This window comes from Brachybacterium sp. AOP43-C2-M15, assembly GCF_052446295.1.
In the GTDB taxonomy this organism is placed as follows: Bacteria; Actinomycetota; Actinomycetes; order Actinomycetales; family Dermabacteraceae; genus Brachybacterium.
In genome coordinates, this window is record NZ_JBQSWB010000002.1 from 1 (window position 1) to 57671 (window position 57671).

Annotated in this window: 48 protein-coding genes and 1 pseudogene (1 of these 49 running past the window's edge); 31 read left to right on the forward strand and 18 right to left on the reverse strand. The window is 72.3% G+C overall.

What is annotated here, in order from left to right:
- Together ACT3SP_RS02005 and recQ are read right to left on the reverse strand one after the other, a co-directional pair.
- Positions 1-294 (reverse strand): annotated as a pseudogene (locus ACT3SP_RS02005) (hypothetical protein); the annotation flags it as partial.
- Positions 295-351: 57 nt separating this feature from the next.
- Positions 352-2247, reverse strand: coding sequence for a DNA helicase RecQ (recQ, locus tag ACT3SP_RS02010; RefSeq protein ID WP_444585564.1), 1896 nt, complete (start codon positions 2245-2247; stop codon positions 352-354).
- A gap of 174 nt (positions 2248-2421) precedes the next feature.
- Here recQ and ACT3SP_RS02015 point away from each other — a divergent pair, with 174 nt between their 5' ends.
- The gene (locus ACT3SP_RS02015; protein WP_444585565.1) at positions 2422-3972 is read left to right on the forward strand and encodes a polysaccharide pyruvyl transferase family protein; all 1551 of its coding nucleotides are present in this window, start codon (positions 2422-2424) and stop codon (positions 3970-3972) included.
- Between the two features lie 69 nt (positions 3973-4041).
- Here the strand turns inward: ACT3SP_RS02015 and ACT3SP_RS02020 are convergent, their stop codons facing one another.
- Positions 4042-5040, reverse strand: coding sequence for an alpha/beta fold hydrolase (locus ACT3SP_RS02020; protein WP_444585566.1), 999 nt, complete (start codon positions 5038-5040; stop codon positions 4042-4044).
- 76 nt (positions 5041-5116) lie between these two features.
- On the opposite strand from ACT3SP_RS02020, the gene ACT3SP_RS02025 reads away from it, so the two are divergent.
- From ACT3SP_RS02025 to ACT3SP_RS02060, 8 genes are all read left to right on the forward strand, one after another.
- Positions 5117-5716, forward strand: a complete 600-nt coding sequence (locus ACT3SP_RS02025) for a TetR/AcrR family transcriptional regulator (protein ID WP_444585567.1) — start codon at positions 5117-5119, stop codon at positions 5714-5716.
- 168 nt (positions 5717-5884) lie between these two features.
- Entirely contained in the window at positions 5885-7141 is a 1257-nt protein-coding gene (locus tag ACT3SP_RS02030) for an NINE protein (RefSeq protein ID WP_444585568.1), read from the forward strand.
- Positions 7142-7156: 15 nt separating this feature from the next.
- The gene (locus ACT3SP_RS02035) at positions 7157-7627 is read left to right on the forward strand and encodes a TIGR00366 family protein (RefSeq protein WP_444585569.1); all 471 of its coding nucleotides are present in this window, start codon (positions 7157-7159) and stop codon (positions 7625-7627) included.
- A 240-nt stretch (positions 7628-7867) separates the two neighbouring features.
- Positions 7868-8578, forward strand: a complete 711-nt coding sequence (locus ACT3SP_RS02040) for an NUDIX hydrolase (RefSeq protein WP_444585570.1) — start codon at positions 7868-7870, stop codon at positions 8576-8578.
- Between the two features lie 24 nt (positions 8579-8602).
- Positions 8603-9934, forward strand: coding sequence for a quinolinate synthase NadA (gene nadA, locus ACT3SP_RS02045; protein ID WP_444585571.1), 1332 nt, complete (start codon positions 8603-8605; stop codon positions 9932-9934).
- Between the two features lie 2 nt (positions 9935-9936).
- Positions 9937-11508 carry an L-aspartate oxidase gene (gene nadB, locus ACT3SP_RS02050; protein ID WP_444585572.1) on the forward strand — a complete coding sequence of 524 codons (1572 nt, stop codon included), beginning with the start codon at positions 9937-9939 and terminating at the stop codon, positions 11506-11508.
- Entirely contained in the window at positions 11502-12374 is an 873-nt protein-coding gene (nadC, locus tag ACT3SP_RS02055; RefSeq protein WP_444585573.1) for a carboxylating nicotinate-nucleotide diphosphorylase, read from the forward strand. Before nadB ends, nadC begins: the two co-directional genes overlap by 7 nt.
- 9 nt (positions 12375-12383) lie before the next feature.
- Complete coding sequence (locus ACT3SP_RS02060) at positions 12384-13520, forward strand: cysteine desulfurase family protein (protein ID WP_444585574.1); 1137 nt, start codon at positions 12384-12386, stop codon at positions 13518-13520.
- On the opposite strand, the gene ACT3SP_RS02065 is transcribed toward ACT3SP_RS02060, so the two are convergent.
- Positions 13521-14255: a lysostaphin resistance A-like protein gene (locus ACT3SP_RS02065; RefSeq protein ID WP_444585575.1), complete on the reverse strand. Its 735-nt coding sequence runs from the start codon at positions 14253-14255 to the stop codon at positions 13521-13523.
- Positions 14256-14377: 122 nt separating this feature from the next.
- On the opposite strand from ACT3SP_RS02065, the gene ACT3SP_RS02070 reads away from it, so the two are divergent.
- The 5 genes from ACT3SP_RS02070 (at position 14378) to ACT3SP_RS02090 (ending at position 17913) form a co-directional block, all read left to right on the forward strand.
- Positions 14378-15622, forward strand: coding sequence for a TRAFAC clade GTPase domain-containing protein (locus tag ACT3SP_RS02070; protein WP_444585576.1), 1245 nt, complete (start codon positions 14378-14380; stop codon positions 15620-15622).
- Complete coding sequence (locus ACT3SP_RS02075) at positions 15619-15954, forward strand: hypothetical protein (protein WP_444585577.1); 336 nt, start codon at positions 15619-15621, stop codon at positions 15952-15954. The genes ACT3SP_RS02070 and ACT3SP_RS02075 overlap by 4 nt, the downstream gene beginning before the upstream one ends.
- A 263-nt stretch (positions 15955-16217) precedes the next feature.
- Entirely contained in the window at positions 16218-17045 is an 828-nt protein-coding gene (locus ACT3SP_RS02080; RefSeq protein ID WP_444585578.1) for an Ltp family lipoprotein, read from the forward strand.
- Positions 17046-17122: 77 nt separating this feature from the next.
- On the forward strand, positions 17123-17521 hold the full coding sequence (locus tag ACT3SP_RS02085) for a hypothetical protein (RefSeq protein WP_444585579.1): 399 nt from the start codon (positions 17123-17125) through the stop codon (positions 17519-17521).
- A complete protein-coding gene (locus ACT3SP_RS02090) occupies positions 17473-17913 on the forward strand; it encodes a hypothetical protein (protein WP_444585580.1) in 441 nt (146 codons plus the stop codon). The genes ACT3SP_RS02085 and ACT3SP_RS02090 overlap by 49 nt, the downstream gene beginning before the upstream one ends.
- Positions 17914-17934: 21 nt before the next feature.
- Here the strand turns inward: ACT3SP_RS02090 and ACT3SP_RS02095 are convergent, their stop codons facing one another.
- Together ACT3SP_RS02095 and ACT3SP_RS02100 are read right to left on the reverse strand one after the other, a co-directional pair.
- Entirely contained in the window at positions 17935-18687 is a 753-nt protein-coding gene (locus ACT3SP_RS02095) for an alpha/beta hydrolase (protein WP_444585581.1), read from the reverse strand.
- Positions 18688-18825: 138 nt separating this feature from the next.
- Positions 18826-20355 (reverse strand): DUF1846 domain-containing protein, encoded by a 1530-nt coding sequence (locus ACT3SP_RS02100; RefSeq protein ID WP_444585582.1) that lies wholly within the window; start codon positions 20353-20355, stop codon positions 18826-18828.
- Between the two features lie 170 nt (positions 20356-20525).
- Between ACT3SP_RS02100 and ACT3SP_RS02105 the strand changes: the two genes are divergently transcribed.
- The 6 genes from ACT3SP_RS02105 (at position 20526) to ACT3SP_RS02130 (ending at position 28161) form a co-directional block, all read left to right on the forward strand.
- Positions 20526-22430 carry an FAD/NAD(P)-binding protein gene (locus ACT3SP_RS02105; protein ID WP_444585583.1) on the forward strand — a complete coding sequence of 635 codons (1905 nt, stop codon included), beginning with the start codon at positions 20526-20528 and terminating at the stop codon, positions 22428-22430.
- Between the two features lie 158 nt (positions 22431-22588).
- Positions 22589-24415: an ABC transporter substrate-binding protein gene (locus ACT3SP_RS02110; protein WP_444585584.1), complete on the forward strand. Its 1827-nt coding sequence runs from the start codon at positions 22589-22591 to the stop codon at positions 24413-24415.
- 9 nt (positions 24416-24424) lie between these two features.
- Positions 24425-25435: an ABC transporter permease gene (locus ACT3SP_RS02115; protein WP_444585585.1), complete on the forward strand. Its 1011-nt coding sequence runs from the start codon at positions 24425-24427 to the stop codon at positions 25433-25435.
- 1 nt (position 25436) lies between these two features.
- Positions 25437-26429 carry an ABC transporter permease gene (locus ACT3SP_RS02120; protein ID WP_444585586.1) on the forward strand — a complete coding sequence of 331 codons (993 nt, stop codon included), beginning with the start codon at positions 25437-25439 and terminating at the stop codon, positions 26427-26429.
- A complete protein-coding gene (locus ACT3SP_RS02125) occupies positions 26426-27340 on the forward strand; it encodes an ATP-binding cassette domain-containing protein (protein WP_444585587.1) in 915 nt (304 codons plus the stop codon). Before ACT3SP_RS02120 ends, ACT3SP_RS02125 begins: the two co-directional genes overlap by 4 nt.
- Positions 27337-28161 (forward strand): ABC transporter ATP-binding protein, encoded by an 825-nt coding sequence (locus tag ACT3SP_RS02130; RefSeq protein WP_444585588.1) that lies wholly within the window; start codon positions 27337-27339, stop codon positions 28159-28161. Before ACT3SP_RS02125 ends, ACT3SP_RS02130 begins: the two co-directional genes overlap by 4 nt.
- A gap of 21 nt (positions 28162-28182) precedes the next feature.
- On the opposite strand, the gene ACT3SP_RS02135 is transcribed toward ACT3SP_RS02130, so the two are convergent.
- The 4 genes from ACT3SP_RS02135 to ACT3SP_RS02150 form a co-directional block, all read right to left on the reverse strand.
- The gene (locus ACT3SP_RS02135) at positions 28183-28806 is read right to left on the reverse strand and encodes a TetR/AcrR family transcriptional regulator (RefSeq protein ID WP_444585589.1); all 624 of its coding nucleotides are present in this window, start codon (positions 28804-28806) and stop codon (positions 28183-28185) included.
- A gap of 126 nt (positions 28807-28932) precedes the next feature.
- Positions 28933-29673, reverse strand: coding sequence for a sulfite exporter TauE/SafE family protein (locus ACT3SP_RS02140; protein WP_444585590.1), 741 nt, complete (start codon positions 29671-29673; stop codon positions 28933-28935).
- Between the two features lie 124 nt (positions 29674-29797).
- Positions 29798-31333 (reverse strand): UDP-N-acetylglucosamine 1-carboxyvinyltransferase, encoded by a 1536-nt coding sequence (locus ACT3SP_RS02145; protein WP_444585591.1) that lies wholly within the window; start codon positions 31331-31333, stop codon positions 29798-29800.
- Between the two features lie 86 nt (positions 31334-31419).
- The gene (locus ACT3SP_RS02150) at positions 31420-31947 is read right to left on the reverse strand and encodes an HNH endonuclease (RefSeq protein ID WP_444585592.1); all 528 of its coding nucleotides are present in this window, start codon (positions 31945-31947) and stop codon (positions 31420-31422) included.
- Between the two features lie 150 nt (positions 31948-32097).
- Here ACT3SP_RS02150 and ACT3SP_RS02155 point away from each other — a divergent pair, with 150 nt between their 5' ends.
- The 3 genes from ACT3SP_RS02155 to helR all read left to right on the forward strand — a co-directional run bounded on the left by ACT3SP_RS02155 (position 32098) and on the right by helR (position 37541).
- On the forward strand, positions 32098-33798 hold the full coding sequence (locus tag ACT3SP_RS02155) for a cation:proton antiporter (RefSeq protein WP_444585593.1): 1701 nt from the start codon (positions 32098-32100) through the stop codon (positions 33796-33798).
- Between the two features lie 44 nt (positions 33799-33842).
- Positions 33843-35222 carry a hypothetical protein gene (locus tag ACT3SP_RS02160; protein WP_444585594.1) on the forward strand — a complete coding sequence of 460 codons (1380 nt, stop codon included), beginning with the start codon at positions 33843-33845 and terminating at the stop codon, positions 35220-35222.
- A gap of 180 nt (positions 35223-35402) precedes the next feature.
- Positions 35403-37541, forward strand: a complete 2139-nt coding sequence (gene helR, locus ACT3SP_RS02165) for an RNA polymerase recycling motor ATPase HelR (RefSeq protein ID WP_444585595.1) — start codon at positions 35403-35405, stop codon at positions 37539-37541.
- A 16-nt stretch (positions 37542-37557) separates the two neighbouring features.
- Here helR and ACT3SP_RS02170 read toward each other — a convergent pair whose 3' ends face one another.
- Together ACT3SP_RS02170 and ACT3SP_RS02175 are read right to left on the reverse strand one after the other, a co-directional pair.
- Entirely contained in the window at positions 37558-39039 is a 1482-nt protein-coding gene (locus ACT3SP_RS02170; RefSeq protein ID WP_444585914.1) for a peptide MFS transporter, read from the reverse strand.
- A gap of 131 nt (positions 39040-39170) precedes the next feature.
- The gene (locus ACT3SP_RS02175) at positions 39171-40679 is read right to left on the reverse strand and encodes a phytoene desaturase family protein (RefSeq protein ID WP_444585596.1); all 1509 of its coding nucleotides are present in this window, start codon (positions 40677-40679) and stop codon (positions 39171-39173) included.
- 85 nt (positions 40680-40764) lie between these two features.
- On the opposite strand from ACT3SP_RS02175, the gene ACT3SP_RS02180 reads away from it, so the two are divergent.
- The 6 genes from ACT3SP_RS02180 to ACT3SP_RS02205 all read left to right on the forward strand — a co-directional run bounded on the left by ACT3SP_RS02180 (position 40765) and on the right by ACT3SP_RS02205 (position 47546).
- Positions 40765-41601, forward strand: a complete 837-nt coding sequence (locus tag ACT3SP_RS02180; protein WP_444585915.1) for a siderophore-interacting protein — start codon at positions 40765-40767, stop codon at positions 41599-41601.
- On the forward strand, positions 41598-42242 hold the full coding sequence (locus ACT3SP_RS02185; RefSeq protein WP_444585597.1) for a DNA-3-methyladenine glycosylase I: 645 nt from the start codon (positions 41598-41600) through the stop codon (positions 42240-42242). The genes ACT3SP_RS02180 and ACT3SP_RS02185 overlap by 4 nt, the downstream gene beginning before the upstream one ends.
- 69 nt (positions 42243-42311) lie before the next feature.
- Positions 42312-43613, forward strand: coding sequence for an O-acetylhomoserine aminocarboxypropyltransferase/cysteine synthase family protein (locus ACT3SP_RS02190; RefSeq protein ID WP_444585598.1), 1302 nt, complete (start codon positions 42312-42314; stop codon positions 43611-43613).
- Between the two features lie 49 nt (positions 43614-43662).
- The gene (locus ACT3SP_RS02195) at positions 43663-44766 is read left to right on the forward strand and encodes an FAD-dependent oxidoreductase (protein ID WP_444585599.1); all 1104 of its coding nucleotides are present in this window, start codon (positions 43663-43665) and stop codon (positions 44764-44766) included.
- Positions 44767-44776: 10 nt separating this feature from the next.
- Positions 44777-45526, forward strand: coding sequence for a PIG-L deacetylase family protein (locus ACT3SP_RS02200; RefSeq protein ID WP_444585600.1), 750 nt, complete (start codon positions 44777-44779; stop codon positions 45524-45526).
- A 145-nt stretch (positions 45527-45671) separates the two neighbouring features.
- Positions 45672-47546 (forward strand): transketolase, encoded by a 1875-nt coding sequence (locus ACT3SP_RS02205; protein ID WP_444585601.1) that lies wholly within the window; start codon positions 45672-45674, stop codon positions 47544-47546.
- Between the two features lie 49 nt (positions 47547-47595).
- On the opposite strand, the gene ACT3SP_RS02210 is transcribed toward ACT3SP_RS02205, so the two are convergent.
- From ACT3SP_RS02210 to ACT3SP_RS02220, 3 genes are all read right to left on the reverse strand, one after another.
- Positions 47596-49080 carry a sugar porter family MFS transporter gene (locus ACT3SP_RS02210; protein WP_444585602.1) on the reverse strand — a complete coding sequence of 495 codons (1485 nt, stop codon included), beginning with the start codon at positions 49078-49080 and terminating at the stop codon, positions 47596-47598.
- A gap of 141 nt (positions 49081-49221) precedes the next feature.
- Positions 49222-51024: a methionine--tRNA ligase gene (gene metG, locus ACT3SP_RS02215; RefSeq protein WP_444585603.1), complete on the reverse strand. Its 1803-nt coding sequence runs from the start codon at positions 51022-51024 to the stop codon at positions 49222-49224.
- 11 nt (positions 51025-51035) lie between these two features.
- Positions 51036-51704, reverse strand: coding sequence for an HAD family hydrolase (locus tag ACT3SP_RS02220; protein ID WP_444585604.1), 669 nt, complete (start codon positions 51702-51704; stop codon positions 51036-51038).
- A 223-nt stretch (positions 51705-51927) separates the two neighbouring features.
- Between ACT3SP_RS02220 and ACT3SP_RS02225 the strand changes: the two genes are divergently transcribed.
- Together ACT3SP_RS02225 and ACT3SP_RS02230 are read left to right on the forward strand one after the other, a co-directional pair.
- Positions 51928-53454, forward strand: coding sequence for an ATP-binding cassette domain-containing protein (locus ACT3SP_RS02225; protein ID WP_444585605.1), 1527 nt, complete (start codon positions 51928-51930; stop codon positions 53452-53454).
- Positions 53455-53504: 50 nt separating this feature from the next.
- Positions 53505-54893: a UTP--glucose-1-phosphate uridylyltransferase gene (locus ACT3SP_RS02230; protein ID WP_444585606.1), complete on the forward strand. Its 1389-nt coding sequence runs from the start codon at positions 53505-53507 to the stop codon at positions 54891-54893.
- Positions 54894-54930: 37 nt separating this feature from the next.
- Here the strand turns inward: ACT3SP_RS02230 and ACT3SP_RS02235 are convergent, their stop codons facing one another.
- The 3 genes from ACT3SP_RS02235 to ACT3SP_RS02245 form a co-directional block, all read right to left on the reverse strand.
- The gene (locus ACT3SP_RS02235; protein ID WP_444585607.1) at positions 54931-56235 is read right to left on the reverse strand and encodes a glycoside hydrolase family 76 protein; all 1305 of its coding nucleotides are present in this window, start codon (positions 56233-56235) and stop codon (positions 54931-54933) included.
- A gap of 84 nt (positions 56236-56319) precedes the next feature.
- Complete coding sequence (locus ACT3SP_RS02240; protein WP_444585608.1) at positions 56320-57393, reverse strand: acyltransferase family protein; 1074 nt, start codon at positions 57391-57393, stop codon at positions 56320-56322.
- Between the two features lie 115 nt (positions 57394-57508).
- Positions 57509-57671, reverse strand: partial view of a bifunctional proline dehydrogenase/L-glutamate gamma-semialdehyde dehydrogenase gene (locus ACT3SP_RS02245; protein WP_444585609.1) — the final stretch only. 3314 nt of this gene lie beyond the right edge of the window; the window shows 163 of its 3477 coding nt (coding positions 3315-3477); the start codon falls outside the window, past its right edge; it ends in the stop codon at positions 57509-57511.

A 57671-nucleotide genomic window follows, 5' to 3' on the forward strand; every position in this document is an offset into this window, starting at 1 on the left:
CTCGAGCGCGGTGGCGGCGTCTCCCGCCGCCAGCGCCTCCATGTAGTCCGTGACCAGGGCCGTCGCCTGCTCCTCGGGGGTGGCGGTCGGCGTCGTCCCCTCGCCACCGCCACCGCTGCCGGCCCCACCGCCGCGCACGGCGAGCACGACGATCAGCACGACCGCGATCAGGAGGACGAACAGGCAGCCGAGACCCCCGGCCACGGCGGCGATGATCATGCCGGTGCGCTTCCGCGGCGGCGGCTGGTGGTCCTGCGGTGCGAACGGCGAGGACGCCGGTGATGGCGCGGTCATGGTGAGTCCCCCGAGATCCCTGCTGGTCAGATGACCGAAGACTACCCGGGTCGGAGGTCAGGAGGAGGGAGAATCCGGCAGCGCGTCGAGCACGGCCTCGCCGTACTCGGCGAGCTTCTTCGCGCCGACCCCGCTGACCGCGCCGAGCTGGCTGACGCTGCGGGGCCCGGCCTCGACGATCCCCACCAGCGTCGCATCGGAGAAGACCATGTAGGGCGGGATCTGCTTCTCCTTCGCGACCGCGGTGCGCCAGGCGCGCAGGGCCTCGAAGCGCTCGCGCTGGGCGGGCTCGAGGTCGTCGGCCGCGCGGGAGGACCCGCCCGCCCTCCGGCCGCCGGAGCGGGCGGCGCGCTGCGGACTGCGGTCCACCGCGAGCTCGATGGACTCCTCCCCGCGCAGGATCGGTCCCGCCTGAGGGCCGGGGACGAGCACGCCGTAGTCGCCCTCGGCCTCGATGACGTCGCGCGCCAGCAGCTGACGGATCGCGGTGCGCCATTCCTTCTCCCCGAGCTCCTCGCCGATGCCCCAGACGCTGAGCTCGTGATGACGGGACTGGGAGGAGCGCTCGTTCTCCCGACCCCGCAGCACCTCGATCACCTGGCCGGAGCCGAACTTCTGGCCGCGCTCGCGCTCCAGGCGGATCAGCGCCGAGAGCAGCTTCTGGGCGGCGACGGTCGCGTCCCAGGTCTGCGGCGGGGACAGGCAGGTGTCACAGTTGCCGCAGGACGCGGAGGGGGAGTCCTGGCCGAAGTAGCGCAGCAGCTGCGCACGGCGGCAGGAGACCGTCTCGCACAGCGCGAGCATCGCGTCGAGGTGGGAGCGGGCGTTGCGCTTGAACTGCTCGCCGCCGTCGCCGGCGTCGATGAACCGGCGCTGGTTGACGACGTCGCCGAGCCCGTAGGCCATCCAGGCGGTCGAGGGCTGCCCGTCGCGGCCCGCGCGGCCCGTCTCCTGGTAGTAGCCCTCGATGGACTTGGGGAGGTCGAGGTGGGCGACGAAGCGGACGTCGGGCTTGTCGATGCCCATCCCGAAGGCGATGGTCGCGACGATGATCAGACCCTCGGCGCGCAGGAACCGCTCCTGGTGGTCCTGGCGCACGGCGGCGTCGAGGCCGGCGTGATAGGGCAGGGCCGGGATCCCGCGGTCGCTCAGCCAGGCGGCGGTGGTCTCCACGCTCTTGCGCGAGAGGCAGTAGACGATCCCGGACTCGCCCTCGTGCTCGGCGGTGATCAGCCGCAGCAGCTGCTCACGCGGGGAGGCCTTGGGCTCGATGCGGTACTGGATGTTCGGTCGGTCGAAGCTGGAGACGAAGTGCTCCGCATCCTGCATCCGCAGTCGCTCGGTGAGCTCGCGGCGGGTGGCCGCGGTCGCGGTCGCGGTCAGCGCGATCCGCGGCACCTGCGGGAACGCCTCGGCGAGGACGGACAGCCCGAGGTAGTCGGGACGGAAGTCGTGGCCCCACTGGGAGACGCAGTGCGCCTCGTCGATCGCGAACAGCGCGATCCGGGCCCGTCGCAGCAGGTCCTGGGTGCGGGGGAGGACCAGCCGCTCGGGCGCCATGTACAGCAGGTCCAGCTCTCCGGCCAGCAGCTGCTGCTCGACGGCGCGCGCCTCGTCGAGGTCCAGGGTCGAGTTCAGGAACGCGGCACGGATGCCGACGCCCTCGAGCGCCGCGACCTGGTCCGCCATCAGCGCGATGAGCGGGGAGACCACGATCCCCGTGCCCTCGCGCAGCAGCGAGGGGATCTGGTAGCACAGCGACTTGCCGCCGCCGGTGGGCATCAGCACCACCGCGTCGCCGCCGCGGGCGAGCTGCTCGATGATCGCCGCCTGGTCCCCGCGGAAGGAGTCGTAGCCGAAGACGCGCGAGAGGATCGCCAGGGCCGCCTCCGTCTGCCCGGCGTCCCCGTCCCGGAGCGCGGAGATCGGATCGGCGGCGTGCGGGGTGCTCATGGTGGCCACTGTATGCGGGCCCGGCGACGGGCCGCGAGCGGGGCGGCCGGAGTGTGGAGGGAGCGCCCGCCTCCGACGTCTCGGACCCCCGGCCGGGTAGCCTGCCGGAGCGGGGGCCGACGAGGGCCGCCCGCCGCGGAGCACCCGCGCCATGATCGCGAAGACGGTGACTCGATGACCACGCGCTACCTGATGCGTCTCGGCAAGACCCCGTTCGACGTCGTCGACCCGTTCCTCACCCTCGAGCGGAACCTGCTCGGCACCAACAGCGGGAACCTGGTCTACGGCGCCGCGGCCCACAAGCTGTTCTCGACCGCGGACACGGTCGTGGACGCGAACCGCTACCGCATCAACGCCGGCATGGCCGCGCAGGTCAACGACGAGTACGACGGATTCATCCTGCCCCTGGCCAATGCGTTCCGGCCGGAGTTCGAGGGACAGCTGCTGCGCACCGCCCAGTTCCTCGAGCGCCTCACGATCCCCTTCCTCCTGCTCTCCTGCGGGGCACAGCTCCCGCTGGACGGGGACCCGACGGCGCTGAAGGCGATGGAGCCGACGGTCAAGCGCTTCGCGCGGGCGGTGCTGAACGGCTCGAGCGCCCTGTCGGTGCGCGGCGAGATGACCGCGGACTATCTCGCCTCCCTGGGGTTCCGGGACGTGGTGGTCGTCGGCTGCCCGTCCCTGGCGCTCCACGGTCCCGGGCACCGGGTGGAGGTGCCGCAGGCCCTCCGGCCGGGGGCGCCGATCGCCTACAACCTCGAGACCAAGGATCCCTTCGGCGGGGACCTCGTCGAGGACGCGGAGGCCCGGTACCGCGCGACCTACATCCCCCAGGAGCACGGCACCCTGGAGCTGATGCTCTGGGCGAGCGAGCCGTACGCCGCGACCGATCCGCGGCTGCCGCTGGAGCGCACCCACCCCCAGTTCACGGCGGCCCGGGCCGAGCTGTTCATCGACGCCTACCCGTGGATCGACCGTCTCTCCGGGATGGACTTCTCCTTCGGGGCCCGCGCCCACGGCAACATCGCCGCGGTCCTGGCCGGCACCCCGGCGGTGATGCTCGCCCACGACTCGCGCACCCTCGAGCTCGCCCGGTACCACGGCATCCCCTCCCTGGTGCGCGGCACGGACCCCGAGCCCGGCACCGTCCAGGAGCTGTACGCCCACGCGGACTTCACCGAGTTCAACCGCGGCCATGCCGAACGGTTCGAGGCGCTGAGCCGCTTCGTCCACGACAACGGCTTCACGCACATCTACGACGCGGGGCAGGAAGCGGCCCTCGCGGACTACGAGCAGCGCGTCGCGAGCACGGACTTCCAGCCGGCGGTGCGGCCCACCTGGCTCGCGGACCCGCCCGCGACGGTGCAGCGTCACGCGGTGCTGCAGGACCGTGAGGTCCGGCGGAAGAAGGAGCAGGCCGAACTGCGCCGCACCGCCTCCGCCAGGGCCGCGAAGAACGACGACCGCCTCTCGGAGATGGGCCGTCGGCTCGACGCGGCCGAGAAGGGGCTCGCCGCGGCGCGCCCGCGCATCGAGGCGGCGGAGCGGCGAGCCGCCGCGGCCGAGGAGCGGGCCCTCGCGGCGGAGCGCCGCCTGGCGACGGCGGAGAGGACGCTGACGAAGGTCGCACGGCAGGCGGGTGACGCCTTCCATCGGGCCGAGCGCGCGGTGCGGATCCCGACTCGCTTCAGGGATGCGGTCTCGCGCGGCCGACGGGAGCGCTGAGGGCTGCCCTCGGGCGTCCTCCTCCACGTCCCGGTGTCCCGCGGGAACAGGAGCGGGCCGAGCGCGGTCTCAGCGGGCCTCGATCTCGGCCACGAACTCGTCCACCAGGTCCGCGATCTCCTGCGGGTGCTCGCCGTTGAGGGCATGGCTGGCGTCCGGGAAGACCTCCACCCGGGCGTCCCGGAGCGCGGAGCGGGCGGTCTCCTCCGCGGTCGCCGGGTCGTGCATCACCGAGCGCCCGGCCAGGATCGCGAGGGTGGGCACCTCGAGGGTCCCCAGCTGCTCGGGGGTGATCCGGGACGGCGAGGGCTGCACCATGCGGTAGTTCTTCATCCCGGACTCGATCATGCGAGCCACCGGCACGTCCTCCACCGGGGCTCCGCCGGCGGTGTAGGAGGTGAAGGCGTCGCGCCACGACGACGGCATCCAGGGGAAGGCGGCCGGGAGCGAGCGGAGCACCGTGTCGGCAGGGAGGTCGTCGAAGGTCTGGACCGGGTCCAGCAGGACCAGGCTCGCGAGGTCCTCCGGGTGGTGCAGGGCGAGGTTGGCGGCGGTCCAGCCGCCGATCGAGAGCCCGAGCACGTGGAAGAGCTGCTCGGGAAGGGCCACGAGGGTCTGGTGGAGCCACGCCGCCTTGTCGGCGTCCGAGGCGATGGGCCGCTCCTGGATGCTGCGGCCCGGCTCGCCCAGGAGGTCCAGCGCGTAGACGTCACCGCTCTCCAGGAGGGAGGGGATGTTGTCCGCCATGACGGGGGAGCCCGATGCCGTGCCCGGCAGGACCACGATCGGGTGCGCCGCGTCGCCGCCCTCGAAGCGGTACACGCGCACGATCCCGAAGTCAGTGCGGACGTCGAGCACCTCGGCGGGGGTCGGCATCTGCGTGAAGGCGAGCTCGTAGGCCTCGAGATAGGCGGTGCGACCCTCGGACGAGCGCCACTGGCCGATCGGCGCGACCCTGTCGGCACCGAGGAGGTATCCCGCGGCGGGGCCCACCGCCACGAGGGCGGCGAGGAGGATCTGGCGCCGACGGGGGAGGCGCCGTCGGCGGGTGGTCTCGCGCTCGGTCATACCGATTCCCTTCGCCGGTGGACTGATTCTCACTCGACCATGAGCAATCAATCAACCATGCGGTAGATTGGCAGCCATGTCAACGGGACGACGGGCCGGCCGACCTGCCGGCGCACCGCAGCCGCGCCGCGAGCAGCTGATCGCGCTCGCCGTCGAGCTGGTGGGGGAGCACGGCTACGGGAGCGCCACCCTCGGCCGCGTCGCCGAGCGGGCGGATCTGAGCAAGGCGAGCGTGCTCCACCACGTCGGCTCCGTCGCCGATCTCCTCCGCGCCGCCTACGAGCAGGTGCTGGACGCGATGGTCGAGGAGGTGGGAGCGGTGGTCGAGGAGGCCGGGCCGTCGCAGCGTCCCCGTGCCTACATCACCGCGCTCGTCGGCCACTTCCGGGAGCACCCGCACCACACCCGGGTCCTCTCCGAGGCGATCGTGCACTTCGGTGCGGTGGGGGAGTCCCGGGACCGCTGGGGGCCGCTCGCGGAGCTGCTCGCGGCGGCACGGGGCGCGCGGGAGCCGATGCCCGAGGGTGACCTGCGCACCGCCGCCCTCGGGATCGGCGGTGCGATCGACGCGATCGTCGCCGAGCGACAGCGCGACCCCGGATACGACAGCGCACGGGCGGCCGAGCAGCTCGCGGACGTGGTGGAGTCGACGCTCCTGAGCCCCGCGGGCCGCTGAGGCGCCCCACGGCGGGAGGGCCGTCGCGTTCGACCGTCACACCCCTGGTTGATGATTCAGCCAGCTCGGTCGGGAGTGCGGCCTTCTCCGCGCGACCCCACCCGGGGGAGCCACCCTCCGTTCCCTCTCGGGTCTCGTCCGCGCGCCCGATCCACCCCAGGAGACACCATGTCGACCATCCCGCCCCCTCCGCCGCCCGGCGGTCCCCAGCAGCCCGGCCAGGGCTCGCCGTACCCTCCCCACCAGGCCGGAGGATGGCAGCCGCAGGCTCCGCAGGGCCCTGCGCCCCATGGCGCCTCGCCCTACGGTCCGCCGTCCCCGAACGCTCCGCACGGACAGCGGCATCCCGGCTACGGCCCGCCGCCGGCCCCGCAGTCCGCACCCTCCGGGTACCCGGGGGCGCCGGGCTCCGTCGCCCCCGTCCCGGCGCAGCGGCCGCCGAAGGACTTCGTGGTGGCATGGCTGCTCGCGCTGTTCCTCGGCACGCTCGGCGTGGACCGCTTCTACCGCGGCTTCGTCGGGCTGGGACTCCTGAAGCTGATCACCTGCGGCGGTGCCGGGCTGTGGGCGCTGATCGACCTGCTGATCATCGTCGTCACCGGAGGGCGGGACAGCACCGGCCAGCAGCTCGCCGGCTTCGAGAGGAACAAGCGGACCGCCTGGATCGTCACCCCGATCGTGCTCGTGGTCGGCATGATCTTCTCCCTCGTCAGCAGCGCGATCAGCGGGGATCTCGAGGCTGCGCCCGAGCCCGAGCAGGTCGTCGTCACCGCACCGGTCGAGATCGAGGCCGCGCCCGCCGAGGAGGACGCCGAGCCCGCCGAGGCCGCCGACGCGACGGCCGAGGAGGTCGACGACGAGGAGCCCGCCGAGGAGCCCTCCGACGAGGCGGCACCGGCGGCTGAGGCCCCTGCCGCAGATGACTCAGCCGCTGACGTGCCCGCTGCTGACGTGCCCGCTGCGCAGCAGGCCATGTCGGACGCCGTCGCCCAGGGGCGCGCCGAGGCCGAGTCCGCCGAGACCGACCTCCAGCGCGCCAACGTCCTGACCGTGCGCAGCGACGCGATGTGCGAGTCGGTGCCCGACGGCACGGTCCGGGACTGGGTCGGGACGGTGAGGACGGTCGATGCCAACGGCGAGGGCAAGGCCGTGGTGACGATCGAGATCGAGGACGACATCGAGATCGGGACCTGGAACAACGCCTTCTCGGACGCGGGGGACAACACCCTGATCGAGCAGGGCACTCCGCTGTACGACGCGGCGCTCGGTCTCGTCCCCGGCGACACCGTGACGTTCTCGGGGACGCTGAAGTCCGGCAGCAGCGGGAACGACACCTGCTACTTCACCTCGAACCTCACCGAGGTGATGTCGATCGACTCGCCGGACTACATCCTCACCTTCTCGGAGCTGCAGAAGATCGGATGACGGCCAGGGGGCGGCGTGGCCGCGCACCGGGGAGACGGGCTGGCCGGCCTGCTCGCCCGTGAGGTCGTCTTCCAGGGCCGCGAGCGCGGGCTCCGGCTGCACTTCCCGATGCTGGTCGCCGCCGGGTTCGGCGGCTTCGTGGTGTGGCAGATGGGCTCTCCGGCCTCCGGTCCGCTGACCGCCGCGACCGAGGGCTCCTTCCTCATGGACTCCCTGGGCGGGCAGACGGTCCCGAAGAGCCGGACCGTGTGGTCGCTCCGGAACATCGTCGCCGCGATCGTGATGATCGTGGTGGTGGCCGTGGCGCTGCTCCTGAGCGCTCCGCGCCGCGGCGACCAGTGGACGAACATGAACCAGCCGTTCTGGGCCATCCGGCTGCTCGCGATCGCCGGGCTGACGATGCGTGACATCCTCGGGTGCACCACGGTCGTGCTGATCGCCTCCGGGCTCGTCGTCGCGAGCAGGCTGGTGATCGTCTCGCTCTGACCCCGAAGAGGGTCCCGCAGGCAGCTCGTGGACAGCCCCGAGGAGCTCGCCCAGGAGCTTCCGAAGGCTCTGCACCGCCGGCTGCGGCGCGCCGCGACCCCCGTCACGCTCGCGCTCGTGCGCGCCCTGACCGGCCGGAGTTAGAGTCACGGATCACGTGATGCCGCTCACAGTCCGGCGTCGCCATGCCTCCTTCTGGTCAGGACGAAACTAACCTCCTCGGCACCAGTAAAGGTCCCGATGACTTTAACAGGAGGTGTCGTGCCCGACGCTCCGCTGTCCCTGGCGGTCTCGACCGTCATCTTCGCGCTGCGCCCCCATCCCAGGACGCAGCTGCCGGTGCTCTGGGTGCCGCTCGTGCGCCGCATCCGCCAGCCCCACCAGGGACGCTGGGCGCTGCCCGGAGGACCGCTCGGTGGCCAGGAGGGCCTCGCCGCGGCGGCCGCCCGGACGCTCCAGGAGACCACCCGGCTCACCCCGCGCCACCTGGAGCAGCTCTACGCCTTCGGCGGGCTGGACCGGGCGCCGACCACGGCCGAGCGCACCGTCTCGGTCGTCTACTGGGCGCTGGTGCGTCCCGAGGAGGCCGACGCCGGCGCCGTCGGGGTGAACGTCCGATGGTTCGTCGCCGACGAGCTGCCGGAGCTCGCCTTCGACCATTCGCTGATCGTCGAGTACGCGCTGTGGAGGTTGCGCAACAAGGTCGAGTACTCCCGCATCGCCGCCGCCTTCCTCGGCGAGAGCTTCACCCTCGCCGAGCTCCGCGGCGTCCACGAGGCGGTGCTCCAGCGCCGCCTTGACCCCGCGAACTTCCGCCGCCAGATCGAGGCCTCCGGTCGGCTCGTCCCCACCGACGAGTTCCGCACCGGCGGCCGCCACCGCCCCGCCCGCCTCTACCGGCACGATCGCACGATCCACCTCACCGACAACGGTCCGCTCACCGAGAGCTGACCTCCCCGCCCCAGGAGACCCCCGATGACCCTCTCTTCCGTCGACCTGACCCTGCGCGATCTGAACGCGCGCGGCACCGCGGACTCCAGCTGCTCCACCAGCCTGCTGGACGCCCCCTGGGACGTGGACGCCTCCGGTCCCGGCTACGGTCCCGGAGCCTCGATGGCGGACCGGATCCCCGCGGGCTCGCCGTCCCAGGGCGAGATCCCCCGGGAGTACCGCGAGGCGAGCGCCGAGGAGCTGGATCGTCGGATCCTCGCCGCGAAGGCCGAGCTGGGGGAACGGGTGGTGGTGCTCGGGCACTTCTACCAGCGCGATGAGGTGGTCCGGTACGCCGACTACGTGGGCGACTCCTTCCAGCTCGCCACCGCCGCGAAGGCCCGCACCGAGGCGGAGGCGATCGTCTTCTGCGGCGTGCACTTCATGGCCGAGACCGCGGACCTGCTCTCCGGCGCCGAGCAGGCCGTGATCCTGCCGAACCTCGCCGCCGGCTGCTCGATGGCCGACATGGCCGACATCGACCAGGTCGAGGAGGCATGGGAGCAGCTGATGGAGGTCTATGCCGACGAGGTCGCCGACGAGGTCGCCGACGAGGACGACGGGGAGGGTGCTCTCGCCCCGATCATCCCCGTGACCTACATGAACTCCTCGGCGGCGCTCAAGGGGTTCGTGGGCCGCCACGGCGGCATCGTGTGCACCTCCTCCAACGCGACCGCCGTGCTCGACTGGGCCTTCGCCCGGGGCCGACGGGTGCTGTTCTTCCCCGACCAGCACCTCGGGCGCAACACTGCCCGCTCCATGGGCATCCCTCTGGAGCAGATGCCCCTGTGGAACCCGCGCCGACCGCTCGGGGGCAACGACGCCCGGACCCTCCATGACGCGAAGGTGGTGCTCTGGCACGGCTTCTGCTCCGTGCACAAGCGCTTCACCACCGCCCAGATCGACGCAGCCCGTGCCGAGCACCCCGAGGTGCGCGTCATCGTCCACCCCGAATGTCCCATGCCCGTCGTGGACGCGGCCGACGAGTCCGGCTCCACCGACTACATCCGCCGAGCGATCGAGGACGCGACCGAGCCCACGACCTTCGCGATCGGCACGGAGATCAACCTGGTCCAGCGCCTCGCCGCCGCGCACCCCCAGCACACCGTCTTCTGCCTCGATCCGGTGGTGTGTCCCTGCTCGACCATGTACCGCATCCACCCCGGCTATCTCGCCTGGGTGCTCGAGTCGCTGCTGGCCGGAGAGATCGTCAACCGCATCACCGTCGGCCAGGACGTCGCCGAGCCCGCCCGCCTCGCGCTGGAGCGGATGCTCGCCGCGCGTCCCCGCCCCGTCTCCGCGGCTGCCGGGAGTTGAGCATGACCGCAGCGGACGGCGCCCCGACGCGGACGCAGGTGCTGGTGATCGGGTCCGGGATCGCAGGGCTCACCGCTGCGCTGCGCGCCTCGCGCACCGCCCGGGTGCTGCTGGTGACCAAGGGAGCGCTGTCGGACGGCGCCACCTCCTGCGCGCAGGGAGGGATCGCCGGCGCCGTCGGCCCCGAGGACACGCCGGACCAGCACGCCCGGGACACGCTGGCGGCAGGTGCCGGACTCTGCGCGGCAGAGGCGGTGCAGGTGCTGTGCGAGGAGGGCCCCGCGGCGATCGAGACGCTCATCGCCCACGGCGTCGCCTTCGACCGCGAACGGCGCGCCGCCGGGCCGGGCCCGTGGCCGTACGCCCTCGGGCTGGAGGGCGCGCACGGCCGTGCGCGCATCCTCCACGCCGGCGGGGACGCGACCGGGGGCGAGATCCAGCGGGCCCTGGTGCGGGCGGTCACGCAGGCAGCCCGCTCGCTCGGCGGTCCCGGTCGCCTCGTCGTGCGCGAGCACACGGCGCTGGTCGACCTGCTGATCGGGTCCGGGCGCGTCCTCGGCGCCGAGCTGCTCGCGGCCGACGGGGAGCGGACCCGGGTCCGCGCCGGGGCGACCGTGCTCGCCACCGGCGGCGCGGGGCAGCTCTTCGCCCACACCACCAACCCCGCCGTCGCCACCGGGGACGGGATCGCCGCCGCCTGGCGGGCCGGGGCGGCGCTCGCGGATCTGGAGTTCTACCAGTTCCATCCCACCGCCCTGGCCGGTCCGGAGAGCTTCCTGATCTCGGAGGCGGTGCGCGGGGAGGGCGCCGTGCTGCGCGACGAGAAGGGCCGACGATTCCTGCCCGCCCTCGACCCCCGCGCCGAGCTCGCTCCGCGGGACGTCGTCGCCCGCGCCATCGCGGAGGTCATGCGCACCCAGGCCGGCCGGCCGGTGCTGCTGGACGCCACCTCGGTGGGTCGCGCGCGGCTGCGGGAGCGGTTCCCGACCATCGACGCGGAGCTGCGCCGGCAGGGGATCGACTGGTCCCTAGCACCGGTGCCCGTCACGCCCGCCGCCCACTACTGGATGGGAGGAATCAGCGCCGACCTTGACGGTGCGACCTCTCTTCCCGGACTGCTCGCGGCCGGCGAATGCGCCCGTACCGGGGTCCACGGCGCGAACCGGCTGGCCTCCAACTCGTTGCTCGAGGGTGCGGTGTTCGGGGCACGGGCCGGAGAGGCCGCCGCGGTCACGGCCCGGCACGACGGTGGGAGCGGCGCCGTGCCCCGTCCCCTGCCCGCCGTCCCGCGCGGCGACACCGCCTTCTCCCGCGGCGCCCTGCAGCAGCTCATGTGGAGCCGCGCGGGGCTCCTGCGCACCGGCGCCGCGCTGGACGAGGCCGCCCGGGCCCTCGACGCCTGGCGGGGCCCGGGCCCCTCCTGCCTCGACCCGATCACCGCCCTCGAGGACCGCAACCTCCTCGACCTCGCCCGCCTGCTCGTGGAACGTGCCCGAGCTCGCCGGAACTCCGTCGGCGCCCATCACCGACTCGACACCCCCGCCGTCCCCACCCAGGAGGACCTCGCATGCTGACCTGTGCCCCCACGCTCCCGACCGCCCGGATCGAGGCCGTGGTCGCCGCCGCCCTCGCCGAGGACGCCCCGTGGGGCGACCTCACCGCCGAGGTGTTCCTCCCCGTCGAGGCCACGGCGAGCGCCGAGCTCACCGCCCGTGAGCCCGGTGTCCTCTCCGGCCTGGACGTGTTCGCCGCCGCCTTCCGGCTCACCGATCCCGAGGTGCGGATCCACGCCCTGGCAACGGACGGCGACCCCTTCGCCGCCGGCGACGTGCTGGCGAGGGTCACCGGACCGGCCCGCGCCGTGGTCCAGGCGGAGCGAGTGGCCCTGAACCTCCTCCAGCGGATGTGTGGCATCGCGACCCTCACCCGGAGCTTCGTCGACGCGGTGGAGGGAACGGGTGCCTCCGTCACCGACACCCGCAAGACGACCCCGGGCCTGCGCGTCCTGGAGCGCCATGCCGTGCGCTGCGGCGGAGGCGTCAACCACCGCTTCTCCCTCTCCGACGCGGTGATGGCGAAGGACAACCATCTGGCCGTGCTCCAGCAGCAGGGACTGGACCTGACCGAGGCGATCCGCCGCGCCCGCACCCGCCTGGGACACACCACCACGCTCGAGGTGGAGGTGGATCGACCGGAGCAGATCGAGCCGGTGCTCGCCGGCGGCGTCGACGTGATCATGCTCGACAACTTCTCCTTGCCGGACCTCGTCCGCGGTGTCCAGATCATCGCCGGTCGTGCGGTCGTCGAGGCGAGCGGGACCGTCACCCTCGAGACCGTCGCCGACATCGCCCGCACCGGAGTCGACGTGATCTCCTCCGGAGCGCTGACCCACAGCGCACGGCACCTCGATCTCGGCCTCGACATGACCGTCACCGCCTGAGGCCCGAGGGTGATCTACCTGGACAGCGCCGCCACCGCCCCCGTGCGCCGCGAGTCGCTCGAGGCCGCCTGGCCCTATCTCACCGGCACCTTCGGGAACCCCTCCAGCCACCACCCGGTCGGCGAGGCGGCCGCCGCCGGTCTCGAGGACGCCCGTGCCCGCGCCGCCGCGGTGCTCGGCGTGCGCCGCAGCGACATCGTCTTCACCTCCGGGGGCACCGAGGCGGCGAATCTCGCCCTCAAGGGGCTCGCCCTCGCCGCCCCGCGCGGGAAGCACCTGGTCACCGCCGCCACCGAGCACGAGGCGGTGCTGGAGTGCATCGACTTCCTCCATCGCGTCCACGGCTTCGACGTGGACCTCGTCGAGGTGGCTCCCGACGGCGGCGTGAGCCCCGAGGCGCTGCGGGCCGTGCTGCGGGAGGACACGACCTTGATCTCGCTCGCGCTGGCCAACAACGAGATCGGCACCGTCCACGACATCCGGGCGCTCGCCGCGATCGCGCATTCCGTCGGCGCGCTCCTGCACACCGACGCCGTCCAGGCCGCCGGCCACGTCGAGCTCCGCGATCTCGGCGTGGACGCGCTGACGCTGTCCGGGCACAAGCTCGGCGCGCCCAAGGGATCCGGACTGGCGATGATCCGGGGCAGGCACCCGCTCGAGCCTCTCGTGCACGGCGGCGGGCAGGAGGGCGGCCGACGCTCCGGCACCGAGAACGTCGCCTTCGCGGTCGCCCTCGCCGTCGCGCTCGAGCTGGCCGAGGCAGAGCGTCTCGACTCGGCGCCGCGGCTCGGCGCGCTGCGGGACCTCCTCGTCCGCCGCGTGCTCGCGGCTCGTGAGGGAGTGCTGCTGACCGGTGTGGACATCGATCGTCCCGGGGCGAGACTGCCAGGCCACGCCTCCTTCTGCGTCCCCGGCCGCAGCGGGGAGTCGGTCGTGCTGGACCTCGCCGAGCGCGGCGTGATCTCCTCCAGCGGCTCGGCCTGCGCCGCCGGGAGCGACGAGCCCTCCCACGTGCTCCTGGCGCTGGGCATCCCGCGGGAGATCGCCCAGACCGCGGTGCGCTTCACCCTGGGCCGGGGGATCACGGTCGCCGAGGTCGAGCAGGCCGCGACGCTGATCTGCGAGGTCCTCGCGAGCCCGCGCTGATCAGACGGCGGGGACGAGCGTCGCGGCCACGAGAGGCACGAGCAGCGCGACGAGGTTGTTGCCGGCATGCACCATCACGCTGGGCCAGATCGACCCGGTGCGATGGAACATCACGCCCGAGACCAGGCCGACCACGAAGGCGGTGGGCAGCACCGGGTTGATCCCGTGGGCGAGCGCGAACACCGCGGCGCCCAGCACGATCGCGACCCCTGCGGGCAGCTTCGCGAGCAGCGCGCTGGTGAGCACCCCACGGAAGGCGAACTCCTCGCCGAGAGGGGTCAGCAGGGCGCCGGCGAGGATCGAGAGCACCAGCCCGAGCGCCCCTGCCGCCGCTCCGGCCTGATAGGTGGACTGCACGTTCTCGTCGAACCCGGTCGCCAGGATGAACAGCACCGACAGCACCGTCCCCACCAGATATGCGCCGACACCCAGCAGGGCGCCGAGCGCGAGCTGTCCCGGGCGGGCTGCGCGGATGCCGAACGCCGACAGGCCGCGGCGACGCACCAGCCACGCCGCGCCGAAGGCGAGCAGCCCCATCACCCCGGAGACGAGCAGGCCCACGATGCCCCCGATCGCGTCGTCGCCCACCATCGGCAGCAGCCACATCACGAGGCCGAAGGCGGCGACGTAGGTCACCGCTGCCGCGGCGACCTCCGGCCAACCGGGTGGTAGGGGTGCCGCTGTGCCGGTGGCGGTCGAGGAGTCGGCGCGGGGAGATCTCCGGGGTGCGTCCATGCCCCCATCCCACCGGACGCCGCCCATCTCGTCGACCGACCTCGGTCGGGGCGCGGCAGGCGGATCGTCGGCGGTGCCGCGGAAGAGCACGACGGGGCGCCCTCGTCGCCTAGTCTCGGGGGATGGCAGCCCGCGAGAAGACCAGGCGCATCCCGCGACGAGGACCGGCGCCGCGCAGCCGGAAGCTCGAGCAGCACATCGCCGTGTTCGGCGAGAGCGGCAGCGGCAAGACCGTGCTGCTGTCCTCCTTCTACGGTGCCGCGCAGGACGCCGCCGGACGTGAGGACTCCGCGACCCCTCAGCTCTACGACCTCGTCGCCGACGACACCACCCAGGGCGACCGCCTGCTGAAGAACTACTTCCGCATGGAGAACTCCGCCGAGGTGCCCGCCGGGAACCGCTTCCGCGCGGAGCCCTACCGCTTCACCCTCTCGCTGCGCTCCACCCCGAGCGCCGCCGAGCGCAAGGCCATGCCCGTCGAGGCCGTGCAGCTGGTGTGGCACGACTATCCGGGGGAGTGGTTCGAACGCTCCGTCAGCGGACCCGAGGAGGAGCGCCGCCGCATCGAGGCGTTCCGCGCCCTGCTCGTCTCCGACGTCGCGCTGCTGATGGTGGACGGCCAGAAGCTGAAGGACGCCGCCGGCGAGGAGGAGCGCTACCTCAAGGCCCTCTTCCACACCCTGCGCACCGGACTGGTGCGACTGCGGGAGGACATCCTCGAGGACGGGAAGGAGCTGGTGCGCTTCCCGCGGATCTGGGTGCTCGCCCTGTCCAAGGCGGACCTGCTGCCGGAGACGGACGTGGACGGCTTCAAGGCGCTCGTGCTCGAGAAGGCCGCGGACGAGCTGGCCCAGCTGCGCGAGGCGATCGAGTCGATGGTGGAGGGCGACGACGCGCTCGCCGTCGGGGAGGACGCCCTGCTGCTGTCCTCGGCCCGGTTCACGCCCGGCCGGATCGCGGTGCGCGAGCGGATCGGGGTGGACGTGATCCTGCCGCTCGCCGCGATGCTGCCCTTCGAACGCCATGTGACCTGGGCACGGAGGCAGGAGATCCCGGCGAAGGTCGCCCGCGAGCTCGTCGATCACGCGGGCACGATCGGCACCGGCGCCATGGCGCTGGCGATGTTCGGGGCACGGCACCGCCTGCCGGGACGTCTCGGTGCGCTCTCCGGGATCCTGGCGACCGTGGTGCCGCTGCTGAGCAAGGACGTGGTCCAGGACGCCGCCTCGCTCGCGGGGGAGAAGCTCCAGGCCGTGCACGCCCGCGCGCTCGAGAAGCAGCAGCATCTCTCCGCGATCCTCACCGGCTTCAAGATCGAGCTCGAGCGGGCCGAGAGCGAGGGCGTGCTGCGCCGGAGCCGGCGATGATCCTGCTGTGGGCGACACGCGGCCGCAGCTGGGGGTTCCGCTTCCTGCCCTTCGAGGGCACGACGGGCACCGACCCGCTGGACCTGTACGAACGGGCCTTCGCCGGTCACGAGGACGGGACCGAGGGGTGCTGGCGCAGCGGTGCCCTCCTCGCCGTGCGCTTCCCGGATCCCGAGGGTCGCGCCGACGAGTCGGGTCGCGTGATCCCGCACGAGCTCGTGCTCGAGGCCGCGTCGGCCGAGGTCGCCTCCCCGGCCGACGCGATCGAGCAGGTCTGGCCGCTGCTCGCCGAGCGCTACGACGCGATCTGGGACGGGCCCGCCCCGGAGTGACCGTTCCGGCCCCGAAGGTCATTACCCTTCCGTGACCTGCAGTTCCATCCGGCCCCTGTGATCTGCGGCGCATTACAGGTGTCCGGCAGTTCATGTGTCGGACTCTTCGCGCAGGATTCACTCACAGGCCCCGCGCGGACGATCGGCCCCTTCCCCTCGATCCCGGAGCACCCGCACCCCGCAGCAGGCCTCTCTCCGAGCAGTACCCCGAGCGCAGCCCGCGCTCCGGGGCCTTCGCACCATGTCCCGAGAGGACTCCCGCTGTGAACAGCACCCTCCCCCCGTCCCCGGAGTCCGGCGCCCCGGACCCCTCCTTCGCGCCGCAGTTCGGCGCACCCGAGAACGCCGCCGTCCCGACCCCGCCGCAGAAGAAGCGCGGCAAGTGGTTCCTCGCCGCCGGCTGCGGATGCCTCGCCATCCTCGCGCTCGGCATCGCGAGCTGCACCGCGATCGTCGCCACCAGCTCGAGCGATGACGGGGACACCGCCACGACGACCGAGTCGGCGCCCGAGATCACCGAGGAGGAGGACGTCGAGCAGGAGGCCGCAGACGACCTCGATGACACGGAGGACGAGGCCGACGCAGAGGAGCCGGCCGACGAGCCCGCCGAGGATCCCGCTGCTGAGGACGACGTCCCCTCCGAGTACACCTCGGCGCTGAACAGCGCCGAGACCTACTCCGAGCTCATGCACATGTCGAAGCAGGGCATCTTCGATCAGCTCACCTCCGAGTACGGCGATCAGTTCTCCGAGGACGCGGCGCAGTACGCCGTCGACACCCTCGAGGCGGACTGGAACGACAACGCGCTGAAGTCGGCGGAGAGCTACTCCGAGTCGATGCACATGTCCAAGCAGGGCATCTTCGATCAGCTGACCTCCGAGTACGGCGAGCAGTTCACCGAGGAGCAGGCCCAGTACGCGATCGACACCATCGTCGCGGACTGGAACCAGAACGCCCTGGAGTCCGCACGCAGCTATCGCGACACCATGGACATGTCGCCGGAGGCGATCCGCGACCAGCTCTCCTCCGAGTACGGCGATCAGTTCACCCAGGCCGAGGCCGACTACGCGGTCGAGCACCTCGACGACTGATCCCATGCGGGCGCGCGCCCGCGCGTCCCTCCTCCCGCGTGCTCATCGGGCGGGCACGGCGCGACGAGCTGCACGTGATGAGCTTCAACATCCGCTACGACCGCTCCGCGAGCGGTGGGACGGTCAGCGGCGACCCCGACCACTGGCCGGACCGTCGGCCGCTGCTGATCGAGCTGCTCGAACGGGAGCAGCCCACCCTGCTCGGCATCCAGGAGGCCCTGCACGGGCAGCTCGCCGCGATCGAGTCCGCCCTCCCGCGCCACCGCAGCATCGGCTACGGGCGCGAGGGCGGGAGCGGCGGGGAGCTCTCCGCGATCTTCTACGACACCACCCGCCTGGAGGTGCTCGAGTGGGATCAGTTCTGGCTCTCCGACACGCCCGCGCTGATCGGCTCTGCGACCTGGGGAACACCGTCACCCGGATCCTGGTGTGGGCGCGGCTGCGCGACCTCGCCTCCGGGGCCGAGCTCGCGATGATCAACACCCACTTCGATCACCAGAGCGAGCCCGCCCGGATCCGCAGCGCGGACGCGATGATCGACCTCTTCCAGGGCGGGGCGCTCGACGAGCTGCCCACCATCCTCACCGGCGACTTCACCTCCCACGCCCACGGCTCCGGCGCCTGCACCACCCTCGTCACCGACGGGCCGACCGTCGACACCTGGGACTCCGCCGCGGAGCGCCTCACCCCGGCCTGGGGCACCTTCCCCGGCTACGAGGAGCCGGTCGAGGACGGCGACCGCATCGACTGGGTGCTCACCACCGACGACCTCGTCACCACGAGGGCGGCGATCAACGTGTGGCGCGGTGCGAGCGGTGCCTACCCCTCCGACCACGCCCCGGTCCAGGCGCTGATCGCGCTGCCGTGATGGAGTGCCGGGCGGCCGGGATCAGGGCAGCGAGTCGAGGAGCTCGGCGACGGCCTCCTCGACCGCGGCATCCATCTCCGCATCGTCGATGACCGCTGTTCCGTCACCGCGCTGCGGCCCGTAGTCGCCGAAGCTCGCATGGCTCGCGCCGGCGATCTCGACCATCGTGGCGCTCTCCGGCAGGGCATCGCGGTGGTCGGAGATCTTCTCCGGGGTCGACAGGCCGTCCTCGCTGCCGGAGAGGCTCAGCACCGGGGTCTCCGACGTGGAGAGGTCCGTGGCGCAGTACGAGGCGAACAGCACCAGGGCGTCGGACTCCTCGGCGAGCTCGCAGGCCCGCACCCCGCCCATCGAGTGTCCCCCGACCAGCCAGGTGTCGACCTCCGGGGCGACGCCGGTGAACCGGTCGGGAGCGCGCCGGTCGACCAGGGAGAGGTTCAGCGGCGGCTCGACGATCACCACCGTCATGCCGAGCTCGGTGACCAGGCCGGAGAGCCGCGCCGCATAGGCCTCCGGCGCGACCTTCGCCCCTGGGTAGAACAGCAGGCCCACGTCCTCGTCCTCGGGCGCGCCCGGCCGGAGCACCAGGGAGTCGTCGGTCCGCTCCGCGGTGACGCCCGGGTCCTCGAGGACCCCCTGCCACGGCTCGGGCTCCGCGTCCATCACCCCGATCCGGCTCCACACCACGAACCCTGCCACGGCGAGCAGCACGAGCGTCAGGAGCACGGCGAGCAGACGGAGGAGTCGCCGACGGAGCAGGGGAGCGGAGGGCACGCGCGGACGCTAGCAGACCCGCCCCGGAGCATCCGGGGAGCGATCCGCCCCGGGGTGGGGACGGTCCCGAGGAGGCCGGTCACCATTCGACCGACGTGTCCGTCCCGGGGCAGGGGGCGGCGCGATCCTGAGGGTCGCTCAGCGCTTGTGGTAGAGCGCCTTGCGCAGGAAGCGCGGCTCGGAGGTCACCGAGATCCCGAGGTTGCGGAAGATGTCCTCGTCCACGGTGCCGAGGATCGTGGTGGTGTGCACGTCGCAGCCGGCGAGGCTGCGCAGCTGGTCCACCGCGCGGCGGGCGTTCTCGTCGTCCGAGGCGGAGACCGACAGGGCGATCAGCACCTCGTCGGTGTGCAGGCGCGGATTGCGCGAGCCCAGGTGCTCCGTCTTGAGGGTCTGGATCGGCTCGATCGAGTCGGGGGAGAGCAGCTGCACCGAGTGGTCGAGACCTGCGAGATGCTTCAGCGCGTTCAGCAGCATCGCGGCCGAACAGCCCAGCAGCGGCGAGGTCTTGCCGGTCACGAGCGTGCCGTCGGCGAGTCGGATCGCCGCCCCCGGCTCCCCGGTGCGCGCCTCGACCGCGAGGGCCGGCTCCACCGCCGCGCGGTCGCTCGGGGTGCAGCCCGCCGTGGACATCACCATGCCGATCCGCTGCGAGACGACGTCCTCCTCGTCGTTGATCCGCTCGTGCATCAGCGCCTTGTGGTAGCGGCGGATGATCTCCTGGCGCGAGGCCTCGCGGCACACCTCGTCGTCCACGATGCACTGCCCGGCCATGTTCACGCCCATGTCGGTGGGAGAGGCGTAGGGGGAGGCGCCGGTGAGCTTCTCCAGCAGGGTGCGCAGCAGCGGGAACACCTCGACGTCCCGGTTGTAGCTGGTGACCTGCTCGCCGTAGGCGGCGAGGTGGAAAGGGTCGATGAGGTTCAGGTCGTCCAGATCCGCCGTCGCGGACTCGTAGGCGAGGTTCACCGGATGCTCGAGCGGCAGGTTCCAGATCGGGAAGGTCTCGAACTTCGCGTACCCCGCGCCGATGCCGCGCTGGTGGTCGTGGTAGATCTGCGAGAGGCAGGTGGCGAGCTTGCCCGAGCCCGGCCCCGGCGCGGTCACCACGATGAGGTCGCGCGTGGTCCGCGTGTACTCGTTCGCCCCGAAGCCCTGCGCGGAGACGATCCGGGCGGTGTCCTGCGGGTAGCCGGGGATCACGCTGTGCCGCGCGACCACCAGCCCCAGCCGCTCCAGCCGGTCGATGAAGGCGCGGGCCACGTGGTTGGTGTCCTCCAGCTGCGTGACCACCACGTTCTCCACCAGGAAGCCGTGCTCGCGGAACACGTCGATCAGTCGCAGCACGTCGTCCTCGTAGGTGATCCCGAGATCCGCCCGCACCTTCTGCCGCACCAGGTCCTTGGCGTTCAGGCACACCAGGATCTCCAGCTCGTCCTTGAGCCGGTGCAGCATCGCGATCTTGTTGTCGGGGGTGAAGCCCGGCAGCACGCGCGAGGCGTGGTGGTCGTCGAAGAGCTTCCCGCCCATCTCCAGATAGAGCTTCCCGCCGATCTGCTCGCGACGGTCCTGGATATGGCGCGACTGCAGCTCGATGTACTTCTCGCGGTCGAAACCGGTCGCTGAGGCGGTGGGCGAGGAGCCGGCGGAGGGGGTCGAGGCGATCACTCCGGCACGCTAGCACCGACGGCGCCCTCCGGCCCGGGGAGGGCCGGGTCCTCGTGCGCGGTGGGACGGACCCCACGGTGACGGTCCCGACGTCCGCGGTCCCCCAGGGACCACCGGGCAGGCGCATAGGCTTCCCCTGTGTCCGTCATGACCCCGTCCGCAGCCGCCCGATGACCGCCTTCGACGCCGTCATCATCGGCGGCGGACCCCGCGGCGTGGCCACCGTGCTGCGCACTGCCGCCCGCGCCGCGGCCGGTGCCCCGCGGACGGTGCGACTGGCGGTCGTCGACGCCCTCGCCGTCGGCCCCGGCGCGACCTGGCTGATCGAGCAGCCCGCGCAGTACCTCAACAACACCCAGGCCGACGCCACCACCGTCCACCCCGACGACTCCACCCCGATGAGCGGCCCGCTCGCCCCGGGGCCCGATCTCGTGGACTGGGCGCGGCGGGTGCGGGCCGACGGCGCGCACCCGGCGGGGGAGTGGGTGCTCGAGGAGCTCTCCGCTCTCACCGGGGCGTCCTTCCCCAGCCGGCGCCTGCAGGGCGCGTACTACCGCGATCAGCTCGACGCCGCGATCGCCGACGGGACCGTCGAGCTGACCGAGGTGGTCGGTCTCGCCGTCGACCTCGAGCGCGCGGGCGAGGACACCGTCGTGGTGCTCGAGGACGGCACTCGCCTCGCCGCCGCCACGGTCGTGCTCGCCCAGGGGATGGTCCAGGCCCTGCCCGAGCCGGAGGTCACCGCGCTCGCCGAGTTCGCGGAGCGCTTCGGCCTGCGCTATGCCGCCCCCGGGATGCCCGCCGAGCGCCGCTGGACCGGCCTGCCGGCGGGGGAGACGGTGCTGGTGCGCGGCCTCGGCGCGAACTTCTTCGACGTGATCGGCGAGCTGGTCGCCGACTGGGGAGGCCTCGTCGAGCAGGTGCCGGGTGCTCCGCACGGCCGGCTGCGCTACGTCCCCAGCGGCCGGGAGCCGCGACTGGTGGTCGGCTCGCGCCGCGGCGTGCCCTACCGCTCCAAGCCCGAGGGCGGGCGCCCCGTGCGTCCCTTCGCCGCGCAGTGGGCCACCGACGACTGGTTCGCCGCGCTCGGCCGACGCACCGACGTGGACTTCGGCGCGGAGGTGTGGCCGGTCCTCGCGCGCGAGTTCGCCCGCGTCCACCTCGAGGCCGTCGCCGAGCTGGACCCGGCGGCGGTGCACGCCGACCGGCTCGTCGATCTCGCCGGGACGGCCTCGGCCGCGGAGGTCGACGAGGTCCTCATCGCGGCGATCCGCGACGAGCGCTGGTCCTGGACCCTGGAGGAGCTGCATCGCCCCACCCGGGGCGCCGCGGTCGGCGCCCGGGCGTGGGACCGGATCGTGGAGAGGCTGATCGAGGACGAGCTCGGGTCGATGTCGGACCCGCGGCATCATCCGCGGGCCGCGGTCAACGGTGCGATGGGCGCGCTGCGCCGGCACGTCGGGCGCCTCGCCGGCGACGGAGCCTTCACCGGCCGGTCCCTGGTCCGCGACGTGCTCGGCTGGTTCGACGGGGACTCCCTCGCGCTCGCCTCCGGTCCGCCGGCCGATCGGGTGCGCCTGGTCCTCGCGCTGATCGAGGCCGGCGTCGTCTCCCTGATCGGTCCCGAGATGGTGGTGGAGGCCGACGGGGCCATCGCTGGATTCCGCGCCGCGTCCCCGATCACCGGCGCGGTCGAGACCTCCGGCGTGCTGCTCGAGACCCGCATGTCCAAGGGACGGATCCCCCGGACCTCCGATCCCCTGCTGCGTGCGCTGCTCGACACCGGCCGTGCGCGGATCCACACGGTCGACGGGGTGCAGACCCACAGCATGGAGGCGACCGGCGCCGAGATCTCCGAGGAGGCGCTCCTCGGACACAACCTCGTCGCCGCCGACGGGACGGTCGACCCCTCCGTGGTGGTGCTGGGCATCCCGGCCCAGTCCACCCAGCCGGGCTCCGCGATCGGCGCTACCCCCGGTGTCCCCTCGCCGCTGCTGGCCGGGGCGGACGTCGCGGCGAAGCAGATCGTGGCGAGGATGCGCGGCACCGGTTTCCCTCTCCTGGTCAGGCCCTGATTCCCGGGCAGAACGTTTCACACGTGACATCGCTCACGATCGTTATCCGACCGTAACGCCTACCGATGGAAGTTTTCTCCGCCGGGGAGGTTCAATCACTCCACGGGTCAAGGGTGACCCGAGCCCCGAGCCGGGGCCCACAGAGAGGCAGGTCTGCCATGACCGGAATCGAAACGCGTCGGATCTCGGACGGCACCTCGCGCCGTCGCTTCATGGCCACCACGGGAGTCGTCGGCTCCGTCGCGGCCCTCGCCGCCTGCGGAGGTGCCACGGGAGGCGGCTCCGGCGGAGGCGGTGACGGGGACGAGGATCTCGTCGGCGTCGGCAACAACGGGCAGGCCGGACCGGGTCGCAGCGGGGACGCCGCGGACCACCTCTTCATCGCCGGCTTCCAGTGGAGCCCGCCCACCACCTTCAACACCTTCGCCGCGTCCCCGGCGTGGCCCGCCTCCGCGAACGTCGCCCAGTACGTCTACGAGACCCTGCTGCGCTTCCACATCGTCACCGGCGAGCTGCTGCCGGGTCTGGCCGCGTCCTACGAGGTCACCGGCACCGAGTCCATCTCCCTCACTCTGCAGGACGGCATCACCTGGCACGACGGCACCGAGTTCACGACCGACGACGTCCTGTACACCTTCGAGCTCGGCAAGATCGATCCCGGACTGGGCATCGCCTCGTTCTGGACCGAGGTCGAGGAGCTGACCGCCGAGGGGAACACGCTGAACATCGCGATCAACCAGGAGCGCAAGAACGTCGGCGCCGTCCTGAACTCGCTGGCCACCCAGTACATCGTCGCCAAGAGCCAGTTCGAGCAGGCGGTCGAGGAATCGGGCGACTCGATCGCGGCCTGGGAGACCATGGAACCGCTCGGCACCGGCCCCTTCACCCTGGAGCTCGCCGACCAGACCCAGATCATCCTCGCCCGCCACGAGGAGTACTGGGGCAAGGACCACTACGGCGCCCTGCCCGCGATGTCGAAGATCGTGCACCCGATCTTCAAGTCCAACGAGGACGGCAACCTCAAGTTCCAGAACGGCGAGCTCGACGTCATGCAGCAGTTCGTGCCGCAGATCTGGAAGATGTGGGAGTCCGACAAGCCGGTGGGGACCTATCTCCAGGACAAGCCGTACTACGTCCCCGGCTCGATGCCGATGTTCCTGATCAACACGGCGCGGCCCGGGCTGGACGATCCGCTCGTGCGCAAGGCCCTCGCCCATGCCGTGGACTACGCCTCGATCGCCGAGACCGCCATGTCCGGCTACTCCTCCCAGGTGCTCGCCTCGCTGATCATCCCCGACGGTGCGGAGGACCAGTGGCTGGATCGGGACAAGGCCTCCGCGGACGGCTGGACCTTCGACGCCGAGCGCGCCGAGGAGCTGCTGCAGGAGGCCGGGTACGCCAAGGGTGAGGACGGGATCTACGCCAAGGACGGCCAGAAGCTCGGCCCCTGGACGCTGATCACCCCGCAGGGCTGGACTGACTGGAACGCGGCCCTCGAGATCGTCGCGCGGAACTTCCAGGCGGTCGGCATCGACGCCTCGACGAACTTCCCCCAGGACGCCCAGGTCTCGACCGCCTTCCAGAACGGCGACTTCGACATGGGCTGCTGGTACGTGGCAGGGACCGGGCCCTCCACCCCCTGGCAGCGCTTCAGCGACGTGATGAGCAACGTCGACATGGTCCCCGCGGGCCAGACCGCCTATCGCAACTTCGGCCGCTGGGAGAACGACGAGGTCAACGACCTCCTCACGGCCGCGTCCTCTGCCGCGGACGACGACGCCAAGCTGGAGGCGCTGACCGCGCTGGACGACCTCTACCGCGCCGAGGTGCCGGCCTTCCCGCTCATGTACCGTCCGGACGAGTTCTTCGAGTTCAACGCCTCGAACTGGTCGAACTGGCCCACCGAGGACAACGACTACGCCCCGCCGATGTTCCGCGGCGCCGGCAACGAGTGGATCTTCCACCTCACGAAGATCGGCGGCTGAGGTCGAACAGTGAATCTCGGTCGCTACATCGCCCAGAAGACCGGGTGGTACGTGGTCGCGCTCGTGGCAGCAGTGGGTCTGAACTTCCTGCTGCCCCGGCTCGTCCCCGGCAACCCCGTCGACGTCATCGTCTCGAACCTCTCGCGCGGCGGGAGCGTCACCAGCGAGCAGCAGCGGCTGGTGTATGAGAGCTACGTGCACGAGTTCGGCCTCGATCAGTCGCTCGGCCAGCAGTTCCTCACCTACATCGGCAAGGTGTTCTCGGGAGACCTCGGGACCTCCTTCGCCTACTACCCCGCCTCGGTCAACGACCTCGTGGGCCAGGCCCTGCCCTGGTCGATCGGGGTGCAGCTGCCCGCCATCCTCATCGGCTGGATCCTCGGCAACGTCGTCGGGGCGATCGCCGCCTTCCGCGGCGGGAACTGGGACCGCTCGGTGTTCACCTCCGCGCTGTTCCTCTCCGCGATGCCGTACTACTGCCTGTCGATCATCCTGCTGTACGTGCTGGCCGTCGTCACCGGGTTCTTCCCCGTCGGCGGCGCCTACTCGCTGGGGCTCACGCCCGAGCTCAGCTTCGCCTTCCTGTGGGACGCGCTGAGCTACTACTGGCTGCCGTTCCTGTCGCTGGTGATCGTGTTCATCGGCGGGCAGGCCGTGGGCATGCGCTCGATGGCCATCTACGAGCTGGGCGGCGACTACGTCAACTACGCCCGTGCGATGGGCATCAAGGACAACAAGATCACCCAGTACATCTTCCGCAATGCGATGCTGCCGCAGATCACCGGGCTCGCGCTGGCGATCGGCACCCTCGTGGGCGGTGCACTGATCACCGAGCTCGTCTTCAGCTATCCGGGGGTCGGGCTGCTCCTGTTCAACGCGATCGCCGCGAACGACTATCCGGTCATCCAGGCCGTCACGCTGATCATCACCGTGGCGGTGCTGCTGGCGAACTTCGGCGTGGAGATCGTCTACGGCATCGTCGACCCGCGCATCCGCGCGGCGAAGTCGGGGGAGAAGTGAGATGACCGCGGTCAACACAGCCATGGCCGAGGAGACGGCTGCTCCTCGCGCGAACACCCTGCGCTCCTTCAACTTCTCCGGACGGTTCTGGACCGCTCTGGTCCTGGTGGTCTTCGTGATCGCCCTGGGCCTGGCCGGGTTCGTCTATCCGACGGGGCCGGCGGAGAAGGTGGGCTCGCTCTACGACGCCCCCGGCGGCGGGCTGCTGCTGGGCACGGACAACTTCGGGCACGACGTGCTGGCGGTGCTCATGGCCGGCACCCGCACCTCGCTGATCATCGGTCTGGTGGCCGGCACGGTCGCCACCGCCATCGGCGTGACGATCGGGCTGCTCGCCGGGTACGTGGGAGGGTGGTTCGAGGAGCTGCTCATGGGCGTCACCAACGTGGTGCTCGCGATCCCCGCGATCGTCGTGCTGATCCTCATCTCGATGTCGCTGCCCAACAGCACCATCTGGTCCCTCGCGGTGGTCATCGGGATCACGTCGTGGCCGTGGACGGCCCGCGCCGTGCGCGCCCAGGCGTCCTCGGTCGCGACCCGTGAGCACATCGACGTGGCCCGCCTCTCCGGAGCCCGGCTCGGCGGGATCCTGGTCAAGGACGTCCTGCCCTACATCCTGTCGTACGCCGTGATGGCGTTCGTGCTGCAGGTCGCCGGTGCCATCCTCGCCGAGGCGGCGCTGTCGATGCTGGGTCTGGGACCGTCGGGCGCGAACTCCCTGGGCACGCAGCTCCACTGGTCGCTGGCCTTCCAGGCGGTCGCCTCGGGCGCCTGGTGGGCGTTCCTCCCGCCGACCATCGTGCTGACCCTGGTCTCCTTCGGCTTCCTGCTGCTGCAGGCGAGCCTGGACGAGGTGTTCAATCCGCGCCTGCGGCGCGGCAAGCGCAAGCAGATGAAGCTGGCGGCCGGCCGACGGGCCGAGGAGGCCCGGATGCTGGCCGAGCAGCGGGCGGCCGAGTCCCCCGAGAGAAGCACGGCAGGAGAACCCGCATGAGCACCGACGGGAAGACGACGATCGGCCCGGTCGCGGAGACGCTCGCCCGCGCCCACGACATCCGCTGCGTGTACGGCGGCGGGGAGGAGGACTTCACCGCCGTCGACGGGGTCTCCCTCGAGCTCGGGGAGGGCGAGATCCTGGGGCTGGCCGGGGAGTCCGGCTGCGGGAAGACGACGCTCGGCAACGCGCTGGCGATGATCGCCATGCCACCGCTGTACGTCCTCTCCGGCACCCTGGAGATCGATGACGGGATCATCGACCTCTCCACGCTCTCGGCCGCCGACGTCAAGCGGCACCGGCCGCACCGCGGACGGCTGGTCTCGATGCTGCCCCAGGGGGCGATGAACTCCATCAGCCCGACGCTGCGGATCAGCTCCCTGGTCAGGGACGTCATGCGCGCCCATGATCCGCGGATCAGCAAGGACGAGGCGCTCGACCTCGCCCGGGACCGGCTGAAGATGCTGGAGATGCCGGTGCGGGTGCTCGACTCCTACGCGCACCAGCTCTCCGGCGGGATGAAGCAGCGCATGATCACCGTGATCTCCACGCTGCAGAACCCACGCCTGCTCATCGCGGACGAGCCCACCTCGGCCCTGGACGTCTCCAGCCAGCGCATGCTCGTCGAGATGCTGCTGGCCATGGTCGAGCAGCGGATCATGTCGGGCGTGGTCTTCGTGACGCACGACCTGCCCGTCCTCTCGCAGGTCTCGGACAAGCTCGCGATCATGAACGCGGGAGAGATCGTCGAGTCCGGTCCTACCCGGCAGCTGGTCGAGGACCCGCAGCATCCCTATACGCGCACGCTGCTGTCCTCGGTGCTCGACCCGAGCCACGAGACGCGTCAGCGCGGGGCGGCCCGCCGATCCGCGGGCGCCGGCACGAACTCCGAGGAGGTGGGCACCCCGTGAACGCGCCCGATGACATGATCACCCGCAGCCGCACGGAGGGGGACATCCTGCTCTCGTGCCGCAACGTCACCAAGGAGTTCAGCGTCGCGGGCTCGAAGATCACCGCGGTCGACGACGTCAGCCTCGAGTTCCCCGAGGCCAGCGTGCTGGCCGTGGTGGGGGAGTCGGGCTCCGGCAAGTCGACCCTCGCCCGGATGCTGCTGCGCTTGATGCCGGTGACCTCCGGGACGATCACCTATCGCGATCAGGACGTCACCTCGATCCGGGGACGGGCGCTGCGCGAGTACTGGACGGAGGTCCAGGCGGTCTTCCAGGACCCCTTCGCCTCCTTCAACCAGTTCTTCACCGTCGGCTCGCTCCTGCGGCGCAGCCTCGCGCTCGCCCAGGTCCCCAAGGACGAGGCGGACGCCCTCATCGAGGAGTGCCTCACCTACGTCGACATGCGCCCCAAGGAGGTGCTGCACAAGTTCCCGCACCAGATGTCCGGCGGTCAGCGCCAGCGCATCATGGTCGCTCGCGCCCTCATGATGCGACCCAAGGTCCTCCTGGCCGACGAGGCCACCAGCATGCTCGATGCGACGCTCCGCGTGAACGTGCTCAACGTGCTGCACGACCTCAAGAACGACCTCGGTCTGACGGTCCTGTTCATCACCCATGACATCGGCCAGGCCTGCTATCTCGCCGACCGGGTGGCCGTGATGGAGGACGGCAGGGTGGTCGAGCGCGGCTCCGTCGAGGAGGTCATCTTCTCTCCGCAGGGCGACTACACCCGTCGCCTGCTCGCGGACGTGCCGGACCTGCGGGGGAGCCTGAAGAGCTGAGCGCGACGGGCTCCCCGCCCCTCAGGGGCGGGGAGCCAGCAGCACGGTGAAGGTCTCCAGGGTGCGCTCGAGCTCGATCGAGGGTTCGAGCAGCCACTGGATCTGCAGGCCGTCGGAGGCGGCGATCAGCAGCGCGGCGATGTCCGCGGGCTCGACGTCGTCGCGCACCGTTCCCTCCGACTGCTCGCGCGCGAGCCGTTCGGTGAGCTCGTCGCGGATGCGTGCGAACCGTGAGGCGAAGAAGGTGTTGGACGGGGAGCCGTCGACCGCGAGCGCGGTCGCCACCAGGGTCGTGTAGAGCTCGACCATGCCGGGGACCCCGAGATTGATCATGGCGGCCTTGACCAGCACGTCCACCGAGGAGATCGAGTCGCCGTACATCCGAGAGGTGTCGCGCTTGGACTCGGCGTGCTCGTAGACCGCGACCAGCAGCTGCTCACGGGATTCGAAGTAGTGCAGCAGCGCGGCGTGCGAGACCCCGATGGCCTGGGCGATCTGGCGCAGCGAGGTCCCCTCGGCGCCGCGCTCCCGGAACACCTCGCCCGCGCGGTCGAGGATCTCCTGACGCCGGGCCACGCCCTTCGAGTAGGACCCGGCGCGACCGATCACCGCAGGGTCGGGCATGAGATTCTCCGGTGAGGTCATCCGCCGATGATATCGAGGTCGGGTGCCCGGACCCGAGGCATCCCTCGCGGGTCGCCGACGGATGTTCCGGAGAGCTGCCGGTCCCGCGGCGCCGGCCCGTGTCAGCGGTCCGGGCGGGTGCCGCGCTCAGCGCAGTGCGAGCAGACCGCGCCCCAGTGCCAGCACGGCGCCTGACATCGCGATCACCACCACCACGCGCATCGCCCCTTCGCCGTCCACGCGACGAGCCACGCGATCACCCACCACCAGCCCCGCCAGAAGGGCGATCAGCAGCGTCACCCATTCCGACGGCTCGAAGGAGGGCAGCGCCCTCTTGGCCACGAGGGAGACGATCCCGAGCACGAGCCCGTGCAGCTGGACCGTCGCCGCGAACCACCGATGCTCCCACCCGGTGGCCCGGGCATAGACGACCACCCCCGGTCCGCCGACCCCGGCCGTGACGTTCATGAATCCCGAGGCGAGACCGCCCGTCGCACCGAGGGCGAAGGAGGGCGGCAGCGGATGGCCGCGCATCAGGACGGTCATCGCCAGGCCGAGGATCACCAGCAGGCTGATCACGATCGTCAGCGGCGCCTCCGGCAGCAGCCCCACCGCGAGCGCTCCGGGCACGACGCCGACCACGCCCATCGGCACCAGCACCTTCGCGCGCGGCCAGTCGATGTCTCGCCATACCTTGACCAGGATCAGCGAGTTCGTCACGCAGGCTGCGGCGTTGACCGCGAGGATCCCCTCCAGGGGCCCCAGCAGCAGCACGAGGAAGGGCGAGGAGAGCAGGGCGAACCCCATGCCCGTGGTGCGCTGGGCCGCGGCGCCGACGAACACGCTCACCGCCGTGCCGAGCATCAGCAGCATCCCGGCATCTCCCACACCGCACCTCGCTCACCGCGCTCGACAGGACGCCGGCGCCGCCGTCGCGACGCCGCCGACCAGCCTCGCACAGAGGCGACCCCGCGCGAGGGGCGGTTCGTCGGCGCGGGCGGCACCGGTCCGCTCAGATGTCCCGGAAGGTCTCGATCCGCGCGCCGAGCCTGTTCAGCCGCTCCGCCAGGTCCTCGTAGCCACGGTTGATGACGTACACGTTGCGCAGCACGGAGGTGCCCTTCGCCGCGAGCATCGCCAGCAGGATCACCACGGCCGGCCGCAGCGCGGGCGGGCAGACCAGCTCCGCGCCGCTCCACCGGGTGGGTCCCTCGATGAGCACGCGATGCGGGTCCATGAGCTTGACGTTCGCCCCGAGCTTGGTCAGCTCGGTGAGGTAGATGGCGCGGTTCTCGTACACCCAGTCGTGCAGCATCGTCTGCCCCTGAGCGGTCGCGGCGATCACCGCGAAGAAGGGGAGGTTGTCGATGTTCAGCCCCGGGAACGGCATCGGGTGGATCTTGTCGATCGCCGCGGTGAGATCCGAGGGATGGGTGGTGATGTCCACCAGGCGAGTCCGGCCGTTCTCCGCCAGGTACTCCTCCGAGCGGTCGTAGCGCAGCCCCATCTCCTCGAGCGTCGCCAGCTCGATCTCCATGAACTCGATCGGCACCCGGCGCACCGTGATGCTCGACCGGGTCACGATCGCCGCGGAGATCAGGCTCATCGCCTCGATCGGATCCTCGCTCGGCGCGTACTCCACGTCGGTCGAGATCGACGCCTTCCCCTGGACGCGCAGAGTGGTGGTGCCGACGCCCTCGATCTCGACGCCGAGCTTCTGCAGGAAGAAGCACAGGTCCTGGACCATGTAGTTGGGGCTCGCGTTGCGGATCACGGTCTCGCCCTCGTGCAGCGCCGCGGCCAGCAGCGCGTTCTCCGTGACGGTGTCCCCGCGCTCGGTGAGCACGATCGGCCGGCGCGGACCGGTGCCCGCGGCGGTCGTGGCCTGGTAGTTGTGGTCCGTCGCGACCACCTCGAGCCCGAAGTGGCGCAGCGCCGTCATGTGCGGCTCGACGGTGCGGGTCCCCAGATCGCAGCCGCCGGCGTAGGGCAGCTGGAAGGCGCCCTCACGGTGCAGCAGCGGCCCCAGGAACATGATGATCGATCGGGTGCGGCGTGCCGCCTGGGCATCGATCGAGGAGAGGTCGAGACTCGCGGGGACCTGGATCTCGAGGTCGTTCTGGGCGTTCAGCCAGGTGGCCCTCACGCCGATCGAGGTGAGCACCTCGAGCAGCCTGTTGACCTCCTCGATGCGCGCGACCTTGCGCAGCACGGTGGTGCCGGTGTTCAGCAGCGAGGCGCACAGCAGCGCCACGCCCGCGTTCTTCGAGGACTTCACGTCGATCGCGCCGGAGAGGGTGGTCTCTCCCTGCACCCGCAGGTGGCTCGGTCCCGCGGTGCCGAGGCCCACGAGCTCCGAGTCGAGGGCGGAGCCGATCTTCGAGATGGTCTCCAGCGTCAGGTTCTGCTGGCCCTTCTCGATCCGGTTGACCGCGCTCTGGCTCGTGCCGAGCTTCGTGGCGAGCTGGGCCTGGGTGAGGTCGGAGTCCTGGCGGGCGTCGCGGATGAGCGAGCCGATCCGCGAGAGGTAGTCCTGGTTCTCAGTCATGGGGTGACCGTAACTCACAGATGAGATATCGGCAGTTCAGGATGGATGCGGTGATGCTCACGTTGCGCGGCGGCTCCCCATCGCACTCACCGGGTGACCAGGACCGGGAGGGTCTCCGCGTATCCGCCCACCCGATAGGCGAGAGCCGGGTCATAAGGATCGACCTGCAGAGGCATCCCGGCCTCCTCGGGCGTGCGGTCCGCCTTGCGGTTGTTGCACTCCTTGCAGGCCGAGACCAGGTTCGTCCAGCTGGACTCGCCGCCCCGGGAGGACGGCAGGATGTGGTCGACCGTGGCCAGCAGCGCCTCGCAGGCCGGGCTCTTGGAGACGCTGCGCCCGCAGTAGGCGCAGCTCCAGTGGTCCCGCTCGTGGACGGCCCGGTAGGAGAATCCCATCGAGCGCTGCCCCGCGCCCTCGACCCAGGCGCCGGAGAGCTCGCGGGTCAGCTCGAGGGCCGTCGGGACGATCCGGTCCTCGACGAAGGTGAGCTCGACAGGGTTCGCGACCTCGCGGCGGATCATCCCGAAGGCGTGGCGCACGGTGGTGGTGTGCAGGAGCTCGCCGATCCCGGTCTCGGGGTCGTACCCGAGGTTGTACACCCTGACCTGTGCCATCACTGCACCTCCTTGCGTCGGACGCCGCGCGTGCCGCGGCCCGGACTCGGGAGGAGCTCGTGGACCGAGCAGCTCCAGTGTCCCTGAGCACGGCCCCGGTTTCCAGGCAATTCTCGTGAGCGGCTGCGAGCGCCGCCCTAGACTCGACGCATGGACGTGGAGATCCTCGAGCTGGTCGCCGTGGTCGGCGTGCTGGTGATCGTCGCCGCGTCCTACTTCGCCGGGAAGTTCGGGCTGGCCACGCCGATCGTGCTGGTGCTGCTGGGAGTGGGGCTCAGCGTCCTGCCGGGGATGCCGCACATCGAACCCGACCCCGAGCTGATCCTCGCCGTGGTGCTGCCCCCGCTTCTGTACTCGGCGGCGGTCAACATGCCGGTGGTGGACTTCCGCCGCGACCTGCGCACCATCGGCGCCCTCTCGGTGCTGCTGGTGCTGGTCTCCGCCTTCGGCACCGGTGCCCTGCTGTGGTGGATCTTCCCCGACCTCGGCTTCGCGGCCGCGGTGGCCGTCGGCGCGGTGATCAGCCCGCCGGACGCCGTCGCCGCCACCTCGATCGGCAAGCGGCTGGGCCTGCCGCCCCGTCTGCTGACGATCCTCGAGGGGGAGGGCCTGGTCAACGACGCGACGGCCCTGGTGCTGCTGCGCACCGCCGTCGCCGCGACCGCCGGCGCCTTCTCCTTCTGGCAGGCCGCCGGCTCCTTCGCCTACGCCGTCGCGATTGCCGTCGTGATCGGCCTGGTCGTGGGTCTGGTCGCGGTGCGGGTCCGTTCACGGATCGCCCAGCCCACCCTGACCACCGCGATCTCCTTCGTCGTCCCCTTCCTCGCCTTCCTTCCCGCGGAGGCGGCCGGCGCCTCCGGGGTGCTGGCCGTGGTCGCCGCAGGCCTGGCCACCGGTGCGAGCGGCGTGCGGCGCCTGAGCGCACCGGATCGCAATGCCGAGCGCATCAACTGGCTCACCGTCCAGATGCTGCTCGAGAACGGTGTGTTCCTGCTGATGGGGCTGCAGCTGCGCGCTCTGGTCGTGGACGTGCAGGGCGCCGGGCTGTCCGTGGCCGATTCCGTCTGGATCGGGCTGGCCATGGTGGTGGCCCTGGTGGTCATCCGTGCCGTCTTCGTCGCACCGGTGATCCTCACCGCCCGTCGGCGCCGCTCCGGGCATGAGGAGAAGGCGCGACGGTTCGAGGAGATCCTCGAGCAGGTCTCGAGCGACGACCGCTTCCAGCAGCACCCCCGCGGTGCCCGGATCGAGCGCTGGCTGCAGCGCAACCACGCCGATGCCCGCTTCTACGCCGGCAACGGCCTGGGATGGCGCGGCGGGGCCGTGCTCGCCTGGTCCGGCATGCGCGGCGTCGTCACCCTCGCCGCCGCGCAGTCGCTGCCGCTGGACTTCCCCTACCGCTCCCAGCTGGTCCTGCTCGCCTTCGTGGTGGCGCTGGTGACCCTGGTCGCGCAGGGAGGCACCCTGCCGCTGCTCATCCGCCTGCTGGGCATCCGCGGCACGGACGAGGAGACGGCGCACCGCGAGCTGTCCCTGCTGCTGGGCGAGATGCGCGAGGCGGCCACCGGACAGGTGCTCGACAACCCCGACCTGCGCCGCCGCGACGGCGAGCACTTCGACGAGGAGGTCCTCGAGCGGGTGCGGGGCCTGTACGCCCGTCGCGAGGAGACGATCCCGCACGAGAATCGCGACAGCCTCGCCGCGCAGATCCCCGAGCTGAACCAGATCCTCCTCGAGGTGGAGCAGGACGCGCTGAACGAGGCCCGCTCCATCGGGGCCTACGACTCCCGCACCATCGCCAGCGCCCAGCGGGTGCTCGACGCCGCCGCCACGCGACGCGGGACGCGCTGAGCGGGGCGCTGGTCAGCGAGCGCCCGGGGCGTCATGCTGGTGGGATGACGGAGGAGCAGCAGGCACAGCAGAGGGAGCGCGAGGCGGTGCTGTCCGAGTACGGCACCTGGCGGATCACCGCTGACGAGGATGCTCCGGTGGCCGAGGAGATCCGCACCCTGGAGACCCTGCTGCGGCTGAAGGCCGAGCATCTGGAGAGCCCCGACCCCGGGCTGTGGACGGAGGAGCTCGCCGCCGCGCTGCTCACCGACGTGGTGCCCCGCACCGTGATCCAGCCCCGGGAGCAGGTGATGGACATGGTGCCCTCGCTGGTCCGCTTCGTCAGCTATCTGCGGGAGACCGGCCGCTGGCATCCCGAGGCGATCAGCGCCACCGAGGCCCCGGCGATGCTCGGGGAGCTCGAGTTCGCGACGCTCGAAGCGGCCGACGATCCGACCCGTCGCTCCTTCTCCACCAACATCCTCGGCTACGGCATGGCCCTCGGGGTCGACCTCGAGGACGAGGACGAGCTGGCGGCGTTCATGCACTGGTACAACGCGCTGCCCGACGAGGAGCGGCTCACCCTCAGCGAGACCGGCAGGCTCCCGACGCCCAGCGTGCCCTACGACCGCACGGCGGCCCTGGACGCCGCGCGCAGCGACCGGCGCGCCGCCGTGTCCTGGCCCTGGTTCCTCCCCGCCCCCGAGGACGAGGCGTCGATCGCGATCGAGGACCTGCTGCCCGAGGAGGAGCACGAGGTCTACTCCGCCAACGACTTCGTGCGTCGCGCCGCGGCGATCCTCGACTTCGTGGGGGAGACGGGCCGCCGGGTCACCGGCACCGGTGCGCTGGGCCGTGCGGACTGCGCCGAGCTGCTGGACGCCGGGGTCGACAGCGGCGGCGACTCCTCGGCGGTGCGGACCATGTGGGACCGGCCCGATCTGGTCGGCCCCTGGATCACGCTGCTCGACGGAGGATGGCTCGACATCACGGGCGGTCGGGTGCATCGGGAGAGGGGGCCGGTGCCGTGGGTCCCCGAGGAGGTCGATGCCGAGGCGTTCGCCGCCTTCGGCCATGCCGTGCTCACCGCGACCCTGTTCGGCAAGGACGCCCGCGAGGCGGAGGACGGCGGCTTCCGCGGCATGCCCGACACCATCAGCGCCCTGCTCGCGGCGTGCGGGCCCTCGGGGCTCGTGCTCCACGAGCCGCTGTCCGAGGATCCGCAGGCGCCGCAGGTGCCGATCGACGGCGGGACCGGGCAGTGGGACCGTCGGGAGCTGGCCCGCTACTTCGCCGTCGAGCGCGACCTCGTCGACCTCGCGGAGATCGGGGTCCTCGACCGTGAGGGGCGTCGCTTCAGCGGCTCCGCCGCCGTGATGGTGGCGCTGGTCGCGCTGATCAAGGAGCACGGCGCCACGGGCGAGGCGAGCGGTCCGCTCGGCTGACCTGCGTCCCTGCGCACGGCTCTCCCCGACGTGCTCGCCGTCCGGCAAGCTCGCCGTGCGGGGCGCTCCCCGGCGCGCTCCCCGTCGCCGTAGCCCCAGTATAGGTGCAGGTGGGGGGCTTGCGGCAAGGGCCCCTCGGTGTGCTGGACTCAGCCCCTCGCGATCGACCCCGGGGGAGACATGACTCGACGGACCGGCAGCTTCGACCTGCCCGCACACCTGGCGCACAAGGCGGCGCCGCACCGCATCGGCGCCGACGGACGACGCCTGGCGGACATCGACGCCGCGCTCGAGGCGGACATCGACGCCGTGGAGCGGCGGCTCGAGGACGCCCTCGCCCACCCGGCCGCCGACGCGCAGGGCCGCGTCGAGCGGGAGGCGAGCGTGGACCACTTCCGACGGCGCCTGCGCGGTCTGCAGGGCTTCCGCCGCGACGCGGTGCTGGGGAGGATGACACCGGCCGACGGCGGCGAGCCCGTCTACATCGGCCGCCTCGGCGTGCGCGGAGCGGACGGCAGACCGCTGCTGGTGGACTGGCGCTCCGAGGTCGCCGCCCCCTTCTTCTCCGCCACCCGCGCGGAGCCCATGGGTCTCGCCTCGCGGCGACGCTACCGCTGGGCGGGCGAGGTGATCCGTGACTACTGGGACGAGGCGCTCGTCGAGGGCGCGGTCGGGGAGGAGAGCAGCCCGGACGAGGAGTCGGCACTGCTGGCGGTGCTCGAGCAGGCGCGCACCCCGCGGATGCGCAGCGTGCTGAGCACGCTCGCGGCCGACCAGGACGCGATCATCCGCGCCTCCTCGACGGGCCCGCTGGTGGTCGACGGCGGTCCCGGCACCGGCAAGACCGTGGTCGCCCTCCACCGGGCGGCCTACCTGCTGTACAGCGACCCGCGCCTGGCCGCGGGCCGCGGCCGGGTGCTCGTCGTCGGCCCGCACCACCCGTACCTGCACTACGTGGCCGACGTCCTGCCGAGCCTCGGCGAGGACGGCGTGCGCACCTGCACGATCGAGGACATGGTCCCCGAGGGCGCGGAGGCGACCCCGGAGTCGGACCCCGAGGTGGCGGCGCTCAAGGGGTCCCGGGCGATGCTCGAGGCGATCGAGCTCGCGGTCGCGCTGTACGAGGAGCCGCCGACCGAGCCCTGCGGGATCCATACGGGATGGGGGAGCGTCGACCTCGAGGCGGAGGACTGGGCGGAGGCCTTCGCAGCGGTCGATCGGGGCACGGCGCACAACCTCGCCCGCGAGCAGCTCTGGGAGGAGCTCGCGGAGATCGTCGCGGAGCGCCTCGGCGCCCAGTACGGGGAGCATCCGCCGCCCGAGGACGTGCGCGCAGCGCTCGAGCGGGATCAGGAGCTGGTCCGGACCGTGCACCGCGCCTGGCCGCTCCTGCACGCGCCGGACCTGGTGGGCGACCTCTACGAGGTCCCGGCCTACCTGCGCCGGTGCGCCCCAGCGCTCGATGGCCGACAGCGGCAGCTGCTGCGTCGCGAGGACCCGAGGGCCTGGACGGTCGCCGACCTCCCGCTGCTCGACGCGGCGCGGCATCGCCTCGGCGATCCCGGGCACGACGCGCGATCGGCCCGCCACCGCGCCGCCCAGCAGGAGCTCGTCGACGAGGTCGCGCTCACCCTCGACGAGCTGATCGACGCCGACAGCTCCGAGATGCGGGTGATGTCGATGCTGGGAGGCGAGGACCTGCGCAGCGCGCTCGCGGACCGGGTCCCGCTGGAGACCCCCGCCCCGGACGAGCTCGCGGGCCCCTTCACCCACATCGTGGTCGACGAGGCGCAGGAGCTCGACGACGCCCGGTGGGCGATGATCCGCCGACGCTGCCCCTCGGGGAGCCTCACCCTCGTCGGGGACCGCGCCCAGGCCTCCGACGGCTTCGTCGGCAGCTGGCAGGAGCGGCTCGCGCGGGTGGGGCTCGAGCGCGCACGGGTGGTCGGGCTGGGCGTCAACTACCGCACCCCGGCCGAGATCATGGAGCAGGCGGCGCCGGTGATCAGGGCGGCGCTCCCGGACGCGAACGTCCCCACCTCGATCCGGGAGTCCGGACTGCCCGTGCGCGAGGGTCGCGTCGAGCAGCTCGAGCAGGTGGTGGAGGAGTGGCTGGCAGCCCACGAGGAGGGGACCGTGGCCGTGATCGGGGCCTCCGGCGTCCGGGCGCGGCCCCGGGTGCAGGTGCTGACCCCGCGCCTGGCCAAGGGGCTCGAGGTCGACCTGGTGGTGCTCGTGGATCCCGAGCGGTTCTCAGCGCCCGAGCGCTACGTGGCGATGACCCGTGCGACCCAGGAGCTGGTGGTGCTGGGGCGGTGACGGCGAGCGCGGCCCCTCAGCGCACCCCGCGCATGCCGCGGCCCACGGGAGCGGCGATGAGCAGCATGACCGCACCGATCGCGATGGTGACCGCGCCGAGGGCGCCGAAGTACGCGACCTCGTCCTGGGCGGAGTAGAAGCCCGCGAGAGCGCCGGAGAGCGAGGTGCCCAGCGCCACCGCGAGGTTGTACAGCGCCATCATCATCACCGGGTAGGCGGTGGGCGCGAGCTTGGTGGCGAGCGAGAGTCCGACGGGGGAGAGCCACAGCTCGCCGACCGTGGCGACGACCATGATCAGCGCGATCCACAGCACCGGCACCTTGACCACCGAGGCCATCGGCAGGAAGAGCAGGAAGGCGGAGCCCATCAGGATGATGCCCACCCCGAACTTGCGCGGGGTGGTGGGCTGGCGCGGACCGAGCCGCGTCCACAGCGCCGCCATCACCGGGGCCAGCACGATGATGAAGAACGGGTTGAAGGACTGCACCCACGGGATCGGGATCGTCCACTCGCCGAGGAAGGGCAGCGACAGCACCCGGTCCAGGCGGGTGTCGGAGTAGAGCGTGATCACGGTGAACTGCTGCTGGAACAGGGCGAAGAACGCCGCGGTGCCGATGAACAGCGGGATGAAGGACAGGACCCGGGAGTGCTCGTCCGCGTCGAGCTTCCTCGAGGTCAGCAGCAGGGCGAAGATCGCCACCGCGCCGATCACCGCGAGCGCGGCGACCACCGTCGCGAGGTTGCCGGCATGGAGCACGCCGGTCAGGGCCAGGGCGATCACGAGCACCACCGCGCCCGCGCCGATCGCCGCCCACAGCGGGTACATCCGGCGGGGCAGCGGGTCGGGGACGGCGTGCACGCTCGCCGGGAGCCCCTTGCGGGTCAGCGCGTACTGGGCCAGACCGATGAGCATGCCCACCGCGGCGAGGCCGAAGCCGAGGTGGAAGCCCCATTCCTGCTGGGCGACGCCGGTGATCAGCGGTCCGAGCAGACCGCCGATGTTGATGCCCATGTAGTAGATCGAGAAGCCGGCGTCGCGGCGCGTGTCCTGCAGCGAGTACAGGGAGCCGACCAGGGTCGCCGCGGTCGACTTCAGCCCGCCCGAGCCCACGCCCACCAGCAGCAGGCCCAGGACCAGTCCCGGCACACCGGGCACCAGCGCCAGGGCGATGTGCCCCAGCATGATCATCACGGCGCTGGCGAAGAGCGTCCTCTCGGGGCCCAGCAGCCGGTCCGAGACCAGCGCGCCCAGGATCGAGAAGAGGTAGACCGAGCCGCCGTAGGCGCCGACGATGCCGAGCGCCACGGACTCGTCGATCCCCAGCCCGCCGGAGGCGGCGGCGAAATACATGTAGATCGCGAGGATGCCCTGCATCCCGTAGAAGCTGAACCGTTCCCACAGCTCGACGCTGAACAGGTTCGCGAGCGGACCCGGCTGGCCCAGGAAGGTGCGGCCGGAGGGGTTGTGCTCGCGGTCCGCGAGCGCCTGCGCGGCCATCCCTCCGCCGTCCCCGCCGGGAAGGTCGGGAGGCGTCAGGTCGGGAGCGGGGCCGGTCGAGGAATTCACGGGGAGACATCCTGCGCCTCACGCCGACACAGGACAATTCGCGGAGCACCGCGTGTGACGAGTCAGTCGCCGGGGGAGAGGTCGCCGGGGGAGAGGTCCGGCATCTCGTGGACGCCGAACTCGTGCCGCAGCACGCTCCGTGCGGCGTGCCACCCCGACATGCCGTGCACGCCCGGGCCCGGAGGGGTCGCCGAGGAGCACAGGTACCAGCCGGTCTCGGCGAGGCGAGCGGGGTCCCAGCGCGCCGTGGGGCGGGCGATCATCCCGGCCATCGTCACCCGGCCCATCGAGATGTCACCGCCCACCAGGGACGGGTTGTGCGCCGGCAGCTCCGCGGCAGGGATCCCGCGGGAGGCGACGACCAGATCGCGGAACCCCGGGGCGAAGCGCTCGATCTGGGCGGTGACCAGCTCGGTGGGATCGGTGGTGTCCCCGGCGGGCACGTGCGCGTAGGCCCACAGGGGGCGGAGCCCGCCGTGCAGGCGGGTCGGGTCGGCCACGGTGGGGTCGCTGACCAGGGTCACCGGCTGCTCGGGCACGATGCCCGCCGCGACCTGTGCCTCCGCCCTCGCCATCTGCGCCCGGGTCCCGCCGAGGTGCTGGGTGCCGGCCTCGCCCACCTCCGGATCGCGCCACGGCACCGGGCCGGAGAGCACGAAGTCGACCTTCGCCGCCGCGTCGCCGTGCGGGAAGCGTCGCAGGGCGCGCTCGAGCCGCGCCGGCAGGCGGCTGCCGAGGATGTCCGCGGCGGCCTCCGCGGGGGTGTCCAGCAGCACCGCCCGGGCCGGCGGCACGTCGCGCCAGCTGCGCACATGATGGCCCGTGGCCAGGCGGCCGCCGTGGGCGCGCAGATCGGTCAGGAGAGTCTCGGTGATCGCCTGGGAGCCGCCGACGGGGATCGGCCAGCCCACCCCGTGCGCGATCGTCCCCAGCAGGCCCGCCGTCGCCGCCATCGCGAGGGAGGGCATGCGGCCGATGGCATGGGCCGCCACCCCGGCCAGCAGGGCGCGCGCCTGCTCGGTCCGGAAGGGCAGTCCCCAGGCCGGGGTGCCCTGGAGGCCGATGAGGGCGCCGTAGAGCGGTGCGACGGCGAGCGTCGCCGGTGTCAGCAGGGCCGGCGGCACCGAGCGCTTGTCGCCGAGCGCGAGCTCGACCACGAGGTCCTGGTGCCTCGCGAGGAGTCCGAGGCTCGCCCGCCAGGCCGGGCCGTCGACCCCCAGGCCGTCGGCCGTGCGCTCCGCGTCGTGCCAGGCGATCGCGGCCGGACCGTCGTCCAGCGGCTGCGCGTAGGAGGCGGCCGGGGCGATCGCCTCGACGCCGCGCGCACGGATGTCGAAGGCGGCGAAGAAGGGGCTCGCGAGCGCGAGCGGGTGCGCCGCCGAGCAGATGTCGTGGACGATGCCGGTCGCGAGGCCGAGGTCGAGGGTGCGGGCGCCGCCGCCGAGGGTGTCCTCCGCTTCGAGCACCTGCACCGAGAGCCCGGCGCGGGCGAGGGTCACGGCGGCGGCGAGGCCGTTGGGGCCGGAGCCCACCACGGCGACGTCGACTTCGGGGACGGGCTGGACGCTCATCGGCCCAGCCTAGAGGACCTGGGGGAACGGTGCCCCAACCCGTCCGTCCATTTACGTCACGGAGAACTAGCGTAATGTGGTGAGCATGCAGAGCACCACCGAACAGACCCGTCCCGCCCGCCGTCAGAAGGCACAGGCCGTGCTGGAGGTGCTCGGCAAGACCCGCATCTCGCCGCGCCTGCTGCGGCTGACCCTGGGCGGTGAGGGGTACAGCGCGCTGAACCGCAACGAGCACACCGACGCCTACGTCAAGCTGCTGGTCGCGGATCCGTCCTCGGGCCTCCAGCCGCCCTACGACATGGACGCCCTGCGCGAGTCCAGTCCCGAGCTGATGCCCGCCCGCCGCACCTACACCGTGCGCCGCTGGGACGACGAGAACCAGCGCCTGGACCTCGACGTGGTCCTCCACGGCGACGGCGAGGACAACGGCGTGGCCGCCCGCTGGGCGGACGAGGCGCAGCCCGGGGACCCGATCGCGATGATGGGCGCCGGCGGCGGCTACACCCCGCAGCCCGGGACGCGGCGCCACCTGCTGATCGGCGACCACGCCGCTCTCCCCGCGATCGCCGCGGCGCTGGAGTCGATGGACCCGGCGGCGACCGGCCTCGCGCTGATCCACCTCGACCACGACGCGGACCGTCTCCAGCTCGAGCATCCCGAGGGCGTCGAGCTGCGCTGGGTGATCGGGGCGCGCGAACAGCTCGTCGATGCCGTCTCCGCCCTCGACCTCTCCGACCACGAGGGCCTGCAGGTGTTCTGCCACGTCGAGCGCGGGATCACCAAGACCCTGCGCCGGCTGCTGGTCAAGGAGGCAGGCATCCCCCGCGCACAGCTCTCGATCTCCGCCTACTGGGCGCTGGGCCGCATCGAGGACCAGTTCCAGGCCGAGAAGCGCGAGCCGATCGGAGCGATCGACGAGTGAGCGAGGGCCTCGTCCGCGGGGAGGACGGGCTGGTCCGCCCGGCCTGGGCCTCCGCCCATGACGACCTTCGCGAGTACTACGACACCGAGTGGGGCATGCCGGTGCGGGACGAGCAGGGCGTGTTCGAGCGCCTCGCCCTCGAGGGATTCCAGTCGGGCCTGAGCTGGGCGACGATCCTGCGGCGCCGCGAGGGCTTCCGGCGCGCCTTCGCCGGCTTCGACGTCGATGCGGTCGCCGGCTTCGGCCCGGCCGACGTCGAGCGTCTGCTGGGCGACGCCGGGATCATCCGCCACCGCGGCAAGATCGAGGCCACGGTCTCCAACGCCCGCGCCGCGCGCGCCCTGCGCGACGAGCGCGGGCCGGGCACCACCCTCGCGGACCTGGTGTGGTCCCACCGACCCCCGCGCACCCCGCGGCCGACGCTCCCCGAGGAGGTGCCGACCACGAGCGAGGAGTCGATCGCGCTGGCGAGGGAGCTCAAACGGCGCGGCTTCCGCTTCGTCGGCCCCACCACGATGTTCGCGCTGATGGAGGCGCTCGGCGTGGTCGACACCCATCTGCTCGGATCGCACCGCCGCGGCACCTCCGGGGTGTGGCACCCCGACGGCACGCCGGTCGTCCCAGGCCACACTCCGTCATAGATCTCGCCCCCGGCCGCCCCGGGTGTCCACGATGGACACCTCACGCACGACGGCGGACCAGGAGGCGCGATGAGCACGGCAGGGATCCACGCGGGATGGAGCGCGGCGACGGACTGCCACGGCGCGCTCACCCCGCCGGTGTACTCCGCGAGCGCCTACGCCCAGACCTCGCACGCCACGCTGAAGGCGCGCTTCGAGAGGCGGGAGCAGGGCTTCGCCTACGCGAGGTCGGGCAACCCCACCACCGCGGTGCTCGAGGAGCGGATCACCGCGCTCGAGGGCGGCACCGCGGCCATCGCGGTCGCCTCCGGGCAGTCGGCGACCACCATCGCCCTGTGCGCTCTCGCTGCGCCCGGCGGGCACGTCGTCGCCTCCTCGCTGCTCTACGGCGGCACCACCGAGTTCCTCGACGACACCCTCGCCGATCTCGGCGTGACCTGCACCGTGGTCGACCCGTGGGACCTGCGGGCCTGGGAGGAGGCCTTCACCGCGGACACCCGGGCCGCGATCGTGGAGTCCATCGCGAATCCCGGCGCACAGCTGGTGGACCTCGAGGCGCTGAGCGCGATCGCCCACGCCCGCGACGTGCCCGTCGTCGTGGACTCCACCCTCGCCAGCCCCGCCCTCTACCGCCCCGGTGAGCACGGGGCGGACGTGGTCGTCCACTCCGCCACCAAGTACCTGTGCGGGCACGGCACCACCATCGCCGGGCTGATCGTCGACACCGGGAGGTTCGACCCCCGCCGATGTCCCGAGCGCTGGGAACGTCTCACCACCCCCAACCGACGCTTCGGCGTCACCTTCGCCGACGAGTACGAGCGCGGCGGCTCGGGCCTGCTGGCCTACGCCCGCGCCAAGTACGTCACCGACTTCGGCACCACCCTGCCCGCCGCCAGCGCCCAGCAGATCCTCGTCGGCATCGAGACCCTCGACCTGCGGGTGCGCAAGATCAGCGCCGACGCCGCCGTCCTCGCCGCGGAGCTCCACGGCCTGCCCGGCGTGGCAGCCGTGCACCACCCCACGATCCCCGGGCGGCCCGACGCCCACCTCGCCGCCCGCGACTTCCCCCACGGGACCTCCGGCGTGTTCTCCCTCGAGCTGGAGGGCGGGGAGGGCGCCGCCGCGGCCTTCTGCGACGCGCTGACGCTGTGGACCATCGCGGTGAACATCGGCGACGCCCGCTCCCTGGTCTGCCACCCCGCCACCACCACCCACTGCCATCTCACCGACGCCCAGCGCGAGGCCTGCGGCGTCGGCCCCGGGACCGTGCGGCTCAGCGTCGGCCTCGAGGACCGCGCGGACCTCCGGGCCGATCTCGAGCGCGGGCTCGCCGCCGCGCGCGAGGCGGCGGAGGTGCTCGCCGCGGCGTGAGGCGCGTCGCCTCCGGGAACAGTCCGTGCCGGGCGACGTTGGACCCGGTATGGAGACCTCGGTGCGCACGGCGGACGTGGTGGTGATCGGTGCCGGGCAGGCCGGGCTGTCGGCCGCCCACCACCTGTCGCGCCGCGGAGGCCTGGAGGTCGTGGTCCTCGACGCCGAGGACGGGCCCGGCGGCGCGTGGCGGCACCGCTGGGAGAGCCTCACCATGGCCACGGTCAACGGGATCCGGGAGCTGCCGGGCATGCCGCCGGTCGCGGTCGCGGACGATCTTCCCGCGCGCCGTGCGGTGCCCGACCACTTCGCCGACTTCGAGCGCCGTCTCCCGCTGCCGATCGAGCGCCCGGTCCGGGTGACGCTCGTCGAGGACGACCCCTCGGGCGCGGGCCCCGGCCCCCGCCCGCTGCTGGTGCACTCCGCGGACGGGGACGGTCGGCGGCGCGCGCCCCTGCGCACCCGCGCCGTGCTCAACGCGACCGGGACCTGGACCCGCCCCTTCGTGCCCGCGATCCCGGGTGCGGCGAGCTTCCGCGGCGTCCAGCTGCACACCGCCGACTACCGCGGCGCCGTGGCCTTCACGGGACGACGGGTCGGCATCGTCGGCGGCGGCATCAGCGCGCTCGGGCACCTCCTCGAGATCGCCGAGGTGGGGGAGACGTTCTGGTACACGCGGAGGGAGCCGCGCTTCGACGAGCGCCGCTTCACCGCCGAGCGCGGCCGTGAAGCCGTCGCCGGAGTGCGGGAGCGGGTGGAACAGGGTCTCCCCGTGGCCAGCGTGGTCTCCGCGACCGGTCTCGCCTGGACGCCGGAGCTGAGGGAGGCGCGGTCTCGGGGCATCCTCGCCCGCCGGCCCATGTTCGCCCGCCTCACCGGGACAGGCGTCGTGGAGGCGGACGGCACCCGCACGGAGCTCGACGTGGTCCTGTGGGCCACCGGCTTCCGCCACGAGCTGCGCCACCTGCGCGGACTCTCCCTGCGCAACGAGCACGGCGGCATCACCATGGACGGCACCGCCGTGGCCGGGGATCCCCGTGTCCATCTGCTCGGCTACGGGCCCAGCGCCTCCACCGTCGGCGCGAACCGGGCCGGTCGAGCGGCGGTGCGCCGACTGCACGCGGACCTCGTCGGACGGGGCGCCGCCGCCTAAGGTGGAGACCATGACCACCACCGAGCAGATCCTTCTCCCGCCCCTGCCGGAGGACGGCGTGCGGCGCGTGCTGTGCATCGTCGCCCATCCCGACGACATGGAGTACGGCGCCTCCGCCGCCGTGGCCGCCTGGACCGCCGTCGGCGTCGAGGTGAGCTACCTGCTGCTCACGCGCGGGGAGGCGGGCATGGCCGAGGCCCCGGAGACCGTCGGGCCCCTCCGCGAGACGGAGCAGCGCCGCGCCTGCGAGCGGGTGGGGGTGAGCGACCTGCGCTTCCTCGACCACCCCGACGGGATGCTCGAGGGCACCCTCGCCCTGCGCCGCGACATCGCCCGCGTGGTCCGCCAGGTGCGCCCCGACCTCGTGCTCACCGCGAACTTCGAGGTCGAGGCCTACGGCGGTCTGAACCAGGCCGATCATCGGGTGGCCGGACTCGCCGCCGCCGACGGCGCGCGCGACGCCGCGAACCCGTGGGTGTTCCGCGAGCTCGCGGAGCAGGAGGGGCTCCCGGCCTGGAGCGCCCGCGCGCTGCTGGTGGCCGGGCACCCCGGCCCGACCCACGCCAAGACCGTCGGCGAGGAGCAGGTGCAGGCCGCGGTGGACTCGCTGAGCGCGCACCAGGCCTATCTCGCGCACGTCACCGGGCACCCCCGCCCCGAGGAGTTCATCCCCGGGATCCTGCGCGACGGGGGAGAGGCCGCCGGGACCGCGCATGCGGTGGTGTTCCGCGTCCACGACCTGGGCGGCCTCGGGGACTGAGCCGCGCGGAGCGGACCGCTCGGTCGCCCCCGCCCTTGGCGCACTCCTCGCAGGCTCCTAGTCTGGAGGTTTCACGGACGACGAGCCACGGACCCACCGGTGCGCTCCACCACTCCGCACCCGGGGTCCGGGAAAGAGCAGTCCCATGACCACGCCCACCGCACCTCTCGAGGCATCGGACCTCGACCAGGTCCGCGAGCTCGCCGCGCAGCTGCGCGTCGACTCGATCCGAGCCTCCTCCAGCGCCGGCTCCGGACATCCCACCTCGAGCATGTCCGCCGCGGACCTGCTGGCCGTGCTGCAGGCGCGCCACCTGCGCTACGACTGGGACCGGCCCGACGCCCCCGGGAACGACCACCTGATCTTCTCCAAGGGCCACGCCTCCCCGCTGCTGTACGCCGTCCACAAGGCCGCCGGCGTCGTCTCCGACGAGGAGCTGATGTCCGGCTACCGTCGCTTCGACCACCGCCTCGAGGGCCACCCCACGCCGGTGCTGCCCGGGGTGGACGTCGCCACCGGGTCGCTCGGGCAGGGACTGCCCGACGGCGTCGGCATCGCCCTGTCCGGCAGGCATCTCGAACACGCTCCCTACCGCGTCTGGGTGCTGTGCGGCGACAGCGAGCTCGCCGAGGGCTCCATGTGGGAGGCGTTCGACAAGGCCTCCCACTACGGCCTGACCAACCTGGTCACGATCGTGGACGTCAACCGGCTCGGTCAGCGCGGCCCCACCGACCTCGGCTGGGACATGGACGCCTACCGGGCGCGGGTCGAGGCCTTCGGCGCCCGCGCCCTGGTCATCGACGGGCACGACATCGCCGAGATCGACGAGGCGCTCGCCCGGGCCGACGAGCCCGGCGACCGGCCGCTGGTGATCCTCGCCCGGACCGTCAAGGGCAAGGGGTACGCCCCGATCGAGGACCAGGAGGACCGTCACGGCAAGCCGCTCTCGCAGGACGAGGCCGCCGAGGCGGTCCAGGGCCTCGGCGGGGAGCGGAACCTGCTGGTGCGCGGACCGCGGCCCCCGGAGATCACGCGTGAGGAGCCCGCCGTCGACTCCCTCCGCATGCCCACCTTCCCCGTCGGCGAGGAGGTCGCGACCCGCAAGGCGTACGGCGCCGGGCTGGTCGCCCTCGGCCGCGCGGACCCGCGCGTGGTCGCGCTGGACGGCGAGGTGTCCAACTCCACCGGCGCCGGCGACTTCGCCGAGCAGCTCCCGGACCGCTTCTTCGAGATGTTCATCGCGGAGCAGCAGATGGTCGCGGCGGCCACCGGGCTCTCGGTCCGCGGGCACATCCCCTTCTCCTCGTCCTTCGCGGCCTTCCTCACCCGTGCCGCGGACTTCCTGCGCATGGCGCCCGTCTCCCGCGTGGACCTGCGCATGGTCGGCTCCCACGCCGGGGTCGAGATCGGCGCCGACGGGCCCTCCCAGATGGGCCTCGAGGACCTTGCCCTGTTCGCCGCGATCCAGGGCTCCACCGTCCTGTACCCGGCCGACGGCACCTCGACCGTCGCCCTGGTCGAGCGGATGGCCGCCACCTCCGGGGTCAGCTACCTGCGCACCACCCGGGGGGCCTACCCGGGACTGTACGAGGCGGGGGAGGAGTTCCCCGTTGGCGGGTCGAAGACGGTGCTGAGCTCCGAGGACGACGACGTCACCCTGATCGGTGCCGGCGTGACGCTGCACGAGGCGCTCGCCGCCGGGGCCCGCCTCGCCGACCACGGCATCCGGGCCCGCGTGATCGACGCCTACTCGGTCAAGCCGCTGGACGCGGACGGCGTGCGCGCGGCGGTCGCCGGGACCGGGGGCCGGGTCGTCGTCGCCGAGGACCATCACGCCGAGGGAGGCCTGGGCGCGGCCGTCCTCGCGGCGCTCGCGCAGGAGCCCATCGCGGACCTGCATCTCGCGCACCTGGCCGTGGACGGCGTGCCGGGCTCCGGCACCGGTCCCGAGCTGCTCGCCTGGGCGGGCATCGACGCGGCGCACATCGCCGCCGCCGCGGAGGGGCTGCTGGAGGGCTGAGCCGCCCAGGGCACCGGTCCCCGGGATCCGCCCCGGGGACCGGTGCTCCTCAGTCCCCCGACTCCTCGGGGCCCCCGGCGCCCTTCCGGGCCCGCCCCAGCTGGAGGGTGTCCATGTCCTCGAGCTCGCGGTCCTTCGTCTCCGGCACCCAGAGGTACACGAAGACCAGGCTGAGCAGCGCGAAGCCCGCATACAGGCCGTAGGCGAAGGTGAGGCCGATCTCCGAGAGGGTCGGGAAGGTCGAGGAGACCGCCCAGTTCGCACCCCACTGCGCGGCGGCGGCCACGGCCAGGGCCGAGGCGCGGATGCGGTTGGGGAAGATCTCGCCCAGCAGCACCCACACCAACGGACCCCAGGTGGTGCCGAAGAACATCACGAAGGCGTTGGCCCCGACCAGTGCCACGGTGGACCAGGGGTCGGGCAGCGCGACGGCATCCGACCCGGGGGCGATCTCGCCGAACGAGAAGGCCAGCGCCATCAGCCCCAGCGACGCCGTCATGCCCGCCGAGCCCACCAGCAGCATCAGGCGCCGGCCCACCCTGTCCACCAGCAGGATCGCGATGATGGTCGCGATGATGTTCATCACCGAGGTGATGGTGCTGGTCAGAAGCGCCTGCGACTCGTCGAAGCCGACCGACTGCCACAGCGTCGTCGAGTAGTAGAAGATGACGTTGATGCCCACCAGCTGCTGGAACAGCGAGAGCAGGATGCCGAGCCAGACGATCGGCTTCAGGCCGAACCTCCCGCCGAGCAGGTCGCGCAGGCTCTCCTTCTGCTCCCGCTCGAGGGTCTTGCGGATCTGCTCGATCTTGAGGTTCACGTCGAGCTCGCCGGTGAAGTCGAAGAGGACCTTCGAAGCGCGGTCCACGTCCCCCTTGCCGATCAGGTAGCGCGGCGACTCCGGCAGGAACAGCGCCATGATGCCGTAGACCGCAGCGGGCACGGCTTCGATCATGAACATCCACCGCCAGGCCGCGACCCCGAACCAGTAGGACTCGGCGGCGCCGCCGGCGCCGTTGGCGATCATCGCGTTCGAGAGCAGCGCGGTGAAGATGCCCAGCACGATGGCCAGCTGCTGCAGCGAGCCGAGGCGCCCGCGGAACTTCGCCGGCGCGACCTCGGCGATATAGGCCGGGGCGATGACGCTCGCGGCGCCCACGCCGAAGCCGCCCACCACGCGCCAGGCGATGAGATCCCAGACCCCGAAGGCGAGCCCCGAGCCGATCGCGGAGACGAAGAAGAGGATCGCGGCGATCACCATCACCGGGATGCGACCGAAGCGGTTGGCGAGGCCGCCCGCGAACCAGGCGCCCACGGCACAGCCGATCAGCGCCGAGGAGACGGCGAAGCCGGTCAGCCCGGCGCCGAGGGAGAACTCGCTCGAGAGCGCATTGACCGCTCCGTTGATCACAGAGGTGTCGAAGCCGAAGAGGAAACCGCCGACGGCGGCGGCCACGCTGATCGCGATGACCTTCGGATTCAGGTGCTGAGCATGAGTCCCGGCGTCATCGGGTCGGGCATCTGACGTGGTCATGGCAGATCGCCTCCTCGTCGGGTATCAAGTCGGGTATCGAGTCGGGTATCGGGTCGGGGATCAGGGTCCGGCCACGCTACACCTCGCCGCGTCCCGTCCCCGACGGCGTCGCGCCCTTCCCCGCAGAAGGGCGCGACGGGATCACTCCGCGGCGGCTTCGGCCTCGAGCCGCTCGAGCTCCTCCTCGGCGATGCGGGGATCGAGCTTGACGAAGATCGGGGTGGGCCTGGGGACCGGGCGGCCGACGGCCACGGGACGATGCTCCCAGGCGGCCAGATCCGTGTAGTCACCGGTGATGATCGGGTAGCCGGGCCCTCCGTCGAGGTCCTCGACCTCCTCGATGCGCGGCATCGGGGCGATCTGCCGGTCGCCGCCCAGCGCCGTCTCCACCGCATTGGAGGAGGTGGGCAGGAACGGGGCCAGCATCGTGTTGAGGTCGGTGACCGCCTGGGCGAGCACGTGCAGGACCGTGAGCAGCCGCGGACGCTGCTCCTCCGCCTTCATCTTGAACGGCTCCGTCTCGGAGACGTAGCGGTTCGCCTCGCCCACCAGGCGCATGATCTCGGCGATCGCGGCGCGCTGACGATGCGCCTCGATGAGCTTCCCGACAGTGGTGAAGCCCTCGCGGATCGCGCCCAGCAGCTTCTCGTCGACCGGCTCGAACGCTCCCGCGGCCGGGATCTCGCCGACGTTCTTCGCGATCATCGCGGCGGTGCGGTTGACGAGGTTGCCCCAGCCGGCGACCAGCTCGTTGTTGGTGCGCGAGACGAAGTCGGTCCAGGTGAAGTCCGCGTCCTGGTTCTCGGGGCCGGCGGCGGAGATGTAGTAGCGCAGCGCATCGGGCTGGTAGCGCTCGAGCACGTCCCGGACGTAGATGACGACCCCCTTGGAGGAGGAGAACTTCTTGCCCTCCATGGTGAGGAACTCGCTCGAGACGACCTCGGTGGGGAGCTTCAGCTCGCCGAAGCGGCCGGGCTCGCCGCCCTTGTCGCCCCGGCCGTTCTGGGCGATCATCTCCGCCGGCCAGATCTGGGAGTGGAAGACGATGTTGTCCTTGCCCATGAAGTAGTAGGCGAGGGTGTCGGGATCGTTCCACCATGTCCGCCACGCGTCGGGATCGCCGGAGCGGCGGGCCCACTCGATCGAGGCCGAGAGGTAGCCGATCACTGCGTCGAACCACACGTACAGGCGCTTGTTCGGCTGGTCCTCCCAGCCCGGCACCGGGATGCCCCAGTCGATGTCGCGGGTCATCGCGCGGGGCTTGATGTCCTCGAGGATGTTCTGGCTGAAGCGGATGACGTTCGGGCGCCACAGCCCGGTCTCCTCCCGCTCGTCGAGCCAGCGGCCCAGCTCGGCGGCCAGCGCGGGCAGGTCCAGGAACCAGTGGGAGGTCTCGACGAACTCCGGGGTCTCGCCGTTGATGCGGGAGACCGGGTCGACGAGGTCCGTGGGGTCCAGCTGGTTGCCGCAGTTGTCGCACTGGTCGCCGCGGGCGCCGCCCGCACCGCAGATCGGGCAGGTGCCCTCGATGTAGCGGTCCGGGAGGGTGCGGCCGGTCGACGGGGAGATCGCGCCCGAGGTGGTCCTCTCCACCATGTAGCCGTTGTCCCGCACGGTCACGAACATGTCCTGGACCACCTGGTAGTGGTTGCGGGTCGTGGTGCGGGTGAACAGGTCGTAGGAGAGCCCCAGCGCGACGAGGTCCTCGACGATGAGGCGGTTGTTGCGATCGGCGAGCTCCCGGGCGGTGATGCCCTCGGCGTCGGCCTGCACCAGGATCGGGGTGCCGTGCTCGTCGGTGCCGGAGACCATGAGCACGTCGTGACCCGCCATGCGCATGTAGCGGGAGAAGACGTCGGAGGGGACGCCGAAACCGGCGACATGGCCGATGTGGCGGGGGCCGTTCGCGTACGGCCAGGCGACTGCGGACAGGACTGTGCTCATGGGAGACGATTCTAGGGGAGGGGAGGGCCGATGCCGTCCGCCCGGTGCAGGACCGCGTGCCAGCCGCAGGACCTCGCCGCCCGCACATGTCCCGCCGTGTCGTCCAGCAGCGCGATCCGCGCGGCCGGGACCTCCTCGCCGAGGACCTGCTGGATCCGCTCCCGCGCGCGGCGGAACGCCTCGGGGTCCGGCTTCGCGGCCCCGAGGTCCGCGGAGTTCAGCAGGAGTCGACGTCCCGGCCCGAGGAAGGGGTCGAGCCCCAGCTCGCTCAGCTCGGCGGGGACCCGATCCGTCCCGTTGGTCAGTACGAACACGGAGATCCCGCGTGCCCGGAATCCCTGGAGCCCGGCCAGCACCACCGGGTCGATCCGGGCCGGGGTCGAGGCCCAGCGGTCCACGGCGGCCCGAGCATCGGCCGGTGCGCTCCCCGCCTCCACGAGGTCGCGCCGGGCGAGCTCGCGCCAGCACGCGTGGGTGCCCCGTCCTCTCACCACCTCGTCGAGATACGGGTTGCCGAGCACCGCGCGGAACGCGGTGCCGGGCGCGGTGCCGGTCATCTCATCGAGCTCGCTCCAGAGCGACCGGTCGAAGACTCGGAGCACCCCGTCGAGGTCCGAGACGACGGCGCGGACCTCGTGCTGCTCGACCAGGGCCGACAGCTCGGGGAGCGAAGGAGGCACGGAGCCATCGTCGGCGGATCAGCCGCAGGAAAACCCCGTGACACCGCACCTGACGTCGCCTAGCGTGGAGGCATGTGCTGCCAGTTCTCGACCGCGACGATGATCGCGCGTCCCCGCGCCCGCCGCTGACGGCGGCGCCCCACCACACCCCCACGCCGTCGTCCGGATCCTCACCGGGCGGCCCTCCGCCATGCCCGGTGCACCCACCACCGGAAGGCACCCCATGGCCCAGCACACCCCGTTCCCCTCGTCCACCGGCACCGCGCATCTGCGGGCCCGCGACCTGCGCCTCGCCCGGGGCGGGCGAGTCCTCCTGGACCACGTCGACCTCACGCTCGCTCCCGGCGACCGTCTCGCCGTGGTCGGCGAGAACGGGCGCGGCAAGACCACCCTTCTCGACACCCTCGCGGGCGACCTCGAGCCCGAGGCGGGCATCGTCGAGCGCCACGGCGCCCTCGGCCTGGTCCGCCAGGAGCTCGCCACGGGCGGCGCGGACGCAGGCTCCTCCCGCACCATCGGCGACCTCCTCGACACGCTGCTCGCCCGCCCGCTGCGCGCCCTCGAGGAGATCGATCGGGCCGCCGCCGCGCTGAGGGACGAGAGCGCCGCCGCTGCGCAGCGCTACGACGAGGCGCTCGCCCGGGCCACGGCCCTGGACGCCTGGGACGCGCCGCGCCGGCTGGAGATCGCGCTCGAGGAGGTCGGGGCGCTGACCGACCGTGCCCGTCCGCTCGCGCAGCTCTCCGTCGGGCAGCGCTATCGCGTGCGCCTGGCCGGCGTCATCGCCGCCCGTGACGACCTGCTCCTGCTCGACGAGCCCACCAATCACCTCGATGCGCGGGGGCTCGAGCACCTCGCGGCCTCCCTGCGCGAGCACCGGGGCGCCGCCGCGATCGTCTCCCACGACCGGGTCCTGCTGAAGGACGTCGCCACTGCGTTCCTCGACCTCGACCCGACCCGCGACGGACGGCCGCTGCAGGTCGGCGGAGGCCACGATCAGTGGCAGGAGGCTCGACGCCGGCACCGCGCCGCCTGGGAGGCCGACCACCGCGTCCAGCAGGAGGAGCACCGCCGGCTCGAGGACGGCGCGGCGGCCGCCCGCTCCCGGCTCACCACCGGCTGGCGCCCGGACAAGGGCACGGGCAGGCATCAGCGCCAGTCGCGCGCCCCCGGGATCGTGCGCGCCCTGGGCGGCCGGCTCGAGGAGCTCGCCGCACACCGGCTCGACGTGCCCCCGCCCCCGCCCCGGCTGCACCTGCCCGAGGCCGGCACCGCGCCGGGCAGGCCGCTGCTCCGGGCCGATGCGGTGCGGGTGCAGGGCAGGCTCGCCGAGACCACCCTGCGGCTCGAGGGCGGGGACCGGCTGCTGGTCGTCGGCCCCAACGGCGCCGGCAAGACCACGCTGCTGCGCGTGCTCGCCGGGCGCCTGGCTCCCAGCAGCGGCGCGACCCGCGTGCTCGGCGGTGCGCGGATCGGGCTCCTCGCCCAGGAGGACCCCGCCGAGGGCGAGCATCGGGGCAGCCCGGGGGAGCGGCGCCGCCGCCGCCTGGCCCGCCTGTTCGCCGAGCGGCCGGACGTCCTGCTGCTGGACGAGCCCACCAACCACCTCGGCATCAGCGGTGTGGACGATCTGCTCTCCGCGCTCGAGCAGGCTCCGTCGGCCGTGGTCGTCGCGACGCACGACCGCTCGGTCCTCGGCGCTCTCGCCCGCTGGCCGTCCCTCCGGCTCGGCGACCCCGAAGCGCCGTGACCCCGATCCGCCGTGACCCCGATACGCCGTGACCCCGATACGCTGTGACCATGAGCACCGATGGACTCGCCGCCGCCCAGCAGAAGATGGCCGATGCCGGGGTCGCCCGGACCGCGATCGACGTCTTCACCCATTACTACGGCCAGCTGGAGGAGGGTGTCACCGGGACGATTCCCGAGGACACCATCGAGCCGTACCTCGATCCGCCCCGGCTCGAGGACGTGAAGGTCGACGTGGGCCACGCCAAGGAGATCTTCGACCAGCTGGCGATCATCAATCTCAACGGCGGGCTGGGCACGTCGATGGGACTGGACCGGGCCAAGTCGCTGCTGCCCGTGCGGGAGGGCAAGACCTTCCTCGACATCATCGTCGAGCAGGTGCTGGCCGCCCGTCGCGGCACCGGCTCCCGCCTGCCGCTGATCTTCATGAACTCCTTCCGCACCCGCGAGGACACCCTCGAGGTGCTCGCGAAGCACCCCGATCTGCCCGTCGGGGACCTGCCGCTGGACTTCCTGCAGAACAAGGAGCCCAAGCTGCGGGCGGACGACCTCACCCCCGCGAGCTGGGAGGCGGACCCGGATCTCGAGTGGTGCCCGCCGGGCCACGGTGACATCTACACCGCCCTGCAGACCTCGGGCCTGCTCGAGAAGCTGCTCGAGGCGGGCTTCAAGTACGCCTCGGTCTCCAACTCGGACAACCTCGGCACCGTCCCCAGCCCCGTGCTCGCCTCATGGTTCGCCTCCACCGGAGCGCCCTACGCCGCCGAGCTGTGCCGGCGCACCGCCGCCGATCGCAAGGGCGGCCACCTCGCGGTGCGCAGGTCCGACGGGCGTCTGATCCTGCGCGACACCGCACAGACCCCCGCCGAGGAGATGGACTTCTTCACCGACGAGCACCGCCACCCGTTCTTCCACACCAACAACCTCTGGTTCGACCTCGAGCAGATGGCGGCGGTGCTGGAGGAGCGCGACGGCGTCATGGGGCTGCCGCTGATCCGCAACGAGAAGACGGTGGATCCCGCGGACCCCGAGAGCACCCCCGTCTACCAGGTCGAGACCGCGATGGGCGCCGCGATCGAGGTGTTCGACGGCGCCACCGCGATCGTGGTGGGTCGGGACCGCTTCCTGCCGGTCAAGGCCACCAGCGATCTGCTGCTGGTGCGCTCGGACGCCTACGCCCTCGACGAGCGCGTCGCCCTCGTCCAGCAGGTCGAGACCGTGCCGGAGGTGTCCCTGACCGCCGGCTCCTACAAGCTGATCCAGGACTTCGAGCCCCGCTTCCCCGAGGGTGTGCCCTCCCTCAAGGAGGCCACCAGCCTGGACGTGCAGGGCGACTGGACCTTCGGCGCCGACGTCGCCGTGGTCGGCGACGCGGTGCTCGGCGAGGAGGGCGGCGTGGTGCCCGAGGGTGCGCGGGTGGGGACCACCCCGGCCGGGTGAGACCGGGCCCGGCCCGGCAGCGGCCGACCCGTGCCGGTCAGCTCAGGTGCCGCCAGCTGCTGCGCGGCAGGCTCGCCAGGGCCAGGGTGCGGGCGAAGCCGGCCTGGTCCAGCAGATGCGTGCCGACGTCGCTCTCCCGGGAGCCCGTGACCAGGTCCGTCTCCGGATCCCGACGGTTCTCCCACAGCCGCTGCGCATAGGCCTCCGTGATCCGGCGGCCGGGCACCCCGCCGCCCAGGATCGACTCCGCCATCAGCATGTTCGACAGCAGTATCGCGGTGAACTGGATCGGCTGGTCGTCGAGCTCCGCCCCCTCGGTGAAGGGCTCGTAGTGCGCGATGACCGCGTCGACCAGCTCGAGCGCGCTGTCACGGTGGACGGCGTCACCGGTGATCTCGAAGGCGAGGGCCTCGCAGCCCAGCGGCACCCCCTGGTTGTAGGTCCAGTGGGTGCGGTCGATCTCTCCGTCGGGCTTGATGTTGTCCCAGTACAGTCCCGTGTCCGGGGAGAGCAGGGTGTCGCGGCCCCAGGACATCCAGCGCAGGGCGTCCTCGAGGGCGGCCTGCTCACCGGTCAGCTGGTGCCAGCGCAGCGCGACCTTGGCGGAGGGGAAGGTCGAGACGGTGTTGCGGTCCTGGTTCCACTCGCCCTGGGTCCACTCGATGCCGCCCGGGGAGGCGAGATCGGGGTCGGTCGACTCCCCGGAGCGGAACAGCTCCAGCAGCGCGCCGGCGCGGTCGAGATCTCCCGCGGCACCGCCGGTGAGCAGGTGCTGCTCGATCTCCAGCAGGGCGATCCAGTCGTTGTCGTCGTAGAAGAGATCCCCGTGCGCGCCCTGCGCGGAGTCCGTCGCGGCGGTGTAGCCGGGGAGCCCCGTGGTGCCGCCTTCGGGGTACCAGTAGTGCTCCTGGGCGCGACGCAGCGCCGCATCGGCGGCGGGCAGGTCGAGGTCCCCGGGGTCCACCGTGCCCCGCGCGCCCTCCCGGGCGGCGATCAGCTCGGTCACCGCGGCGCGGGCCTGGGAGAGCGGCCAGACGTAGGCGAACTCCGGATCGTCCGGCTGGCGCGGCACCTGCTCGACCAGCATGTCCGGATCCGTCTCGGCGCGGAAGCTCCGCAGCAGGGCGTCGGAGGCGGCGACGGCACGGGCGGCCGTCTCCGCCGCGGGCAGCGGACGGAGCACAGGATCGGCGGGCGGGGGCACGGCGGGCGCGGGCACGGCGGGGTGCGTCCTCTCGGAGGGGGCGGCGTGGGCCGGGGAGACGAGTGGGGAGGTGAGCAGGGCGCCGCCTCCCAGGGCGGCGAGGACGCCGCGTCGCGACGGGATGGTGGAGCCGGTCATGGAGGGCCTCCGCGTGCTGTCGGGGAACCGGGCCGGTCCTACGCTAGCGCCCCTGTGACCTGGTGCACACCCTCGCCGTGCGTCTCAGACGCGGTGCGGCGGGACCTGCTCCCTCGTCTCGTCGCGCACCAGCTGGTCGCCGATCGGCGGATCCGTGAGCCAGCGGGTCAGCCGGGAGACGATGCCGGTGGAGAGCGCCGCGGTCAGCAGGAGACCGGCGCCGATCACCACCAGGGAGCCCCACCAGCTGATCAGCCAGGCGGGCGGACCCTCGCCGTACCGGATCGGCAGGAGCAGCACGGGGTGCAGCAGGTAGATGGTCAGGGATCGGCGTCCCAGCACGGTGAGCACGGAGGTCCCTCGGGGGGAGACGACCAGCAGCGCGAGCGTGCCGATCGCACCGACCACGAGCACCGCGAGGCGCAGGCCCATGTCCCACAGCGCGCCCGTGTCCTCGGGATAGGCCTCGCGCAGGAAGAAGTGGGAGGCGCGGACGTGGTCGCGCAGCGCGACGGCGCACACCAGTGCGCCGAGCAGCACCGCCGCCCCGGCCCAGCGGTGCGGGAAGGCGCGGATCCGCGCGAGGACTGCCGGGGTGGTCACCAGGCCCAGCACGAAGAAGGGCAGCATCCCCACCAGGCGGCCCAGGGTGAACAGCGAGTCGAGGTCCGGGTCCAGCGGGGTGATCACGGAGATCGCGACCGCGAACACGAGCGGGTACCTCAGCTGCCGCAGCACCGGCGTCGCGAGCCGCCACAGCAGCAGCGCGAGCAGGAACCACAGGGTCCAGGCAGGAAGGAACACCTGCAGCTGGAACTGCTGACCCAGCAGCAGCGTCTTGCCGACCTCATGGACCGTCTGGAAGATCAGGTACGGCACCGCCATCGCGGTCAGGAGGCGCTTCACCTGGCGGGGCTCGTTGCGGTAGGACCGCGAGAGGTGCCCCGAGATGGCCACGAAGGCGGCCATGTGGAAGGTGTAGATCCACACCCGGACCCCGTCGGCGATCCAGTTCTGCTCCACCGCGAAGCACTCGATCGTGTGGCCCACCACCACGAGCACGATGAGGATGCCGCGCGCGTTGTCGAGATACGGATCCCGGGCACGTCGGGCGGCGGGGGGCGCGGCGGACGGGGACGTCGGGGCGCCGTCGGACATGGAAGCTCCTGGGCAGGGGGTCTCGGGGGTACCCGCACAGGGTACGGTCCGGGATCTCCGCGCCCCCCGAGGCGCGCCCGCCGGGCCGCACGGCCGCTGCTCCCGGGAGCTCCTCTCAGCTGCGGCCGCGCGCCCAGCCCGCCCCGCCGGTGAGGTCCAGCGGATGGGGGAGCGGGTTGCCGAAGCGGTGGTCGGTGGCGCTGATCGCCTGCTCGCGCACGAAGGGCAGCAGCTCCACGCGCCCGCTGGCGAGCACCGGCCCCGTGAACAGCGCGACC

Coding starts and splice junctions, on each gene's coding strand:
- recQ (WP_444585564.1), bottom strand. CDS start 2,247: ATGAGCACCCCGCACGCCGCCGATCCGATCTCCGCGCTCCGGGACGGG.
- ACT3SP_RS02015 (WP_444585565.1), top strand. CDS start 2,422: ATGACCACGCGCTACCTGATGCGTCTCGGCAAGACCCCGTTCGACGTC.
- ACT3SP_RS02020 (WP_444585566.1), bottom strand. CDS start 5,040: ATGACCGAGCGCGAGACCACCCGCCGACGGCGCCTCCCCCGTCGGCGC.
- ACT3SP_RS02025 (WP_444585567.1), top strand. CDS start 5,117: ATGTCAACGGGACGACGGGCCGGCCGACCTGCCGGCGCACCGCAGCCG.
- ACT3SP_RS02030 (WP_444585568.1), top strand. CDS start 5,885: ATGTCGACCATCCCGCCCCCTCCGCCGCCCGGCGGTCCCCAGCAGCCC.
- ACT3SP_RS02040 (WP_444585570.1), top strand. CDS start 7,868: ATGACTTTAACAGGAGGTGTCGTGCCCGACGCTCCGCTGTCCCTGGCG.
- nadA (WP_444585571.1), top strand. CDS start 8,603: ATGACCCTCTCTTCCGTCGACCTGACCCTGCGCGATCTGAACGCGCGC.
- nadB (WP_444585572.1), top strand. CDS start 9,937: ATGACCGCAGCGGACGGCGCCCCGACGCGGACGCAGGTGCTGGTGATC.
- nadC (WP_444585573.1), top strand. CDS start 11,502: ATGCTGACCTGTGCCCCCACGCTCCCGACCGCCCGGATCGAGGCCGTG.
- ACT3SP_RS02065 (WP_444585575.1), bottom strand. CDS start 14,255: ATGGACGCACCCCGGAGATCTCCCCGCGCCGACTCCTCGACCGCCACC.
- ACT3SP_RS02070 (WP_444585576.1), top strand. CDS start 14,378: ATGGCAGCCCGCGAGAAGACCAGGCGCATCCCGCGACGAGGACCGGCG.
- ACT3SP_RS02075 (WP_444585577.1), top strand. CDS start 15,619: ATGATCCTGCTGTGGGCGACACGCGGCCGCAGCTGGGGGTTCCGCTTC.
- ACT3SP_RS02085 (WP_444585579.1), top strand. CDS start 17,123: ATGAGCTTCAACATCCGCTACGACCGCTCCGCGAGCGGTGGGACGGTC.
- ACT3SP_RS02105 (WP_444585583.1), top strand. CDS start 20,526: ATGACCGCCTTCGACGCCGTCATCATCGGCGGCGGACCCCGCGGCGTG.
- ACT3SP_RS02110 (WP_444585584.1), top strand. CDS start 22,589: ATGACCGGAATCGAAACGCGTCGGATCTCGGACGGCACCTCGCGCCGT.
- ACT3SP_RS02120 (WP_444585586.1), top strand. CDS start 25,437: ATGACCGCGGTCAACACAGCCATGGCCGAGGAGACGGCTGCTCCTCGC.
- ACT3SP_RS02125 (WP_444585587.1), top strand. CDS start 26,426: ATGAGCACCGACGGGAAGACGACGATCGGCCCGGTCGCGGAGACGCTC.
- ACT3SP_RS02135 (WP_444585589.1), bottom strand. CDS start 28,806: ATGACCTCACCGGAGAATCTCATGCCCGACCCTGCGGTGATCGGTCGC.
- ACT3SP_RS02145 (WP_444585591.1), bottom strand. CDS start 31,333: ATGACTGAGAACCAGGACTACCTCTCGCGGATCGGCTCGCTCATCCGC.
- ACT3SP_RS02150 (WP_444585592.1), bottom strand. CDS start 31,947: ATGGCACAGGTCAGGGTGTACAACCTCGGGTACGACCCCGAGACCGGG.
- ACT3SP_RS02155 (WP_444585593.1), top strand. CDS start 32,098: ATGGACGTGGAGATCCTCGAGCTGGTCGCCGTGGTCGGCGTGCTGGTG.
- ACT3SP_RS02160 (WP_444585594.1), top strand. CDS start 33,843: ATGACGGAGGAGCAGCAGGCACAGCAGAGGGAGCGCGAGGCGGTGCTG.
- helR (WP_444585595.1), top strand. CDS start 35,403: ATGACTCGACGGACCGGCAGCTTCGACCTGCCCGCACACCTGGCGCAC.
- ACT3SP_RS02170 (WP_444585914.1), bottom strand. CDS start 39,039: ATGGCCGCGCAGGCGCTCGCGGACCGCGAGCACAACCCCTCCGGCCGC.
- ACT3SP_RS02175 (WP_444585596.1), bottom strand. CDS start 40,679: ATGAGCGTCCAGCCCGTCCCCGAAGTCGACGTCGCCGTGGTGGGCTCC.
- ACT3SP_RS02180 (WP_444585915.1), top strand. CDS start 40,765: ATGCAGAGCACCACCGAACAGACCCGTCCCGCCCGCCGTCAGAAGGCA.
- ACT3SP_RS02190 (WP_444585598.1), top strand. CDS start 42,312: ATGAGCACGGCAGGGATCCACGCGGGATGGAGCGCGGCGACGGACTGC.
- ACT3SP_RS02195 (WP_444585599.1), top strand. CDS start 43,663: ATGGAGACCTCGGTGCGCACGGCGGACGTGGTGGTGATCGGTGCCGGG.
- ACT3SP_RS02200 (WP_444585600.1), top strand. CDS start 44,777: ATGACCACCACCGAGCAGATCCTTCTCCCGCCCCTGCCGGAGGACGGC.
- ACT3SP_RS02205 (WP_444585601.1), top strand. CDS start 45,672: ATGACCACGCCCACCGCACCTCTCGAGGCATCGGACCTCGACCAGGTC.
- ACT3SP_RS02210 (WP_444585602.1), bottom strand. CDS start 49,080: ATGACCACGTCAGATGCCCGACCCGATGACGCCGGGACTCATGCTCAG.
- metG (WP_444585603.1), bottom strand. CDS start 51,024: ATGAGCACAGTCCTGTCCGCAGTCGCCTGGCCGTACGCGAACGGCCCC.
- ACT3SP_RS02225 (WP_444585605.1), top strand. CDS start 51,928: ATGGCCCAGCACACCCCGTTCCCCTCGTCCACCGGCACCGCGCATCTG.
- ACT3SP_RS02230 (WP_444585606.1), top strand. CDS start 53,505: ATGAGCACCGATGGACTCGCCGCCGCCCAGCAGAAGATGGCCGATGCC.
- ACT3SP_RS02235 (WP_444585607.1), bottom strand. CDS start 56,235: ATGACCGGCTCCACCATCCCGTCGCGACGCGGCGTCCTCGCCGCCCTG.
- ACT3SP_RS02240 (WP_444585608.1), bottom strand. CDS start 57,393: ATGTCCGACGGCGCCCCGACGTCCCCGTCCGCCGCGCCCCCCGCCGCC.